Origin of the sequence: Xanthomonas sp. LF02-5, from assembly GCF_034105325.1 — a bacterium.
GTDB classification, from domain to species: Bacteria; Pseudomonadota; Gammaproteobacteria; order Xanthomonadales; family Xanthomonadaceae; genus Xanthomonas_A; species Xanthomonas_A sontii.
In genome coordinates this window covers 57,672-113,955 of the sequence record NZ_JAXGGF010000004.1, presented here as the reverse complement: position 1 = coordinate 113,955, position 56,284 = coordinate 57,672, and the positions used below count along the sequence as shown (strand labels likewise).

49 protein-coding genes and 2 tRNA genes (2 of these 51 only partly in view) are annotated in these 56,284 nt (G+C 70.2%); 20 read left to right on the top strand and 31 right to left on the bottom strand.

Annotation, left to right across the window (positions count from 1 at the left end; translation table 11 throughout):
• A protein-coding gene (gene htpX / locus SLW52_RS11940; RefSeq protein ID WP_320740488.1) for a protease HtpX crosses the window boundary here: on the bottom strand, window positions 1-76 show its 5' end (the start). 809 nt of this gene lie to the left of the window's left edge; the window shows 76 of its 885 coding nt (coding positions 1-76); it begins with the start codon at window positions 74-76; the stop codon falls past the left edge of the window.
• 110 nt (window positions 77-186) lie between these two features.
• Here htpX and gluQRS point away from each other — a divergent pair, with 110 nt between their 5' ends.
• The 3 genes from gluQRS (at window position 187) to phaR (ending at window position 2,640) form a co-directional block, all read left to right on the top strand.
• Window positions 187-1,113: a tRNA glutamyl-Q(34) synthetase GluQRS gene (gene gluQRS, locus SLW52_RS11935; RefSeq protein ID WP_295939232.1), complete on the top strand. Its 927-nt coding sequence runs from the start codon at window positions 187-189 to the stop codon at window positions 1,111-1,113.
• A 62-nt stretch (window positions 1,114-1,175) separates the two neighbouring features.
• Window positions 1,176-1,916 (top strand): beta-ketoacyl-ACP reductase, encoded by a 741-nt coding sequence (locus tag SLW52_RS11930; RefSeq protein ID WP_017909333.1) that lies wholly within the window; start codon window positions 1,176-1,178, stop codon window positions 1,914-1,916.
• A gap of 205 nt (window positions 1,917-2,121) precedes the next feature.
• Entirely contained in the window at window positions 2,122-2,640 is a 519-nt protein-coding gene (gene phaR / locus SLW52_RS11925) for a polyhydroxyalkanoate synthesis repressor PhaR (protein WP_017909334.1), read from the top strand.
• 174 nt (window positions 2,641-2,814) lie between these two features.
• On the opposite strand, the gene SLW52_RS11920 is transcribed toward phaR, so the two are convergent.
• The 6 genes from SLW52_RS11920 to SLW52_RS11895 form a co-directional block, all read right to left on the bottom strand.
• On the bottom strand, window positions 2,815-3,795 hold the full coding sequence (locus SLW52_RS11920) for a TraB/GumN family protein (protein WP_320740489.1): 981 nt from the start codon (window positions 3,793-3,795) through the stop codon (window positions 2,815-2,817).
• 13 nt (window positions 3,796-3,808) lie between these two features.
• The gene (locus SLW52_RS11915; RefSeq protein WP_017916695.1) at window positions 3,809-4,738 is read right to left on the bottom strand and encodes a DUF1684 domain-containing protein; all 930 of its coding nucleotides are present in this window, start codon (window positions 4,736-4,738) and stop codon (window positions 3,809-3,811) included.
• Window positions 4,738-6,618, bottom strand: coding sequence for a DNA mismatch repair endonuclease MutL (mutL, locus tag SLW52_RS11910; RefSeq protein WP_320740490.1), 1,881 nt, complete (start codon window positions 6,616-6,618; stop codon window positions 4,738-4,740). The genes SLW52_RS11915 and mutL overlap by 1 nt, the downstream gene beginning before the upstream one ends.
• Window positions 6,619-6,752: 134 nt before the next feature.
• On the bottom strand, window positions 6,753-8,333 hold the full coding sequence (locus tag SLW52_RS11905; RefSeq protein WP_267094317.1) for an N-acetylmuramoyl-L-alanine amidase: 1,581 nt from the start codon (window positions 8,331-8,333) through the stop codon (window positions 6,753-6,755).
• An 80-nt stretch (window positions 8,334-8,413) separates the two neighbouring features.
• Complete coding sequence (tsaE, locus tag SLW52_RS11900) at window positions 8,414-8,896, bottom strand: tRNA (adenosine(37)-N6)-threonylcarbamoyltransferase complex ATPase subunit type 1 TsaE (RefSeq protein WP_320740491.1); 483 nt, start codon at window positions 8,894-8,896, stop codon at window positions 8,414-8,416.
• A complete protein-coding gene (locus SLW52_RS11895) occupies window positions 8,893-10,380 on the bottom strand; it encodes an NAD(P)H-hydrate dehydratase (RefSeq protein ID WP_320740492.1) in 1,488 nt (495 codons plus the stop codon). The genes tsaE and SLW52_RS11895 overlap by 4 nt, the downstream gene beginning before the upstream one ends.
• Before the next feature lie 23 nt (window positions 10,381-10,403).
• Here SLW52_RS11895 and queG point away from each other — a divergent pair, with 23 nt between their 5' ends.
• Genes queG through SLW52_RS11880 form a run of 3 tightly spaced genes read left to right on the top strand, consistent with a single transcriptional unit; the run spans window position 10,404 to window position 13,292 of the window.
• On the top strand, window positions 10,404-11,510 hold the full coding sequence (gene queG / locus SLW52_RS11890) for a tRNA epoxyqueuosine(34) reductase QueG (protein ID WP_267084521.1): 1,107 nt from the start codon (window positions 10,404-10,406) through the stop codon (window positions 11,508-11,510).
• A gap of 26 nt (window positions 11,511-11,536) precedes the next feature.
• Window positions 11,537-12,877 (top strand): exodeoxyribonuclease VII large subunit, encoded by a 1,341-nt coding sequence (xseA, locus tag SLW52_RS11885; RefSeq protein WP_267084520.1) that lies wholly within the window; start codon window positions 11,537-11,539, stop codon window positions 12,875-12,877.
• A 28-nt stretch (window positions 12,878-12,905) separates the two neighbouring features.
• Complete coding sequence (locus SLW52_RS11880; RefSeq protein ID WP_267094321.1) at window positions 12,906-13,292, top strand: hypothetical protein; 387 nt, start codon at window positions 12,906-12,908, stop codon at window positions 13,290-13,292.
• Between the two features lie 267 nt (window positions 13,293-13,559).
• On the opposite strand, the gene SLW52_RS11875 is transcribed toward SLW52_RS11880, so the two are convergent.
• Window positions 13,560-14,105 carry a lipocalin family protein gene (locus tag SLW52_RS11875; RefSeq protein WP_017909057.1) on the bottom strand — a complete coding sequence of 182 codons (546 nt, stop codon included), beginning with the start codon at window positions 14,103-14,105 and terminating at the stop codon, window positions 13,560-13,562.
• 95 nt (window positions 14,106-14,200) lie between these two features.
• Window positions 14,201-14,446, bottom strand: coding sequence for a hypothetical protein (locus SLW52_RS11870; protein ID WP_017916036.1), 246 nt, complete (start codon window positions 14,444-14,446; stop codon window positions 14,201-14,203).
• Window positions 14,447-14,686: 240 nt separating this feature from the next.
• Between SLW52_RS11870 and SLW52_RS11865 the strand changes: the two genes are divergently transcribed.
• Window positions 14,687-14,809: a hypothetical protein gene (locus SLW52_RS11865; RefSeq protein WP_265531488.1), complete on the top strand. Its 123-nt coding sequence runs from the start codon at window positions 14,687-14,689 to the stop codon at window positions 14,807-14,809.
• Between the two features lie 5 nt (window positions 14,810-14,814).
• On the opposite strand, the gene SLW52_RS11860 is transcribed toward SLW52_RS11865, so the two are convergent.
• A tRNA-Phe gene (locus SLW52_RS11860) sits at window positions 14,815-14,890 on the bottom strand.
• 681 nt (window positions 14,891-15,571) lie between these two features.
• On the opposite strand from SLW52_RS11860, the gene SLW52_RS11855 reads away from it, so the two are divergent.
• From SLW52_RS11855 to SLW52_RS11835, 5 genes are all read left to right on the top strand, one after another.
• The gene (locus SLW52_RS11855) at window positions 15,572-16,048 is read left to right on the top strand and encodes an LEA type 2 family protein (RefSeq protein WP_267127255.1); all 477 of its coding nucleotides are present in this window, start codon (window positions 15,572-15,574) and stop codon (window positions 16,046-16,048) included.
• 282 nt (window positions 16,049-16,330) lie between these two features.
• Window positions 16,331-16,828: a MarR family transcriptional regulator gene (locus SLW52_RS11850; RefSeq protein WP_320740493.1), complete on the top strand. Its 498-nt coding sequence runs from the start codon at window positions 16,331-16,333 to the stop codon at window positions 16,826-16,828.
• Window positions 16,825-18,996 (top strand): FUSC family protein, encoded by a 2,172-nt coding sequence (locus SLW52_RS11845; protein ID WP_295846376.1) that lies wholly within the window; start codon window positions 16,825-16,827, stop codon window positions 18,994-18,996. Before SLW52_RS11850 ends, SLW52_RS11845 begins: the two co-directional genes overlap by 4 nt.
• Window positions 18,980-19,186 carry a DUF1656 domain-containing protein gene (locus SLW52_RS11840; protein ID WP_017909051.1) on the top strand — a complete coding sequence of 69 codons (207 nt, stop codon included), beginning with the start codon at window positions 18,980-18,982 and terminating at the stop codon, window positions 19,184-19,186. Before SLW52_RS11845 ends, SLW52_RS11840 begins: the two co-directional genes overlap by 17 nt.
• Window positions 19,187-19,194: 8 nt before the next feature.
• The gene (locus tag SLW52_RS11835; protein WP_267106918.1) at window positions 19,195-20,193 is read left to right on the top strand and encodes an HlyD family secretion protein; all 999 of its coding nucleotides are present in this window, start codon (window positions 19,195-19,197) and stop codon (window positions 20,191-20,193) included.
• Window positions 20,194-20,495: 302 nt separating this feature from the next.
• On the opposite strand, the gene SLW52_RS11830 is transcribed toward SLW52_RS11835, so the two are convergent.
• Window positions 20,496-22,976 (bottom strand): S8 family serine peptidase, encoded by a 2,481-nt coding sequence (locus SLW52_RS11830; RefSeq protein ID WP_320740494.1) that lies wholly within the window; start codon window positions 22,974-22,976, stop codon window positions 20,496-20,498.
• 631 nt (window positions 22,977-23,607) lie between these two features.
• Entirely contained in the window at window positions 23,608-25,011 is a 1,404-nt protein-coding gene (locus SLW52_RS11825; RefSeq protein WP_017912698.1) for a S8 family serine peptidase, read from the bottom strand.
• Between the two features lie 234 nt (window positions 25,012-25,245).
• Here SLW52_RS11825 and SLW52_RS11820 point away from each other — a divergent pair, with 234 nt between their 5' ends.
• From SLW52_RS11820 to dxs, 8 genes are all read left to right on the top strand, one after another.
• A complete protein-coding gene (locus SLW52_RS11820) occupies window positions 25,246-26,082 on the top strand; it encodes a DUF6689 family protein (protein WP_150411078.1) in 837 nt (278 codons plus the stop codon).
• Window positions 26,083-26,128: 46 nt separating this feature from the next.
• Window positions 26,129-26,980 carry an FHA domain-containing protein gene (locus SLW52_RS11815; protein ID WP_267099244.1) on the top strand — a complete coding sequence of 284 codons (852 nt, stop codon included), beginning with the start codon at window positions 26,129-26,131 and terminating at the stop codon, window positions 26,978-26,980.
• Window positions 26,977-30,213, top strand: coding sequence for a protein kinase (locus SLW52_RS11810; protein WP_320740495.1), 3,237 nt, complete (start codon window positions 26,977-26,979; stop codon window positions 30,211-30,213). The genes SLW52_RS11815 and SLW52_RS11810 overlap by 4 nt, the downstream gene beginning before the upstream one ends.
• Complete coding sequence (locus SLW52_RS11805) at window positions 30,210-30,929, top strand: sensor histidine kinase (RefSeq protein WP_267122363.1); 720 nt, start codon at window positions 30,210-30,212, stop codon at window positions 30,927-30,929. The genes SLW52_RS11810 and SLW52_RS11805 overlap by 4 nt, the downstream gene beginning before the upstream one ends.
• 88 nt (window positions 30,930-31,017) lie before the next feature.
• Window positions 31,018-31,665, top strand: a complete 648-nt coding sequence (locus SLW52_RS11800) for a response regulator transcription factor (protein ID WP_017911263.1) — start codon at window positions 31,018-31,020, stop codon at window positions 31,663-31,665.
• 103 nt (window positions 31,666-31,768) lie between these two features.
• On the top strand, window positions 31,769-33,553 hold the full coding sequence (locus SLW52_RS11795; RefSeq protein WP_320740496.1) for an acyl-CoA dehydrogenase C-terminal domain-containing protein: 1,785 nt from the start codon (window positions 31,769-31,771) through the stop codon (window positions 33,551-33,553).
• Between the two features lie 112 nt (window positions 33,554-33,665).
• A complete protein-coding gene (locus tag SLW52_RS11790; protein WP_026143548.1) occupies window positions 33,666-34,325 on the top strand; it encodes an HNH endonuclease in 660 nt (219 codons plus the stop codon).
• Between the two features lie 150 nt (window positions 34,326-34,475).
• Complete coding sequence (gene dxs / locus SLW52_RS11785; RefSeq protein ID WP_267098387.1) at window positions 34,476-36,389, top strand: 1-deoxy-D-xylulose-5-phosphate synthase; 1,914 nt, start codon at window positions 34,476-34,478, stop codon at window positions 36,387-36,389.
• Window positions 36,390-36,517: 128 nt separating this feature from the next.
• Here dxs and SLW52_RS11780 read toward each other — a convergent pair whose 3' ends face one another.
• From SLW52_RS11780 to rplT, 19 genes are all read right to left on the bottom strand, one after another.
• Complete coding sequence (locus SLW52_RS11780) at window positions 36,518-37,540, bottom strand: TraB/GumN family protein (RefSeq protein WP_320740497.1); 1,023 nt, start codon at window positions 37,538-37,540, stop codon at window positions 36,518-36,520.
• 44 nt (window positions 37,541-37,584) lie between these two features.
• A complete protein-coding gene (locus SLW52_RS11775) occupies window positions 37,585-38,055 on the bottom strand; it encodes a cupin domain-containing protein (protein WP_017916102.1) in 471 nt (156 codons plus the stop codon).
• Window positions 38,056-38,129: 74 nt separating this feature from the next.
• Entirely contained in the window at window positions 38,130-38,921 is a 792-nt protein-coding gene (locus SLW52_RS11770) for a WecB/TagA/CpsF family glycosyltransferase (RefSeq protein WP_267084506.1), read from the bottom strand.
• The gene (locus SLW52_RS11765; protein ID WP_267084505.1) at window positions 38,908-39,699 is read right to left on the bottom strand and encodes a polysaccharide pyruvyl transferase family protein; all 792 of its coding nucleotides are present in this window, start codon (window positions 39,697-39,699) and stop codon (window positions 38,908-38,910) included. Before SLW52_RS11765 ends, SLW52_RS11770 begins: the two co-directional genes overlap by 14 nt.
• A gap of 51 nt (window positions 39,700-39,750) precedes the next feature.
• Window positions 39,751-40,938 (bottom strand): glycosyltransferase family 1 protein, encoded by a 1,188-nt coding sequence (locus tag SLW52_RS11760; protein ID WP_320740498.1) that lies wholly within the window; start codon window positions 40,936-40,938, stop codon window positions 39,751-39,753.
• Between the two features lie 52 nt (window positions 40,939-40,990).
• Complete coding sequence (locus SLW52_RS11755; protein ID WP_267115127.1) at window positions 40,991-42,493, bottom strand: lipopolysaccharide biosynthesis protein; 1,503 nt, start codon at window positions 42,491-42,493, stop codon at window positions 40,991-40,993.
• A complete protein-coding gene (locus tag SLW52_RS11750; RefSeq protein ID WP_320740499.1) occupies window positions 42,490-43,539 on the bottom strand; it encodes a GDP-mannose--glycolipid 4-beta-D-mannosyltransferase in 1,050 nt (349 codons plus the stop codon). Before SLW52_RS11750 ends, SLW52_RS11755 begins: the two co-directional genes overlap by 4 nt.
• Window positions 43,536-44,669, bottom strand: coding sequence for a glycosyltransferase family 4 protein (locus tag SLW52_RS11745; RefSeq protein ID WP_320740500.1), 1,134 nt, complete (start codon window positions 44,667-44,669; stop codon window positions 43,536-43,538). Before SLW52_RS11745 ends, SLW52_RS11750 begins: the two co-directional genes overlap by 4 nt.
• A gap of 43 nt (window positions 44,670-44,712) precedes the next feature.
• Complete coding sequence (locus SLW52_RS11740; RefSeq protein ID WP_320740501.1) at window positions 44,713-45,810, bottom strand: acyltransferase family protein; 1,098 nt, start codon at window positions 45,808-45,810, stop codon at window positions 44,713-44,715.
• Window positions 45,807-47,078 (bottom strand): polysaccharide biosynthesis protein GumE, encoded by a 1,272-nt coding sequence (locus SLW52_RS11735; protein WP_267083243.1) that lies wholly within the window; start codon window positions 47,076-47,078, stop codon window positions 45,807-45,809. The genes SLW52_RS11740 and SLW52_RS11735 overlap by 4 nt, the downstream gene beginning before the upstream one ends.
• Window positions 47,079-47,256: 178 nt before the next feature.
• Entirely contained in the window at window positions 47,257-48,717 is a 1,461-nt protein-coding gene (locus SLW52_RS11730; protein ID WP_148829266.1) for an undecaprenyl-phosphate glucose phosphotransferase, read from the bottom strand.
• A gap of 309 nt (window positions 48,718-49,026) precedes the next feature.
• A complete protein-coding gene (locus SLW52_RS11725) occupies window positions 49,027-50,463 on the bottom strand; it encodes a GumC family protein (RefSeq protein WP_320740502.1) in 1,437 nt (478 codons plus the stop codon).
• Entirely contained in the window at window positions 50,460-51,152 is a 693-nt protein-coding gene (locus tag SLW52_RS11720; RefSeq protein ID WP_267123798.1) for a polysaccharide biosynthesis/export family protein, read from the bottom strand. The genes SLW52_RS11725 and SLW52_RS11720 overlap by 4 nt, the downstream gene beginning before the upstream one ends.
• Window positions 51,153-51,722: 570 nt before the next feature.
• Window positions 51,723-51,799, bottom strand: a tRNA-Pro gene (locus SLW52_RS11715).
• Window positions 51,800-51,902: 103 nt separating this feature from the next.
• Window positions 51,903-52,259 (bottom strand): MerR family transcriptional regulator, encoded by a 357-nt coding sequence (locus SLW52_RS11710; RefSeq protein ID WP_009597860.1) that lies wholly within the window; start codon window positions 52,257-52,259, stop codon window positions 51,903-51,905.
• A complete protein-coding gene (locus SLW52_RS11705; protein ID WP_003466661.1) occupies window positions 52,240-52,539 on the bottom strand; it encodes an integration host factor subunit alpha in 300 nt (99 codons plus the stop codon). Before SLW52_RS11705 ends, SLW52_RS11710 begins: the two co-directional genes overlap by 20 nt.
• A 23-nt stretch (window positions 52,540-52,562) precedes the next feature.
• On the bottom strand, window positions 52,563-54,941 hold the full coding sequence (gene pheT / locus SLW52_RS11700) for a phenylalanine--tRNA ligase subunit beta (protein ID WP_320740503.1): 2,379 nt from the start codon (window positions 54,939-54,941) through the stop codon (window positions 52,563-52,565).
• Between the two features lie 131 nt (window positions 54,942-55,072).
• Window positions 55,073-56,068 carry a phenylalanine--tRNA ligase subunit alpha gene (pheS, locus tag SLW52_RS11695; protein WP_010342858.1) on the bottom strand — a complete coding sequence of 332 codons (996 nt, stop codon included), beginning with the start codon at window positions 56,066-56,068 and terminating at the stop codon, window positions 55,073-55,075.
• Window positions 56,069-56,271: 203 nt separating this feature from the next.
• Window positions 56,272-56,284 carry the 3' portion of a 50S ribosomal protein L20 gene (gene rplT, locus SLW52_RS11690; protein WP_010342859.1) on the bottom strand. 347 nt of this gene lie beyond the right edge of the window, so 13 of the gene's 360 nt are visible here — the last part of the coding sequence; its start codon lies off the right edge, out of view — the gene reads right to left on this strand; the stop codon is at window positions 56,272-56,274.

Below are 56,284 nucleotides of genomic sequence, written 5' to 3'. Positions count from 1 at the left end.
ACACGGACATGACAATGCCGGCCAGCACCAGCACCGCCAGGTTGGTGATGAGGAACAGGACGATACGATTGAACATGTGAGCGTGGGCTCCGCACGGATTAAGGATTAAATGGAAGGATTGGCTCGAATCTGCGGTGTCGGCCGCTTGAATTCAAGCGCGTACCTGACCGAGGATTCAGCTTGTCCATGTCCCCGCCTCCCTACCGCGGCCGCTTCGCGCCCTCGCCCACCGGCCCGCTGCACCTGGGTTCACTGCTCGCCGCCTTCGGCAGTTGGTTGCTCGCCCGCCACGCCGGCGGCCAGTGGCTGCTGCGCATCGAGGACGTGGACCGCCCGCGCAGCGTGCCCGGCGCCGCCGAACGGCAACTGGCGAGCCTGCGCGCCTGCGGCCTGGAGGCCGACGGACCGGTGCTGCGGCAGAGCGAGCGCGACCCGGTCTACCGCGACGCCCTGCAGCGGCTGCTGCATGCCGGCCTCGCCTTCTCCTGCAGTTGCAGCCGCAGCGCCCTGGCGGCGCAGGGCGGCGTGCACCACGCTTGCGTCACCGACGCGCCACGCGCACAGCCGGCCATCCGTCTGCGCGTGCCGCCCGGTACGGCCAGCGTGGTGGCCTTCGACGACGCGGTGCGCGGCCGGCTGGCCCAGGACGTCCATGCCGAGGTCGGCGATGTGGTGTTGCTGCGCGCCGACGGCTGCTGGGCGTACCAACTGGCCGTGGTGGTCGACGATGCCGCGCAAGGCATCACCGACGTGGTGCGCGGCGCCGACCTGCTGGACTCCACGCCGCGGCAGATCCTGCTGCAGCGTGCGCTGGGCCTGCCCACGCCGCGCTACCTGCACCTGCCGCTGCTGCTCGACGCCGATGGCCGCAAGCTGTCCAAGTCGCACGCGGCGCTGCCGCTGGACGATGCCGACCCGCTGCCGGCGCTGCGCCTGGCCTGGGCCACGCTGGGCCAGCCGCCGGCAGCGTTGGCCGGCGCCGGGTCGGTGCCGGCGCTGCTGGCCGCCGCGCTGCGCGCCTTCGACCCGACGCGGTTGCCGGCGCAGGACCGACGCGTGGACGATGCGGCGTCAGTCGCGCCGGCTATCCCCAGCGACATCAAGGCTGACTAGAATCGGACCCTGGGCCGCGCCGCGGCCGTCCTTTCCCACTATTTCTATCCGGAGCGACATCCATGACATCACGCGTTGCGCTGGTCACCGGCGGCACCGGCGGCATCGGCACCGCAATCTGCGAGCGGTTGGCCGCGCAGGGCCACCGCGTGGCCAGCAACTACCGCGACCAGGCCAAGGCCCTGGCCTGGCAGCAGCGCATGCGCGAGCGTGGCCACGACGTCGCGATCGTCCCCGGCGACGTCGCCTCGCCCGAACACGCGCAGACCCTGGTGCGTGAGGTCGAACGCCAACTCGGCCCGGTCGAGATCCTGGTCAACAACGCCGGCATCACCCGCGACACCACCTTCCACAAGATGACCGCCGAGCAATGGCATGAAGTCATCAACACCAACCTCAACTCGGTGTTCAACGTCACCCGCCCGGTGATCGAGGGCATGCGCCAGAAGCGTTGGGGGCGGGTCATCCAGATCAGTTCGATCAACGGCCTCAAGGGCCAGTACGGCCAGGCCAACTACGCTGCGGCCAAGGCCGGCATGCACGGCTTCACCATTTCCCTGGCACGCGAGAACGCCAGCTACGGCATCACCGTCAACACGGTCTCGCCGGGCTATGTCGCCACCGACATGGTGATGGCGGTGCCGGAGGAAGTGCGCGCCAAGATCGCCGCCGACATCCCCACCGGGCGTCTCGGCAAGCCGGAGGAGATCGCCTACGCCGTGGCGTTCCTGGTCGCCGAAGAGGCCGCGTGGATCACCGGCTCGAACCTGGACATCAACGGCGGCCACCACATGGGGTGGTGAGCGGCTGAATCGCTCAGGCGGCGGCATTCGCGCGAGGTAACGCTATCCCGCATGGCCGCCACGGCGGCCTGTGGACTTTTGCTGCGCTGCGAATGCTGCGCAGCATGATTTTTTGCTGCACTCGCGTGTTCAGGTACTTTCGGCGGTTGCAAGCCCTGCTGCGCTGCGCCATGCTGCGCGCCTACCGTCACAGAGCGATCGCTTCATGGCTGAGATTCGCATCATCAAGAAGTATCCCAATCGCCGCCTCTACGACACCGAGATCTCCAGTTACATCACCATCGAAGACGTCCGCCAGCTGATCATCGACGGCGAGGAATTCGAAGTCCGCGACGCCAAGACCGGCGAAGACCTCAGCCGCGCGGTCCTGCTGCAGATCATCGCCGACCAGGAACAGGACGGCGAACCGATGCTGTCCACGCAGTTGCTCAGCCAGATCATCCGCTTCTACGGCGACTCGCTGCAGGGCTTCATGGGCAACTACCTGGAGCGCAGCATGCAGGTGTTCCTCGACCAGCAGCAGCAGTTCCGCCAGCAGATGGGCAATCTGCTGGGGCAGACCCCGTGGACCATGATGAACCAGCTCACCGAGCGCAACCTGGAGCTGTGGCAGGAATTCCAGCGCAACCTCGGCGCCGGCTTCGGCCGCCCGGCCGCTGGCGCGGGCACCGGCAAGCCTGGCGAACCGCCGGCGGGCGCCGCACCGAAGTCGCGTCCGCGCTGAGGATTGCGGCCGGGTGAGGTTCGGCGGGGCGCTTCGCGCCCTTACCCTCACCCCAACCCCTCTCCCGACGGGAGAGGGGCTTTTGCTCTCCCTTCTCCCCTCGGGAGAAGGTGCCCCGCAGGGGCGGATGAGGGTACGGCCGCACGCCAACCACACGTGCGACGCACCTTCCCGTCAGCGCGAACGCGCCTGCTTGCAGTTCCCGCAGATCCGCTCGACCTTGTAGCCGCGCGCGCGCAGGCCATCGACCACGCCGTCCGGCCCGAGCAGGTGCAGCGCACCCACCACCACCAGAGTGTCGCCGCCGCCGTCCTTCAGGCGCTGCTCCAGGCGTGGCAGCCAGGCCTGGTTGCGCTCCACGTCGATGCGCTGGTACAGCCGCGGGTAGTCGCGCTTCATCTGCGCGCCGATCTCCTGCCACAGCTGGCGCTCGTCGCCGCGGCGCCAGGCGTCGTGCAGGCGCAGGGTCTGCGCGGCGCCCTGCTCGGCGTCGTCCAGCGCTTCGGTCAGCATCTGCTTCTGCTCCACCGGGTCCATGCCGTCGAGCAGGTCGATCTGCGCCTGCGCGGTCTCCAGGCCCTCGGCACTCTTGCCGTCCTGCAAGGCCAGTGTCATGAAATGACGATCCAGCCCGGCATCGGCCTCCAGGCCCTGCGCCTTCATGTCGGCGATGCTGATGCTGAGGCCGACGAACCACGGCTCGAAGCCGCTCATCTGCGCCAGCGGCAGGCCGTGGCCGGCGGCATAGCGGCGCAGCCGCTCCCAGGTCGCCGGGTCCAGATCGTCCTGCAGCCGCTTGCCGTCGTGGCGCTGCGCCGCCTGCAGCATCTGCGCGCCCAGTTGCGGCGCGTCCACGTCCTTCGGCGCCAGTTCGAACAGCAGCCGCGGCGACGCCGCGTAGGCCGCATCGACTTCGCGCGCCAGCGGATAGTCGTCGGCCTTGAGCATGTGGAACGAGCCCAACAGGTACAGCATGCCGCGCGGGCCGCTGACCTTCCACAACAGCGGTGTGGGCGGCACCACCGTGGGCGCTGCGGCGGCGGGCGCGACAGGCGTCGCGGCCACCGGCGGCGGCGTGCGGGCCAGTGCCGGCAGCACCAGGCACAGCGACAGGCCCAGCAGCAGGCGGCGCAACAGGCGCGGGAACGGGGTCATCGGCATCCTCGGGTCAATGGGCGGCGGCGTAGGCCTTCTCGCCGGCATCCACCGCCAGGTCGAGGCGGTTCTCCGGCGGCGGCAACGGACAGGTGGCGAACGGGGTGAACGCGCACGGCGGGTCGTAGGCGCGGTTGAAATCCAGCACCACGCTGCCGTCGGCCGCGGGCGGGTCCACGTCCAGGAAGCGCCCGGCGGGATAGCTGCCGTGACCGCTGGTGCGGTCGGCGAACACCACGAACAGCGGCTGGCCGGGTTCGCCGATCGCCTGCAGGCGGTAGCGCTTGCCGCCGCGCTCGAACTCCAGCGCGCCGGGATTGGGCGATGGCGTGGTGACGCCGATGATGTCGACGATGGGCAGGGTCGTGCCCGGCGGATTGGGCACGAAACGCCCGCGCACGCGCCAGGATTCGGCCAGGGGCCAGTACGGCACGCCTGCGAAACCGAGCCGGGTCGGCGCATCGGCGTGCTTGACCCGCAGCGCATAACGGCCGCCACGTTCGATCAGGCTGAGCTTGCCCTTGCCGTCGTCGAAGTCGATCACCGTCGGCTGCGGATCGTGGTCGCTGTACACGCGGATCCGCCCCTGCACCGGCGCGCCGGCGACGCTGAGGGCGGCGCCGCGCTCGGGGGTCAGGTACACCTCGCGCTGCGCCTGCGACACCAGCGCCATCCGCGCCGGCCCCACCGCCAGGCGGATGCCGCTGTCCGGGCCGCTGCCGATGTAGTGCTCCTTCAATTCCAGCCAGTGCAGGCCGACCAGGCTGGTCCAGCCGTCCGGCGCCTGCAGTTCGCGCTGGCGCTGCGCGCGCCAAGCCTGCTCGTCGGCCACGAACCGTGCGTCCATCGCCTTCGGCGCGGCCGGTGCCGGCGCCTGCTTGCCGCAGCCACTCAAGGCGACGAGCGCCGCCAGCAGCGCTGCCGTCCACATCCGCTTGTCCATCACCGCCCCCGCAGGAACCAACGATCGATCTCGCCCAGGGTGAACCGCGCCCAGGTCGGACGCCCATGATTGCATTGTCCGGAGCGCTCGGTGGCTTCCATGTCGCGCAGCAGTGCGTTCATTTCCGGAATGGTGAGGCGGCGGTTGGCGCGCACCGCGCCGTGGCAGGCCATGGTCGACAGCAGCGCATCGCGCGCGCCGGCGACACGGCCGCTGTGGCCGTGTTCGCGCAGGTCGGTGAGCACGTCGCGCAGCAAGGCCTCCGGCTCGGCCTGCGCCAGCAGTGCGGGAATGCTGCGCACGTGCAGCGATTGCGGTCCGCTGCGGGTGATCTCGAACCCGAGCGCGGCCAGCGTCTCCGCCTCGCGCTCGGCGGTGTCGGCATCGCGTTCGCCGACTGCCAGGGTGATCGGCACCAGCAGCGGCTGCGCATGCAGGCCGATGCCATCGTGCGCGGTCTTCAAACGCTCGTAGCCGATGCGCTCGTGCGCGGCGTGCATATCGACCACGATCAGGCCGTCGGCGTTCTCGGCCAGGATGTAGATGCCGTGCAATTGCGCGATGGCGTAGCCGAGCGGCGGCACGCCGCTGTCGGCGGCAGTCGGCGGCAGGCCGCCGGCCGGGCCCTGGGTCTGCCGCGGCAGGCTGGCGGCGCTTCCCGCGTCGGCGGTGGGCGCGTACAGCGCCGCGTACGCTGCAGGCGCCTCTTCCACGCGCAAACCCAACGGCGATTGCGCCGGGCGCCACTGCGCGCCGTAACCGTAGCCCTGCCCTCCACCACCACCAGCGCCGCCACTGTTCGGCGCGCCTGTGCCCGCCCAGGCCGCAGTACCCGCGGCTGGCGGCGGCAGCGCGGCGTCGGCACCGATCGCGCCCGGCAGGCTACCGGCACGGGTCTGCGCCAGCGCATCCTGCAGCGTGCGGTAGACGAAATCATGGATCAGCCGCGCATCGCGGAAACGCACCTCGTGCTTGGCCGGATGCACGTTGACGTCCACCCGCGCCGGTTCCAGTTCCAGGAACAGCACATAAGCCGGCTGGCGGCCATGGAACAGCACATCGCCGTAGGCCATCTTCACCGCATGAGCGACACTGCGATCGCGCACCGAGCGGCCGTTGACGTAGAGGTATTGCTGGTCGGCGCTGGCGCGCGAGTAATGCGGCTGCGCGATCCAGCCATGCAGGCGCAGGCCGGCACCGCTGTGGTCCACGCGCAGCGCCTGCTTTGCGAAGTCTTCGCCCAGGGTCTCGCCCAGGCGCGCGTCCGAGTACAGATCGCCCGGCTTGTAGCGCCGCGACGGCTTGCCGTTGTGCGAGACGCGCAGCTCCACGTCCGGGCGCGCCAGCGCCAGCGAACGCAGCCACTCCTCGATGTGGCCCAGTTCGGTGCGCTCGGCACGCAGGAATTTGCGCCGCGCCGGCACGTTGTAGAACAGCTCGCGGACCTCGACCAGGGTGCCCGGCGGCAATGCGCGCGGCTGCACCTCGCCGACCTTGCCGCCGTCGACCTGCAGGGCAGCGCCGTGTTCGTCTCCGGATCGGCGCGAGGCCAGGGTGAAGCGGCTGACCGAGGCGATCGACGGCAACGCTTCGCCACGGAATCCGAGCGTGCCCACCGATTCCAGGTCGTCCAGCGACGCGATCTTGCTGGTCGCGTGCCGCGACACCGCCAGCGGCAGTTCCTCGGGCGCGATGCCGCCACCGTCGTCGCGGATGCGGATCAGGCGCACGCCGCCTTCTTCCAGATCGATGTCGACGCGGTGCGCACCGGCGTCCAGCGCGTTCTCCACCAGTTCCTTGACGACAGAAGCCGGACGCTCGACCACTTCGCCGGCGGCGATCTGGTTGATCAGGATCTCGGGCAGCTGACGGATGCTCATGCCGTCCTCGCTCCATGCGCGCACAGACGCGCGCCGGTCGTGGCGACAGGACGAAAACCACAGCAGGCAAAGGACATCGGCACGGCTCGCGGCGCGGACGCCGTCATCGAGGATCAGCCGTTAATGATAGCGCCTCAGCGGCTGCCGCCGGCCACCGTGCTGGCCGCTTCCGCCTCGGCCTGCGCGCGCGCGGCGAACAGCGTGCCCGGCGGCGGCTGCCGGGTGAAGAAGGTGCTGACGCCATCGAGCACGGCACCGGCGATGCGGCGCTGGTAGGCCGGATCGGTCAGCCGGCGTTCTTCGTCCGGGTTGGAGATGAAGGCGGTCTCGACCAGCATCGCCGGCATGTCCGAGGTGCGCAGCACCGCGAAGTTCGCGCGCTCGATCTCGGGCTTGTGGTTGTTGCCGATCCGCTTGAGTCCGCCCAGCACTTGCTCGGCCGCATCTTCGGAGGACTTCATGTGGCCGCTCTGGGCCAGGTCCAGCAACACGTTGGCCAGGGTGCTGTCGGTCTTCTGCAGGCGCACGCCACCGATCAGGTCGGCGGCGTTTTCCTTGTCCGCGAGCCAGCGCGCGCGCTGCGAGGACGCGCCCTTGGTCGACAGCACGTACACCGAGGAACCGGTCGCGCTGCGGTTCTCGGCCGCGTCGGCGTGGATCGAGATGAAGATGTCGGCCTTGGCCGCACGCGCCTTCTGCGCGCGCATCGGCAGAGGAATGAACACGTCGGTGGTGCGGGTCATGTAGGCCTTCATGCCCGGCGTGGCATTGATCTGGCGCGCCAGTTCGCGGCCGATCGCCAGGGTCACGTCCTTCTCATGCTTGCCGGTCGGACCGCTGGCACCGGGATCTTGGCCCCCATGGCCGGGATCGATGGCCACGATCAGCGGACGCATACCGGGCGCCATCTTCACCCGCGAGGCCGCGCTCGGCATCACCGGCCGTGCTTCGGCGGCAGCAGCCACCGCCGCATCGTCGTCCGCGTCGTCACGCTCGGACGGCGCGTTCGCCGGCGGCGCGACTGTCGCAGGCGCAGGCGTCGGCACAACGCCGGGCACAGGACGGCCGGCCGCCGCGGCAGCAACGCTCGGCGCAGAGGCAACGACGGTCGGGGCTGGCGCGGGCGCGGCAGGCGGCGGCACCGGAGCCGGCGCAGGCTGGCTGGCACGCTGCACCACCGACGAGGTCAGTGCCGCGGTCGCGCGTGCGGCTTCGGCGCGCGCATCCACTACCGGCTTGGGCGCTGCGACAGGCGCGGCCTGCGGCAGCGGAGCCACGGCTGCCGGCGCGTCGGCGGCGACCGCCTTGCCCGCCGGTGCCTCGCCCGGCCACTCGATCACCAGCACCGAACTGCCGCCGATGGTCTGCATCTGCGGCTTGAACGCCACCACCGAACTGCTCAGGTCGAACACGATGCGCAGGGTGCCCGGCACCGGATGGCCGGTGCGCACTGCGCTGACCACGCCGCCGCCGGCCGGCAGCTTCAGGCCCTTGGCAGCGGAGGAATCGGGAAGATCGACGACCAGGCGATTCGGATTGGCCAGCGACAGCGTGCTGAAGCCGCCACTGCCCTGCAGACGGATCTCGGCACGGGTGCCGGTGGCGCCGTTGTCGAGCGAGACCGACTGCACCTGTCCGGCAAACGCCGTCTGCGCCGCCAGGCACCAGCCTGCGGCAGCGGCGAAACTGGCGAAAAAACGGGTCCCCGGGCGCATAACGCGATTCAAACATCGCCGGGAGTCAAAGGCAAGCGGTTTTCCCTTAATAATCCATAACCTGCCTTCACTTTCTAGCGTCAGCCGGCAAAAAGTCCCTGCAAGTCGGCCTGCTGGGCCAGCTGCGCCAGCCAGGCGGTCCCCACATCGGTACGCGCCTGCAGGGCGACACGACGCCCGTCGCCGTGCACCGCCAGGCGCACGTCCAGATCGGCGGGCGCCAGCACGTCGCCGCCGCGCTCGGGCCATTCCACCAGCCACAGCGTGGCCCCGCCCTCGTCCAGCCCGAGGAAATCCAGCTCGCCCGCCACGCCGATGCGGTACAGATCCAGGTGCCAGGCCTCGCCATCGGCCAGCGGGTAACGCTCCACCAGGGTGTAGGTGGGGCTGCGGATCGCGCCCTGCACGCCGAGCGCGCGCAGCAGCGCCCGCGCCAGGGTCGATTTGCCGGCGCCCAGATCCCCGTGCAGATGCACCGCGGCCTGCGCCGGGCGGGTCGCGGCCAGCGCGCGACCGAGCCGTTCGGTGGCCTCGCTGTCGGGCAGGAACAAGCTGAGGCTCATGGTTCGGATTCCGGATTGGACAGGCGCCGCAGCGCCGGCAACAGATCGGTCGGCAGCAACCCGCGCTGGCCCGCGGCAGCCGCGCGATCGCCGGCGCCGGCATGCAGCAGCGCGCCGACGCTGGCCGCCTCGAACGCCGGCAACCCTTGCGCGCGCAGCGCCGCGACCACCCCGGTCAACAGATCGCCCATGCCACCAACCGCCATGCCCGGATTGCCGGCGGCGATCACCCGCGGCGTCTGCCCGGGCGCGGCGACCAGGCTGCCGGCCCCCTTCAGCACAATCGTCGCCTGGTAGCGTTCGGCCAAGGCCGCGGCGGCCGCGAAGCGATCGCGTTGCACCTCGGCGGTGGCGATGCCGAGCAGGCGCCCGGCCTCGCCGGGATGCGGGGTCAGTACCGCCTGCGGCACCGCGCGCGGCGCCTGTGCGAGCAGATTCAATGCGTCGGCATCCAGCACCAGCGCGCGATCCTCATCGGCCAGGACCGTCTGCCACAGCGCCTGCGCCCAATCGTCCTGGCCAAGCCCGGGCCCGAGCGCGACCACGCTGGCCTTGCGCAGCAACGGCGCCAGCGCCGCCGCCTCGTCGACCGCATGCGCCATCGCCTCCGGGCAACGCGCCAGCAGCGGCGCCACGTGCGCGCCACGGGTGGCGACGCTGACCAGGCCGGCGCCGCTGCGCAGGGCCGATTCGGCACTGAGCATCACCGCTCCGCCGCTGCCGAGATTGCCGCCGACGCACAGCACATGGCCGGAGTCGCCCTTGTGGCTGTCCTGCCGGCGCGGCGCCAGATGGCGGCGCAAGGCGCCGACGGTCCAGGCCTGTGCGCGCGGCGCGCAGTCGGCGAATGCGGCGGGCGGCACCTCCAGCGTCGCCAGCGCGCGCTCGCCGACATGGTTCAAGGCCGCACCGGTATGCAAGCCGGCGTGCGCGACGATGAACTGCAAGGTCAGCGTCGCCGGCAGGACTGCGCCCGGCACGCTGCCGGACTCGGCGTCCACGCCACTGGGCACGTCCAGCGCGAGTACCGGCGCGCCAAGCCCGCCCAGTGCGCCCAGCAGTGCCGCCAGTTCGGCATCCGGCGCGCGATTGAGGCCGATGCCGAGCAACGCATCGACTACCACGTCGGCCGGCGCCAGTGCCGCGTCGAACTCCTCGATGCGACCGCCGACGCCGATGTAGTCGGTGCAGGCGCGCTGCGCCAGCGGCGATTGCGGACCGCGCCCGGGCAACTGCAGCACGCGCACCTGGCGTCCGGCGCGATGCGCCAGCCGCGCCAGCACGTAGCCATCGCCACCGTTGTTGCCGCTGCCACAGGCCACCAGGATGCGCTGCGCCTGCGGCCAGCGCTGCAGCAGCGTCTGCCACGCGGCCTGACCGGCGCGCTGCATCAGCGTGTAGCCGTCGCCGCCCAGCAGCGCGGTGGCCTGCGCATCGATGCGGCGCGCGTCCGCGGTGGCATAGAGATCGAAGCAGTCGTACATGCACGGGATTCTATACTTGCGCGATGTCCGCCCGTCTCGACATCGCCGATCCCCACGCCGCCGCCGCGCGCATCCGCGCGCTGGCACGGACGTTCGGCTTCCAGCGCTGCGGTATCGCCGGCATCGAACTGCAGCAGGACGAGGCGCATCTGCGCGATTGGCTGGAACAGGGCCTGTACGGCACGATGCACTGGATGGCCCAGCATGGCGACAAGCGTTCCCGCCCGGCCGAACTCATTCCCGGCACATTGCGGGTGATCTCGGTGGGCCTGGACTACGGCCGCAACGACGACGATTCGGCCTGGGACACGCTGCGCGACGGCGAGCGCGCCTACGTCGCGCGCTATGCGCTGGGCCGCGACTACCACAAGCTGATGCGCAACCGCCTGCAGAAGCTGGCCGAGCGCATCCAGGACGAGATCGGCCCGTTCGGCCACCGCGTGTTCGTCGATTCGGCACCGGTGCTCGAACGCGCGCTGGCGCGCGACGCCGGCCTGGGCTGGATCGGCAAGCACACCTGCCTGATCGACCGCAACGGCGGCTCCTGGTTCTTCCTCGGCGAGATCTACGTCGATCTGCCGCTGCCGATCGACCCGCCGGCCAGCGCCCACTGCGGCACCTGCACGCGCTGCATCGACGTCTGCCCGACCCAGGCGATCGTCGCGCCGTACCGACTCGATGCGCGCCGCTGCATCGCCTACCTCACCATCGAACACGACGGCGCGATTCCCGAGGAACTGCGCGCGGCGATCGGCAACCGCATCTTCGGCTGCGACGACTGCCAGCTGATCTGCCCCTGGAACAAGTTCGCCAAGCGCAGCGACGAGCCGGACTTCCGCGCGCGCAACGATCTGGACAAGGCCACGCTGGCGCAGCTGTTCGCCTGGGAGGAAGACGAGTTCCTGCGCCGCACCGAAGGCAGCGCGATCCGCCGCAGCGGTCACGAGCGCTGGCTGCGCAATCTGGCAGTGGCGCTGGGCAACGCGCCGACCACGCCACAGGTACTGGCCGCGCTAGGCGCGCGCGCGCAGCATCCCTCGCCGCTGGTGCGCGAGCACGTGCAATGGGCGCTGGCCCGGCATGCAGCCAAGTCGACGCAGCCGGCCGCAGCTGCCGACGTGCGAGGATAGGCGCCCGTACGCCCTGCACTGCCCGCATGTCCGATCGCGCCGACCAGATCCTCAGCCCCAGCCAGCTCAACACGCTGGCCCGCGACCTGCTGGAGAGCACCTTTCCGCTGGCCTGGGTGGAAGGCGAACTGGGCAACGTCACCCGCCCGTCGTCCGGCCACCTCTATTTCACCCTGAAGGATGCGCGCGCGCAGGTGCGCTGCGCGATGTTCAAGCCCAAGAGCCAATGGCTGCGGTTCGTGCCGCGCGAAGGCCTGCGGGTGCTGGCGCGCGGGCGCCTGACCCTGTACGAAGCGCGCGGCGACTACCAGTTGGTGCTGGACCATCTGGAGGAAGCCGGCGAAGGCGCGTTGCGCCGGGCGTTCGAGGAGCTCAAGGCCCGGCTCGCCGCCGAAGGCCTGTTCGCCAGCGAGCGCAAGCGCGCCCTGCCCGGCTTCGTGCGGCGCCTGGCGGTCATCACCTCGCCCAGCGGCGCCGCCGTGCGCGACGTGTTGAGCGTGCTCGGCCGGCGCATGCCGCTGCTGCAGGTGGACATCCTGCCGAGCCTGGTCCAGGGCGACAGCGCCGCGGCGCAGATTGCCGCCTTGCTGCGCCAGGCCGACGCCAGCGGCCGCTACGACGCGATCCTGCTGACCCGCGGCGGCGGCTCGCTGGAGGACCTGTGGGCGTTCAACGACGAACACCTGGCACGCACCATCGCCGCGGCAGTCACCCCGGTGGTGTCGGCCGTCGGCCACGAGACCGACGTGACCCTGGCCGATTTCGCCGCCGACCTGCGCGCGCCCACCCCGTCGGTCGCCGCCGAATTGCTGGTCCCCGACCAGCGCGATCTCGGCGCGCGCCTGCGCTCCCAGCATGCCGCGTTGCTGCGCTGGCAGCAGCACCGGCTGCGGCAAGCGCAGCAACGCGCCGACCGCGCCCTGCTGCGCCTGCAGGCGCAGAGCCCGCAGGTGCGCCTGCAGTTGCTGCAGCGCCGCCAGCACGAGATCGGACGGCGGCTGGCGGCGGTGTGGCGGCAACAGCAGGAACGCCGGCATGCCCAGTTGCGCCATGCCGCCGCGGTGCTGCGCGCCGCGCAACCGCAACGGCGGCTGGCGATGCTGCGGGTGCGCCTGCTGGCGCTGGGCCGACGTCCGCAGGCGGCGATGGCGCGGCAACTGCAGACCGATGCGCAGCGCCTGCGCGCACTGGCGCGTGCACTGGAGACGGTCAGCCCGCTGGCGACCGTGGCGCGCGGCTACAGCATCCTGACCCGCGTCGACGACGGCAGCGTGGTGCGCTCGGCCGCTCAGGTCGCCCCCGGCGATCGGCTGCGCGCACGCCTGGCCGACGGTGAACTGCAACTGCGTGCCGAGCGCGCAGAGTGACCCGTCCACCCGCATCGCCTCGCCGCCCATGACCGACAGCATTCACGAAGGAAGGATCAAGGCGATCCTGCAGGGCATGCGTCGCGCCGAACGGCGCCGGGCCGAGCGGCGCGCCGACAGCAGCGACCTGCTGTCGCTGATCGACGGCGCCGCCTATGGCGCACCGGAGGATGCGCAACGCGCACTCGCCTGGCTGGCGCATGACGGCACCCTGGAGCATCTGAACCACGCCGACCTGCACAATGTCGGCGACACCATCTGCGTGGCCTGGAACGGCTGCGGCAGCGATCTCGCGACGCTGTCGCAATGGCTGCGGGAGGTGCGCCTGGCCGATGGCCGCAACGCCCTGCAGGCGCTGCGCGACGGCGACAGCGCAGACCTGCTGGCCGCGGCACTGACGGCATTTCCCGGCTGACGCCGAGCGGTTGCAGCATCCGTCACACAGGGTGGCCCGCGACGCGTCACCCGGCATGCACGATGCACCGCCAGACAGCAGGCGCCAAGGCGCATCTTCCAGGGCAACGGCCACCGCCGGCGGAAGCAGCCGGCCACAGCGAACTGCAAGTCGCTGCCCCACGCTGGCGTACAGCGTGCGGCAAAGCCCAAGCGATGGCCCGGTCTTCAGCGCCTGTCGCCCATGTGGCACCGATCCGCCCGCAACGACGCGCCGGCAGCGCCCCACTCAGTCCAGCGGCGCGACCACCAGCAGCGGGTCGAGGTCGTACCCCATCGCCACCGCCTTGGCCTTGATGCCCTCGAACACGCTGCGCTGCATGCGCGGCGAGCGCGACAGCACCCACAGGTACTTGCGTCCGGGCTCGCCGATCAGCGCCCATTGATAATCCGGGTCGAGCGCGATCACCCAGTAGTCGGCCCACACCATCGGCAGCCAGGCCAGCCAATCCGGCGCGAAGCGCACCTGCAGCCGCCCGGGATGGCCCTCGACCCGCCGGGCCACGCCGTCGGCCGCCAGCATGTCGCCGCTGGCGGTGCGGCAGGCGTTGCGCACGCCGACCTGACCGTCGTCGCGCAGCACATAGGCCGCGGTGACGTCGCCGACGCATTTCTTCTGGAAGGAGACCGGCAGATGCGCGATCTCGTGCCACTGCCCGGCATAACGGCCGAGATCGAACGCGGCGACCGAGCTCACCGGCTGCGCGGCGCGCAGCGGCGGTGCGAGGCACAACAGGCACGCCAGCAACAGCAGCGCGATCGGCGAAAGGCGCATGCGCAGGTTCCGATGGACGGGAAGCAGCAGCTTATGCAGGAGCGGCGCAGCGATGTAAAGCGCGGCGCAAGGCGCCGGCCGTCATGGCGCGGCGGTCAGTTGCTCAGATCGGCCATGGAGTGCTGGTCCGGATGGCTGGCGCACTGCACCGGCTCGCGCAGCACCACGCGCTCGACCACCCCGTCGCGCCGCTGCAGGTAGGTATTGACCATCACGCACTCGGAACCGACCTGCTCGATGTAGGGCGCATCGGCACCGTGACCGCCCTGCTCGCCCGCATGCTCGGTCCGGTCGGAAGGGGCTGCCACGGCGTTGCCGGCCATGGCCAACAGCAGGGCCACGCCGCCACATCTCCGTCCGAATCCGCTGGTCATTGGCAGGTTCCCCCGATTGCCCGTGCCTATGATTACGACAGCCAGCGCCGTTGATTGAGCGGAAGATCCCGAAAAACCGTGAACTGGGTGCAGTTGTCTACGAACGTTGACACGCCTTCTTCACACCCGATCAGGGCAGAGGACAGTCGCAACAGGCCTCGCGCATGCGGAAATCTGCACAGCGCGGGAGATCGGCCCGGACGCCGAATGACGACGCCGTACGCCACCTTCGACGACGGCGAGCAAGGCAGCACAACACACCGCCAAGGCATGCAGATGCCGCAAACCCTCGCGGCAAAAGAAAAGGGCCTGCATTGCTGCAAGCCCTGAAAGAATGGTGGCCGAGGACGGAATCGAACCGCCGACACGGGGATTTTCAATCCCCTGCTCTACCAACTGAGCTACTCGGCCACTGCGCAACGCGGCAGGACCGGTGCGAGGACGCGCATCATAGCGAGGTGATCGGGATTGGGCAAGCGCAATGTTGCAGAATTTTCCTACCGACCGCCGCGGCCTGCGCCGACTGCGTCCGATCCGAGGGGGCGCGATGCTGGACACGTCCTCGGCATCCGGCCGGCGCACGGCAGGGACGCCTTGGTGATGGCCGCCGGCCGGATCGCCGAGGACACCGACCGGACGCTCGGCCAGCCGCGGTCGTTCCGCCGTACCTGAACGTCCGCAGGCATGTGCGGGTCAGCCTGGATGATCTGGTGGGTTGCTGCGCCAAGGGCGATCGGAGGAGCAGCAACGGAGGTGGACGGCATGACGGAACGGGGTAATGGCCGGCCCACAGGCCAGCCGCATGCCGGATTGCGGGCTGACGGCAGATGGCACGACGCGGACGACGCCATCGCGCAGCTAGGTTGGGCGGGCCTGCCATTCAGTGGCGGAAGCGCTCGACACCAAGCGAAGGCGCCAGTAGAGCTTGTCCGCTGTCCGCCTTGCGTCACGCCACGTCGCGCGCGACCGCCGGCATGCCGCCAGCTTTCCGCAGCCCGCGCAGTCCGGGGGATGCTCGACATCGCTGCGCCACCACGGCAGACAGGGGTGTGGTGTAGTCTTCGCCGGTCTTCCTTTCCGTGGATTCCGCCCATGCGTCACCCGCTCCGCCTCGGCTTGCTCGTGTTGTGCACCGCATTGCTCGGCGCCTGCAGCGACGGCATCGTGCGGCGTGTGTCGGACCCGGCCGCCAGCGTGCAGCAACTGACGGTCAACATGGACGGCAGCTGGAAGGTGGACCTGCGCCTGCAGAACTACAGCAGCATTCCGATGCGCTACGACACCCTGCGTCTGGACCTCGGTGTGGGCGGCGAAGCGGCCGGCAGCCTGCAGGCCGCACCCGGCATTTCGATCGGCCCGGAGACGGCGGACGTGGTGAGCATCGCGCTGAAGCCCAGCTCGAGCGCGCGCATGGCCGTCGCCGACGCCCTGGCCGGCCGCCGCAGCCTGGAGTACACCCTGAAGGGCAGCATCGCCGCGACGCCCGAGGACAAGAAGCAGCGCAGCTTCGAGATCGACACCCGCAACATGCTCTCGCCCGCGCCCGGCCTGGACGGCGTGCTGCGTTGACCCGACGGTGGCGCTGAGGCGCCACCTGCCCCCGCTCCCTCCAACGCGACGTCCCGGCTTCCGGGGCGCGGAACGCGCCTGCGCGTCGACCCGCGCTTCACCGGACACAGGCGCTGCCTCGACCTGCCGCGCGGCACGCTAACGCACGGTGCCCTCGGCGCAGACCTGTTCGTGCGCTTTTCCTGAGGCACACCTCCTCCAGCGGGCCGCGTTCAGCCGGCGTTACCGCAAAATTAATACATAAATGTATTATTTACACATGTACAAATCATCGAGCCGCGCATGAGCCGCTTCGCCGCCACCGAGCAGCGCCTGGACGTGACCGCCCGCAAGCATCCGCACTTCCCGCGGCAAGCCGCGCTGGTCCTGCGGCTGATCAAGCTGCTGCACAAGCTCAGCCTGGACCAGAGCAACGAGGTGTTGCGGCCCTATGGTCTGAGCTACGCCGAATACAACGTGCTGATGATGATCGACGCCAGTCCCGACGGAACCTTGAACCCGTCCCAGCTGAGCGACGCGGCGGGCGAGAAGTCGGCCAACATCACCCGCCTGACCAGTCAGTTGGTCGACAAGGGCCTGATCCAGCGCATGCCCAGTGCCGAGGACCGGCGCATGCTGCTGCTGCGGCTGACTGAGGCCGGCGAGCGCCTGATCGAGGCGCTGATCCCCGACCTCTCCGCCCAGCTCGACACGTATGTGCAGCATCTGGATCCGGCGGCGCTGGTGCAGTTGCAGGCGCTGCTGAAGACCCTGCTGCGCGGGGTCGAGGACGCCGCATGAGCGCACAACACCCCAACGCCGCCGCCGCTGCCGAGGCAGCGCCAGGCCTGCGCACCCTGCTGGCCGACGCCCTGCGCGGCGAAGGCGAGGCCTGGCTGTTCGTGCTGCGCACGCTGCTGTCGATCTATCTGGCCGGCTGGATCGCCCTGCGTCTGGACCTGGCCTCGCCGATGACCGCGATGATCACCGTGGTGGTGGTGATGCACCGGCAGACCGGCATGGTCTTCGCCAAGGGCTTCTACCGGGTGCTGGGCACGCTGATCGGCAGCGTCGCGGCGCTGACGATGGTGGCGCTGTTCCCGCAGGAGCCGGTGCTGTTCGTGCTGGCGCTATCGCTGTGGATCGGCGCCTGCACCGGCGGCGCGCTGCTGTACCGCAACTTCAAGGCGTATGCCTTCGTGCTGTCCGGCTACACGGTGGCGCTGATCGCGCTGCCGGCGGTGAACCAGCCGCAGAACGTGTTCAACCTGGTGGTGGCGCGGGTGACCGAGGTGGTGCTGGGCCTGCTGGTGACCGGCATCGTCAGCGACGTGGTGTTTCCCAGCCGGCTGCGCCAGACCCTGCGCGACACCGTGCGCCGCGCGTCCGACGGCTTCCTGGACTTCGTCCGCGACGCCACCGGCGGCCAGTTGCCGCGCGAGGCGATGGAGCAGGCGCACCTGCGCTTCGTGCGCGACGCGGTGACCATCGAGGACCTGCGCAGTTCGGTGGTGTTCGAGGATCCGGAGGCACGGGTGCGCAGCGGCCGCCTGCGCCTGCTCAACCAGCGCTTCATGGCGGTGTCGACCAGCTTCCAGGCGCTGCACCACTACATCAATCGGCTGCTGCGCAGCGGCGATACGGAGGTGGCCGAGGCGCTGATCGGCCTGTATCGGCCGCTGAAGGCCGCACTCAGCGACCGCGGCGGACGCGAGGGCGCGGCCGCGACCGCGCGCAAGCTGGCGGCGTGCCGCGATGCGCTGGCGACGCGTGCGGCCGAAGCGCGTGCGGCCCTGCCGGCGGCACGGCACGAGGGATTCGACACCGGCGTGTCGCTGCTGCAACGGTTCTTCGCCGACCTGCACGACTACGTGGCCACCGAGGCGACCCTGGTCGCGCCGCAGCAGTGGCGCACGCCGCAGGACCGCGGCGACACCGCGGTGTTCGTGCGCGGCAACGACTACGCCGCGGCCGCACTGACCGCGCTGCGCAGCGCGTTGCTGGTGGCGACGATGTGCTGGCTGTGGATCCAGGCCGGCTGGATCAGCGGCGCCACCGCGGTGTTCCAGGCGGTGGCGCTGAGCGCGATCCTGTCGTCCAGCGCCAACGCGCCCGCTGCCGCGCGCTCGCTGTTCAAGGGGTTCGTGTTCGGCATCGTGCTCGGCGTGGTGTGCCAGTTGCTGGTGCTGCCGCAGATGGACGGCTATGTGCTGTTCGTCGCCGGCACCCTGCCGTTCCTGCTGGTGACCCTGTACCTGGCCTCGAAACCGGCGCTGTACGGCTTCGCCACCGGCGCCAACCTGGCCTTCGTTTCGATCCTGGCGGTCCAGCCGACGCCAAGCTTCAACGCCGCGGCCACCTTCAACAGCGTGGTGCCGCTGCTGCTGGGGACGCTGGCGGTGAGCGCGACGTTCGTATTCGTGCCGCCGGTGATCGGCACCCGCTGGCAGCGCCGGCGCCTGCTGGAGCGGCTGCGGCGGCAGACCACGCTGGCCGCGCGTGCGCCGCTGCCGGGGCTGGCGCTGCAACTGGAGAGCGTCAACCGCGACCTGTTCCAGCAGATCGTCGCGCACACCCCGCCGGGCAGCGACGAACTGCGCGACCTGCTCGGCTGGGCGCTGTCGGTGCATGAAACCGGGCGCACCCTGGTCGAACTGCGCCGCGATGCGGCCGCAGGCACGCTGCCGCCGGCCCTGGCCACCGCGGTGGAGGCCGCCGTGCAGGCGCTGGCCGACCTGTATCTCGATCCCAGCCCGCAACGGCACCGACACGCGTTGCAGCGGGTGGAGGCAGCGCTGGCCGCCAGCCAGGTGGAAGGCGCGGTACCGCTGCGCTGGAAGCCCACCCGCGAGCACTTGTTGCTGCTGCGCGGCGCGCTGCTCGACGCCGATTCCGTTCTCGCCGCGCTGGCCGATACGCCTGCGCCGACCACCGCCACCCCAGGAGCCGACGATGCTGCTGCCCGCTGAACTCTCGATCGCCGGGGTATACGTGCCCGGCCTGCTGGTGCTGGGCCTGGCCCTGCTGCTGGTGGCCTGGGCGCTGGACGCGGTCGCCGGCCGCGCCGGCCTGTACCGCTACGCCTGGCATCCCTCCCTGTTCCGTCTGGCCGTCTACGTCGGCGCCTTCGCCGCGCTCGGCCTGCTCCTTCTTCCGTGAGTCCCGCCATGAAGACCCCTGCCCTGATCCGTTTCGCCCTGACCGCCATCGTGGTGCTGGTCGCCGCCCTGCTGGCGCATGCGCTGTGGCGCCATTACATGCTCTCGCCCTGGACCCGCGACGGCCGCGTGCGCGCGGAAGTGGTGCGGATCGCGCCGGACGTGTCCGGCCTGGTCGATGCGGTCGCCGTGCGCGACAACCAGCATGTCAAACGCGGCGACCTGTTGTTCAGCGTGGACCGCAAGCGCTACGAGCTGGCCCTGGAAAAGGCCCGCGCCAACCTTGCGGTCGCGCAGGCGCAGGCGCGTGCGGCCGGCGCCAGCCTGTCGGCGGCGGCCGCCACCCAGGCGGCCAGCGAAGCGGAATTCCAGATGCGCCGCGCCCAGGCCGAACGGCGCGCGCGTGCCGCCGCGGTGATCTCCGCCGAAGCGCGCTCGGACGCCGAAGCCACCGCGCGTTCGGCGCAGGCCGACGTGCACCGCAGCGCGGCGCTGCGCGGCCAGGCCACCGCGGCGCAGGCGCAGGCGGTGGCATCGGTGGAACAGGCGCAGGCCGCGCTCGACCTGGCCGAGCTGGATCTGCAGCGCACCCAGGTCCGCGCCACCGCCGACGGCTACATCACCAATCTGGAAGTGCGCGTCGGCGACTACGCCCAGGCCGGCAGTGCACGCCTGGCGCTGGTCCGCGACGATGCGATGTGGGTCTACGGCTATTTCGAGGAAACCAAGCTGCCGCGGGTCCACGTCGGCGACCGCGCCGACATCCGCCTGATGAGCGGCGGGCTGATGCTGCACGGCCAGGTCGAGGGCATCGCCCGCGGCATCGCCGACAGCGACAATCCGACCGGCACCTCGCTGCTGGCCAACGTCAGCCCCACCTTCAACTGGATCCGCCTGGCGCAGCGCGTGCCGGTGCGCATCCGCATCGATCCGGCCAGCGTGCCGCAGGGCACCCTGCTCGCTGCGGGCATGACCGCCACGGTCAGCGTGCATCCGCGGGAAAACTGATGCCGCGCCTATGGGGCCTCCAGCGATCAGGCGGGCTCACGTGTAGGAGCGGTTTTCGGGGCAGCTCCAACAACGACGAAACGTCATTTGCAGGAGCGGCTTCAGCCGCGACGCGCATTCCTGCTACACCGCGTCGCGGCTGAAGCCGCTCCCACACATTGCAAGGACAGATCCCGCCGAGCCGCGGCAACAACGGGTTGCCAGTGGCGCGCTCGTAGCGGCAGCAGACGCCTACCGCAGGAAACCAGCACGGCGCAGGCCTTGCACCTGCGCGCATGCTGTCGCAGCGGTCACCGCAGTCCTCAGTCCTTGGCCTGCCGGTTGACGCCGAGGAAGCGCCCGGCGATCACCGCATAGCCGCTACGCGACACCGTGCTGCCCGGATCGAAGTAGGCATGCAGGGTCGGCTGCAGGTCCTGCGGCCCCTGGGTCACCGCGAAGCGCGCATTGAGGATGCCGGCATCCAGCGCCAGCTGCACGTAGCCGCGCAGGTTGCTCGGAATCGCCGCCACGTCCTCGATCGGCAGGCGCTGGTTGTTGTAGCTCACCGACAGCGTGCCGTCGAAGGCCAGCGCCTGCGTCTGCAGGCCCAGTGCCTGCACCAGCGAATACGCCAGCTGCAGCTTGCTGACGGCGTCGTTGGGACGGAAATCGCCGGCGACCAGCCCCATCACCGCGGCCTGGTTCTGCTGCAGGTCGCGCAGCACCCCGCCCTTGCCCACTGCCGCCTCGGCGAACGGATAGGCCGGGTCGTTGCGGCCGAGCCCGCTGAAGCTGGGCGTGGCCGGCAGCGCCTGGCGCACGCCGGCACCCATCACCAGATAGCGCGCCAACTCCGCGCGCTTGAGCGGATTCTGCGGGCGGAACAAGCCATCGGCGTAACCGTCCATCAGGCGGTTGCCGACCGCGTACTCCACCGCGCCGCGATCGCGGTCGCCGCTGGCGACGTCGTTGAGGCCGGTGTAGCCGCCGCTGCGCAGGAAATCCAGGGTGCCGCGCACCGTGCCCGGGGCCGCGATGCCGTTGCTGCCCTTGGGCGCCACCGGCACGCCGCTGATCGAACCGATGCCGCGCACACTGATGGTCCAGGTGCCCGGCTTGCCCGGCGCACCGACACTGACCGTGCTGCCCAGCAACGGCAACGCCACCGGCGAGCCATGGCTGACGCCGTCTGGATCGGTCAGCACCAATGCCTGGGTGTTGGCGTCGATGGTGGCCTTAGCGCTGACCCAGGCGACGTCCTTGCCGACGGTGAACGACTGGGTCTGCGGCGTGCCCACCGGCGAGAACGCCACCTCGAACGGCCGGCTGCCGCCGGGCAGCACCAGCGCATTGCTGTAGAACTGATGCAGGGAATTGACCGTCTTGCCGAAGCCGCTGCGCTGCTTGCTGGCTTCCAACAGCGCGGCATAGGCATTCACGTAGCCCGCGCCAGCCTCCCAGTACGTGCGCCCGGGGATGTTGGTGGCGGTGCGTTCGAGCAGGTCCTTGACCTGGTCCGGGGTCAGGTCCGGATTGGCCTCCAGCAGCAGCGCGACGATGCCGGCCACGTGCGGGGTGGCCATCGAGGTACCGCTCATGGTGGTGTAGAACGGCAGTTGCGCCGGGGCGATCAGCTTGCTGTCCTTGTCCGCGGCCAGCGGCGGCAACGCGCCGGTGGAATCGCGGGTGGAGACGATGTCCACGCCGGGCGCGGTGATCGTCGGCTCGTTGAGATAGGTCCAGGTCTTGCCGTCGGCCATGGTGAAGCTGCCGCTCTCGCCGCGCTTGCCGCGCGAGGAGAAGTCGGCCAGCGTGCCATCCTTCTCGCCCGCGGCCACCGAGATCACCCACGGCGCCTGCGCGTACGGATTGTGGGTGTCCTCGTTGGGGCCGTCGTTGCCGGCGGCGAACACGCTGACGATGCCGCGCTTGTACAGCTCGTAGGTGGCGACGTTGACCGGATTCTGCGGATCGAACTTGCCGGAGGAGCCCCAGGAATTGCTGGTGACGCGGATCGGATCCTTGAAACTGAACTGATGCGTGGCCGCATAATCCAGACCGCCGACCGCGTCCAGGATCAGCAGCACCGCACCGGATCCGTAGCCGACCAGACTGGCGCCGGTCGCCACGCCGCGATAGGCGCCGTTGGACTGCGCGCCGGTGCCGCCGACCGTGCCGGCGCAGTGCGTGCCATGGCCGGAGCCGAGGTCGGTATTGGGCACGCGCTCTGCATAGGTGATCGGCAGCATCGCATCGACGTTGGCCAGGTTGGTGGTGCCCAGCACGTTCTGCACGACGCGGGTGCCGTAGGCGAGATCGCGATGGGTGGCATCGATGCCGGAGTCGTTGATCATCACCCCGACACCGCGGCCACTGTAGGGCAGCGCGCGGCCGAAATCGCCGGGATTGCGCTGCGCGCGGTCCACGCCGGTCAGCTCGCGGGCTTCCTTGTTGAAATAGCGCAGCGGTGCGTTGTAGTAGATCGAGGCGACGTCGTCGCGCTGCGCCAGCGCGCGGATCTCGGCAGGCGTGGCCAGCGCGCCAGCGATCGGCAGCGTGCGCATGGTGATCCCACGGGTGATGCCCAGCGCATGCAGCGCGGTGAGTTGCGAGGCCGAGACCGGCCCGGACTGATCGTAGGTGATCACGATCTGCAGTGCGTCGCCGGCCGGCGCAGCGGCGAGCTTGGCTTCCAGTACTTGGTCGAGATGGGCGGCGGCCAGGGCGTCGCCGCCGGCGAACACACCGCCGGCGAGGACGGCGCAGATACCGACGGCAAGAACGGGACGGCGAATGGACATTGCGGAATCTCCGGATCGTCGAAGCCCGTAGCGGGCGGCCACCGCAGCGTGCCGGGCGCGCCGATGCGCGGCCAATCCGGTATCGCACCCAGGCCGGCCGGGTGGAAACACTCAGCCGCGGCGCATGCAACTACCACGGGATTGGAGGGTGCGCTCCCCTGTCGCCGCTCGCGGCAGTCGGCACTGCACGGCGAGCCACACGCCGGGGCATGCCACCCGACCCAGCGAACACCGCGGCTGGAACGGCAACAGAGTGCATTGCAGGCAGAGGGCGCCGACATGCGGCAAAAACAGGGGGCGGGAGCGGCGTGCCCGATCCGGCGCATCGGCGCGCGGTGCGGCCGAAAGGAATGCGGGACGTGCGGGGCCCATTCCGATTCCCGGACGCCATTCCGGGGAGCGGTGGAACCCCGCACGTCCAGCACGGGGGATCGCGGTGGCTGCCGACCACGCCGCCGAACGGCGACAGCGTGATCGAAGGCAACCGCGAAAACGTCAACGACATCAGTCGATCGGACGGCGCTTCATTTGGTCGAAGAACGGCGGCCTCAGGACTGCATCGCAAGCACCGACACGGCGGTCGACTGCGCTTGCAGCGGATCGGGCGGACGCTGGCGTCCGCCCGATCCGGTCACTTCTTGCTGGCTTCGCGCAACGCCGAGTAAGCGTTGAGATAGCCGGCGCCCACTTCCCAGGACGCACGTCCCGCCATCGGTGTGGCGGTGCGCTCGATCAGGTCCTTGACCTGGTCCGGGGTCAGGTTCGGATTGGCCTCCAGCACCAGCGCCACCACACCCGCCACGTGCGGCGTGGCCATCGAGGTGCCGCTCATGGTGGTGTAGAACGGCAGCTGCGCCGGCGCGATCAGCTTTTCGTCCTTCTGCGCGGCCAGCGGCGGCAACAGGCCGGTGGAGGCGCGGGTGGAGATGATGTCCACGCCCGGCGCGGTGATGCTGGGCTGGTTGATGTGGGTCCAGCTCTTGCCGTCGGCGGTGGTGAAGGTATCGCGCTCGCCGGCCTTGCCGCGCGAGGAGAAGTCGGCCAGCGTGCCGTCGACATTGCCGGCGGCGACCGAGATCACCCACGGCGCCTGCGCATACGGGTTGTGGGTGTCCTCCTTGGGACCGTCGTTGCCGGCGGCGAACACGCTGACGATGCCGCGCTTGTACAGCTCGTAGGTGGCGACGTTGACCGGGTCGGCCGGGTCGAACTTGCCGGAGGTACCCCAGGAGTTGCTGACGACGCGGATCGGATCCTTGAAGCTGTTCTGGTGCGAGGCCGCGTAGTCCAGGCCGCCCACCGCATCCAGCACCAGCAGCACACCGCTGGAGCCGTAGCCGACCAGGCTGGCGCCGGTCGCCACGCCGCGGTACTTGCCGCCGGACTGCGCGCCGCTGCCGCCGACCGTGCCGGCGCAGTGGGTGCCATGGCCGGAACCGGCGTCGGTGTTCGGCACGCCCTCCAGGTAGGTGACCGGCAGCATCGAGTTCAGATTGTGCAGATTGGTGTTGGCCAGCACGTTCTGCACCACGCGGTCGCCATAGGCCAGGTCGCGGTGGGTGGCATCGATGCCCGAATCGTTGATCAGCACGCCGACGCCGCGGCCGGTGTACGGCACGGTGCGGCCGAAGTCGCCCGGATTGCTCTGCGCGCGGTCGACCCCGGTGGCCTGGCGCGCGTCCTGGTTGAAGTAGCGCAGCGGCGCGTTGTAGTAGATCGAAGCGACGTCGTCGCGCTCGGCCAGCGCCAGGATCTCCTCCGGCGTGGCCAGCGCACCGGCGATCGGCAGGGTCTGCATGCTGACACCGCGGGTGATGCCCAGGTCGTGCAACACGGTCAGCTGCGCCGCCGAAACCGGCTTGGACTGCTTGTAGGTGATGACGATCTGCAACTCGTCGGTCAGCGGCGTGCTGGCCAGCTTGGACTCCAGCAGGCTGTCCAGATGCGCGGCGGCTTCGGCCTTGCCGCCAGCGAAGACGCCACTGGCGAGCACGGCGCAAATGCCGATGGCGAGTGCGGGACGACGGATGGGCATCTGGAATCTCCGGTTGGTGGGCCCGGGACGGGCGGGTGACTGCAGCCTGACGCGGCCGCGCGGTGGCGCCTATCCGGGATCGCCCCTACTGCACGTGGGTGGAAACACCCAGGGCCGCGTGCATCGCCCGTACGGATCGGTATGATCGGGACGAAGGCCGCTGCCGCGCGCCGCGGTGCCGGGCGGAACGCAGGCGCGGTGCGCAGTGCCGGCACATGCAACAGGGGGTTTCAGATGCACACGATGTTCGCAAGGGTTTGCCTGCTGTTCTGCGCCGTCGCGGCGTGCGGCGGGCTCGCCGCGCAACCGCTGCCGGTGCAGGTGGACGTGAGCGGCAATGTGGCGACGGCGGCAATCGGCGCCGGCCCGCACCCGCTCGCGGAACTGACGCTGGAGTTCGACAACGCCAGCGGCCTCAGCCCGGCCAACCTCGGTCTGAGCGCAGAACTGCTGACCCCGGCCCAGGTCACGGCCTTGCTGCCGCGGCTGCCCAGCACGCAAACCGGCCAGGTGCCGTCGCAGTTGCCGCTGCTGATCACGGTGACACCGCCACCGAGCGGCGGCCTGACGTTCCGGCGCGTCGTGCATGTGGAGCTGCACACCCATGCGCTGGCCTATACCGCCGACAGCACCCTGCGCCTGTTCAAGGCCCCGGAGGGCGGCGATTTCCGCGACATCACCGACGAGATTGCCCCCGGCAGCGTCCGCGCCCGCGGCACCACCGGCGGCTTCTCGCAGTTCATCGTGCTCCACGACCTGCGCCCGACCGCCAACGTGGTGGCCGCCAAGCTGAGCCGGCTGCAGGCGCTGGTGGCGCAGTTGCCCGCCAGTGAGGCAGCGCCGCTGGCCGCGATGCTGAACAGCGTACAGAGCGCCCTGGCCAATGCCGACTACACCGCTGCTACGGTCGCGCTGGACGGGTTCCGCGAGCAGGTATCGTCGCGCGCCGGCCATGGCATCGCGCAAACCTGGAACGCCGGCATGAGCGCAGGCAACCCCGCCGGCGAACTGCTGGCCGGCGCCGCGACGCTGCGCTTCTCCATCGACTACCAACGTCTCTACGCGCCTTGAGCGCTGCGGGACCGGTCGCACCCACCGCGACGGAGGACACGCCGCGATGCCCGCGCGCCTGACTGCCTACCTGCCCGACGCGCCGGCACCGACGCTGCTGCTCGCCGCCGGGCAGACCCTGGCGATCGGCCGCGCGGCCGACAACGCGCTGGCGCTGGAACACCCCTCGGTGTCGCGCTGGCACGCGCAACTGCAGCCGCAGGCCGACGGCCACTGGCAGTTGCACGACCTGGGCAGCAAGAACGGCAGCTACCGCGATGGCGTGCGGGTGGCCGCGCCGATCGCGCTGGAGACCGCGACCTGGCTGCGCTTTGGCGACATCTACGCCGAGTTCGCCCCGCTCAGCCCGGCCGATGCGGACCTGGCCGAACGCCGCCAGCGCGCCCGCTGCGATCGCGCCACCGCCCTCACCCAAGGGCTCGCCCAGATCGGCGGACTCGACGATCTGCTCGGCGCCAGCCTGGACGCGGTGGTCGAACTGGCCCAGGCCGAACGCGGCCTGCTGGTTCTGGCCGATTCGCACGGCCAGCGCGTCGCGGCCAGCCACGGGATCGGGCCGCTGCCGCTGCAGCACAGCCTCCCCGGCAGCGAGGGCGCCCTGCACCGCGCCCTGCGCGACGGCCAGGCCACCGTGGCCCACGACGTCGGCGGCGTGCCGTGGCTGGCCGAGCGCGCCTCGGTCTGCGCCGCCGGCCTGCGCACCCTGCTGTGCCTGCCGCTGCGTGACGGCACCCGCGTGCTCGGCGCGATCTATGCCGACAGCCGCCGCGCCGGCAGCGCCATCGGCGCGCTGGACATGCAGTTGCTCGAGGCCTTCTGCGAGCGCGCCGCGCTGTGGATCGCCGCCCGCCAGGCGCTGCGCGACACCGGCGCGGAACAGGGGCCTGGGCCGGCATGAGCGATGCGGCCACCGCCACCGGCCTTTACGCGCAGGAGAGCCTGACCCCGGGCGACGTGCTGGCCGGCCGCTTCCGCATCGAGCGTTTGCTCGGCATCGGCGGCATGGGCCTGGTGTACCTGGCCCACGACCAGGCGCTGGGCATCGACGTGGCGGTGAAGCTGCTGCGCCCGGAGCTGGCGCAGCGGCCGCAGGCGTTCGCCCGCTTCCGCCAGGAACTGCTGCTGGCGCGGCAGGTGTCCAGCCCGCACGTGGTGCGCATCCACGACCTGGCCGAACACGCCGGGCGCTGGCTGATCAGCATGGACTACGTGGACGGCGAGTCGCTGGAGGCGCGGCTGCAGCGCGAGGAACGGCTGGACGTCGACACCGCCCTGCGCATCGCCGGCGACATCGCCCGCGGCCTGCAGGCGGCGCATGCGCGCGGCGTCGTGCACCGCGACCTCAAGCCGGCCAACATCCTGCTGCAGCGTGGCGGCGATGCGCTGATCAGCGACTTCGGCGTGGCCTGCTCGATGGCCAGCAGCGGTCTCGGCGCGACCCTGGGCAACGTCATCGGCACGCCCGCCTACCTGTCGCCGGAACAGGCGCGCGGCGACGCGCTCGACCCGCGCAGCGACCTCTACGCGCTGGGCCTGATCCTCTACGAAATGCTCGCCGGGCAGGTGCCGTTCGCCGGCGGCACCCTGTCCGAGACCCTGGCCCAGCGCATGCTGCGCGAGCCGCCGCCGGTGGACCGGCTGCGCGCGGACGTGCCGGGCTGGCTGGTGCGGTTGCTGCTGCGGCTGCTGCGCCCGCAGCCGCGCGACCGCTTGCAGCACGCCGGCGAGGTCATCGTGGCGATCGAGCGCCGGCAACTGCCGCGCGATCGCCGGCGCTGGCGCCGGCTCGGCCTGGGCCTGGCCGCGACGCTCGCCGGTGTTGCCCTGCTTGGCGTCGGTGCCTGGCAGTGGCAGGCGCAACGCGCCAGCGCCCCGCCGCCGGTGGTCGCCGCGCAACCGCTGCCGCGCCTGCTGGTCCTGCCACTGGCCGGCGACCCGGGCAGCGCCGAGCAACGCCTGGCGCTCGGCAGCTGGCTGCGCGGCAGCCTCGGCGAAACGCTGACCGTGGTCGATGACGCGCGCACCCGGCAGGCGTTGCGCCAGTACGACCCCACCGGCCAGGCGCCGCTGGACGTGGCGGCGCTGCGCCGGCTCGCTTCGGCGCAGCGCGTGCTGCAGCCGAGCCTGCAACACCAAGGCGCCGGCTGGCGCCTGCAGGCGCTGCTGCACCCGACCAGCGGCGCGCCGCAACGCATCGACGGACCGACCGCCGCCGATCCGGCCGCGGCCTACGCCGCCTGGTTGCCGATCGCGTCCAGGGCGCTGCTCGGCGAAGGCGCCACCCTGCCCGACGACCTGCCCGCGCCCGCCGCGCTGCAGGCGTATGCGCGCGGCCTGGCAGCGCAGCAGCGCGACGACAGCGCGCAGGCACTGCAGCAGTTCGCCGAGGCCAGCGCGCAGGCGCCGCAGTCCGCGCCGTTGCGCCTGGCCGAGGTGGTCGCGGCGCAAGCCATCGGCGAAGAACAGAAGGCGCGCGAGGCGCTGGATGCGCGCGCGCCTGCGGCGCCGGCGCGGCCGCGCACCCTGGCCCTGCTGGCGGCGCTGCGCCTGGAAGCCGAAGACGATCTCGCCGCTGCCGACAGCGCCTGGCAGGCGTTGGCCACGGCCCGGCCCGACGACAGCGAGGTGCAGTTGCAGGTCGCGCGCATCCAGGCGCAGGCCGGCCACCTGGACGCGGCACGCGATCGCCTGCGTGCGCTGGCGCAGCGCGACCCCGACGACCCGCGGCTGTGGTTGGCGCTGGGCAAGCTGGCGATCCTCAGCGGCAACGCCGCCACCGCGGTGGACGACGACCTGCTGCGCGCGCAACTGCTGTTCCGCCGCGGCCGCGACCTCTATGGCGAAGCGGAGACGGTGAACGCACTGGGCGTGGGCTACGGCCGGCTCGGCCTGGCCCAGCAGGCACAGGCGCAGTACCTGCGCGCGGTGGAGCTGCGCCGGCAGGTCGGCAATCGCCGTGGCGTCGCCACCAGCCTGCGCAACCTGGCGGGCACGCTGAGCATCGGCGGCGCCTTCGCCGAGGCCGAACAAAAGCTGCAGCAGGCGCAGGCGCTGTACGTCGAACTCGGCGACCGCGACGGTCAGGCCGCCGCCGCCAACGAACTCGGCCTGCTGGCCGAGGAGCGCGGCGACTATCCGCAGGCGCTGCAGGCGTTCCGCGGCGCGCTGACCGCCTGGCGCGCGATCGGCGATGCGCACGGCGTCGCCGAGACGCTCAACAACATCGGCTTCGCGCATTTCCAGTTGGGCGACCTGGACAGCGCGCAGGCGTTCTGGGAACAGGCCGCGCGCGCCTATGCCGACCTCAACGACGCCACCGGCCGCGTGCGCACCGCGCAGAATCTCGGCCTGCTGGCCACCGCACGCGGCCACTGGACCCAGGCGCAGACCCTGCTGAGCCAAGCGTTGCGCGAGGCCGAGCGCCACCAGATGCTCGAGGAAGTGGCGGTGAGCCGGCGCAACCTGGCCGAACTGGCGTTCTGGCAAGGCCAGCGCGCGGTGGCGCTGACCGAACTGGACCAGGCGCAGCGGCTGTTCCAGCAGAGCCGCGACCAGCGCGGGCAGACCGACATCGCCTTGCTGCGCGCGCAGGTGTGGCTGGCGTTGGACGACCCGGCGCAGGCGCGGCTGGCGCTGCAGCAGGTGCAGCAGCAAGCGCCCGCCTCGGTGTCCAGCGAACAGCGCGCGAGTGCGGCGCTGCTGCAGGCGCAACTGGCCGAACGCGACGGCGATGACGCCGCGGCCGCCGCCGCGCTGCGCCAGGCCGAGGCGCTGGCACGCGCCAGCGGCACCCGCCTGCTGCAACTGCAGGTCCAGGTACAAGCGGCGCACGACGAACCCGCGCTCGCCGCGCTGGAGGGCGACGTCGCCCGCCTGGGCAATGCCGGGCTGCGCCTGCGCTATCTGCAGCAGGCGCTGCGCTACGGCGCGGCCGACCAGGTCGCGGCGCGCTATGCGCAGGCGCAGGCCCTGCTGCTGCGCGGCAGCCCGTTGTTCGCCGCCACCCTGCACACGCAGGCCGCGCAGCGCCTGGACGCGCTCGGCGACCACGCCGCCGCACAACGCGCCCGCCGCGCCGCGGCGCAGGCCACCGACGGTTCCGCTGTCGCGCGCGCACAGACCACGCCATGAACGACGCCGCCACGACCGCCGCCGAACGCTACCGCCTGCTGCTGCAGCGGCTGGAAGCCAACGAACGCGAATTCCGCCGCCTCGGCCGCGCCGTGGTCAAGGTGCAGGAGGACGAACGCCGGCGCCTGGCGCGCGAGCTGCACGACGGCGTCGGCCAAAACCTCACCGTGCTCAAGCACCGGCTGGCGCAACTGGGCGCGGCGCTCGGCGCGGGCGACGCCGCGTTGCGCGCGCCGCTGGAGGACGCCATCCAGCTGTGTACGCAGGCACTGGAAGACACCCGGCAGATGTCGCGCTTGCTGCGCCCGCCGATCCTCGACGACCTGGGACTGGAAGCCGCGCTGGGCTGGCTCGGCCGCAGCCAGTCCGCCGCCGGCGCCACCCCGGTCAGCGTCGAGATCGGCCCGCTGCCGACGCTGGACGAAGCGCTGCAGACCCTGCTGTTCCGCAGCGCGCAGGAAGCGCTGACCAATGCGCTGAAGCACTCGGCTGCGCAGTCGGTGCTGTTGCGGCTGGTGGCCCGCGACGGCTGGGCGCATCTGCAGGTGCTCGACGACGGCCGCGGCTGCGACCCGCAGCAGGCGCTGGTGGCCGGCGGCAGCGGCCTGAGCGGCCTGCGCGAACGCCTGCGCCTGAGCGGCGGCAGCCTGCGCCTGCAATCGTCCCCTGGCGAGGGCTGCTGCGTGCAGATCCGGGTCCCGCTGGAGGCCGATTGAACGTGATCGCCCTGCCCCGCCCCGACACCCGCGCGACGCTGCACACGCCGCGACATCCCGCCTGTCGGCGCGCTTGGAGCGCACCGGCATGAGCGCGCCGATCCGGGTCCTCATCGCCGACGACCACACCTTGGTGCGCGAAAGCCTGGTCGCCGTGCTCGACGCGATCGACGGCATCCAGGTGGTGGCGCAGGCCGCCGACGGCATCGAGGCGCTGGCCAAGGCCGAGGCGACCAGCCCGGATGTGGCGATCGTGGACATCTCGATGCCGCGGCTCAACGGCATCGACGTGGTCCGGCGGCTGTGCGAAACCGTGCCGCTGGCGCGGATCCTGGTGCTGACCATGCACGAGGAACACGAATACGTGCTGCACGCGGTGCGCGCCGGCGCCTCCGGCTATCTGCTCAAGGACAGCGCCAGCGCCGACCTGATCGCCGCGGTGCGCAACCTGCACGCCGGCCGCGGCCACTTCTCACCGCAGGCCGCGCAGGCACTGGTGGCGCAGATGCAGCAGCCGCAGGCGCTGCCGCCCGATCCCTACCGCAGCCTGACCGCGCGCGAACGCGAGGTGTTCCACCTGATCGTGGAGGGCCGCACCACCAAGGAGATCGCGCGGGTGCTGCAGATCAGCGTCAAGACCGCCGAGAACCACCGCTTCCGCGTGCTCAACAAGCTGGGCATGCGCAATACCGCCGAACTGGTGCGCTACGCGGTCCGCCACGGCCTGCTCGACTGAACGGCGCCGCGCAGCGGCGGGTTCGGCGCGGCTGCGCATACTCCATACGCCATAGTATCCTGGACGCCTCGGCCGCACCGCGGCCCTCGTCACGAGCGATCGCATGAGCACCTATCAAGCCCCGTTGACCGATCTCCGCTTCGCGCTGCACGACGTGCTGCAGGTGGAGGCCTTGTTCGCCCGCCTCGGCCATGCCGACGCCAATGTCGAACTGATCGACGCGGTGCTGGAGGAAGCGGCGCGCTTCACCGGCACCGTGCTGGCGCCGCTGAACCGGGTCGGCGACGAGCACGGCTGCACCCTGGACAAGGCCACCGGCGCGGTGACCACCGCGCCCGGCTTCCGCGAGGCCTACCGGCAGTTCGCCGAGGGCGGCTGGACCGGGCTGACCGCCGCCGCCGAGTTCGGCGGACAGGGCCTGCCGCACACCCTCGGCGTGCCGCTCAACGAAATGGTCAACGCCGCCAACCTGGCCTGGGGCAACTTCCCGCTGCTGTCGCACGGCGCGGTCGAAGCGCTCAAGCAGCACGGCGAGGCCTGGCAGCAGGAGGTGTTCCTGAAGCCGCTGGTGGATGGCCGCTGGACCGGCACCATGTGCCTGACCGAGCCGCACTGCGGCACCGACCTGGGCCTGCTCAAGACCCGCGCCGAACCCAACGCCGACGGCAGTTGGTCGGTCAGCGGCACCAAGATCTTCATCACCGCCGGCGAGCACGACTTCACCGACAACATCGTGCACCTGGTGCTGGCGCGGCTGCCGGACGCGCCGGCCGGCGCCAAGGGCATCTCGCTGCTGGTGGTGCCGAAATTCAAGGTCGCCCGCGACGGCAGCGTCGGCGAGCGCAACGCGCTGCGCTGCGGCTCGCTGGAGCACAAGATGGGCATCCACGGCTCGGCCACCTGCGTGATGAACTTCGATGGCGCCGAGGGCTACCTGGTCGGGCAGCCGCACAAGGGCCTGCAGGCCATGTTCACCATGATGAACACTGCGCGCCTCGGAGTGGGCCTGCAGGGCATCGGCCTGTCCGAACGCGCCTACCAGAACGCGCTGCATTACGCCCGCGAGCGCCTGCAGTCGCGTTCGCTGAGCGGCGCCAAGCTGCCGGAGAAGCCGGCTGACCCGATCCTGGTGCACCCGGACGTGCGCCGCATGCTGCTGACGGTGAAGGCGCTGACCGAAGGCAGTCGCCTGCTGGCGCTGCATGCCGCCACCCTGATCGACATCGCGCACAGCGCACAGGACCCGGCCGAGCGCGAGCAGGCCGACGTGCTGGTCAGCTTCCTCACCCCGATCTCCAAGGCCTGCCAGACCGAGTGGGCGGTGGAGAACACCTATCACGCGCTGCAGTGCTTCGGCGGCCACGGCTACATCCACGAACACGGCATGGAGCAGTTGGCGCGCGACGCCCGCATCACCACCCTGTACGAAGGCACCACCGGCATCCAGGCGCTGGACCTGATCGGGCGCAAGACCGCGTCCAGCCAGGGCGCGGGGCTGAAGCTGTTCCTTGCGCAGATCGAGGCCTTCCTGGCCGAGCACGCCGACAGCCCGGCGGTAGCCGAATTCATCGCCCCGCTGCGCGAGAAGGCCGCCGAGTGGGCGGCGCTGACCAAGCGCATCCTGCAGCGCGCCGCCAGCAATCCCGAGGAACTGGGCGCGGCCAGCTACGACTACGTGTTCTATTCCGGCTACGTGGTGCTGGCCTACTGGTGGGCGCGCAGCGTCGCCGCAGCCGAGGCCTCGGCGCATGGCGAGGCGTTCAAGCAGTCCAAGCGCGAGACCGCGCGCTTCTACTACGCCCGCCTGCTGCCGCGCACACTGACCCACGCCGCGGCCATCGACAGCGGTGCCACGCCGCTGATGACGCTGGCCGACGCGCAGTTCTGAGTCGCACATCCAGGTCGGGACGCGGCCCCGGCATGCACGCCGTGCCTGGGCCGCACGGCCCGCCGCGGCCGATACACAAACCGTCACCAATCGGGTATAAGCTGTCTTCCCGATGGAGACAGACACAACAACGCTTGGTCTGATCGATACCGGGGCCTGCGGCGCCTCGGCCGCGGTCCCGTCGCCTGCGGCGTCCCCTTCCCACCTGCCTTCGGTCCGGCTGCTGTCGCTGGACGCGCATGGCCGCGTGCTGGACTGGATCAACTGGCAGGACGCCGCCTGCCTGTACGCACGCGGCGCGGTGGCCTGGACCCTGGGCGAGCCGTGCCTGCATATCCACGGTGGCATCTGTCGCGCCAGCGGCGAGCGCAGCGTGCTGGAGCTGCACCCGATCATCGCCGCGCGCGGCCACGCGCATGCGCGTGCGCTCGACCCCACCCCGACCCTGACCAACACCGCGCTGTTCGCCCGTGACGCGCAACTGTGCCTGTACTGCGGCCAGCAGTTCAGCCGCCCGCAGCTGACCCGCGATCATGTGCTGCCGGTGTCCAAGGGCGGCCGCGACATCTGGGAGAACGTGGTCACCGCGTGCTTCCACTGCAATTCGCGCAAGGGCAACCGCACCCCGCAGCAGGCGTCGATGCCGCTGCTGGCAGTGCCGTACCGGCCGAGCTGGATCGAGCATCTGATCCTGTCCAACCGCAATATCCTGGCCGACCAGATGTCGTTCCTGAAGGCGCAGTTGCCGAAGCGCTCGAAGCTCTCGTTGTAGCCGCGCGGCCTCACGCCGCCGTCACGCCCGCTGCGACGGATTGCCGCACCCCGGCCGAAACCGGCCATCCACGCGCCCGCGGATGAACGGGTTGATTGCGCGTGCCCGGAATGGAGAGGAAAATGACAGGTCCGCTGAACCTCCATTCCGATGATCGACCCCACCCGCTATCCGCGCCTCTCGCGCATCCAGGTCCCCGCCGAACTGCGTCGCTTCGATGAATCGGAGCTGCCGGCCATCGCCGAGGAACTGCGCGCCTTTCTGATCGAGTGCGTCGGCAAGAGCGGCGGCCATTTCGGCGCCGGGCTGGGCGTGATCGAACTCACCGTCGCCCTGCACTACCTGTACGACACACCGGTCGACCAACTGGTGTGGGACGTCGGCCACCAGACCTATCCGCACAAGATCCTCACCGGGCGCCGCGACCGCATCCACACGGTCAAGCAGGCCGATGGCGTGGCGCCGTTCCCCAAGCGCGAGGAAAGCGAGTACGACACCTTCGGCGTCGGCCATTCCTCCACCTCGATCTCGGCCGCGCTGGGCATGGCGGTGGCGCTGCAGCGCATGGGCGACGAACGCAAGGTGGTGGCGGTGATCGGCGACGGCGCGATGACCGCGGGTATGGCCTACGAAGCGCTGAACCACGCTGGCGGCATGGACCCGGAACCGAACCTGCTGGTGATCCTCAACGACAACCGCATGTCGATCTCCGAGGCGGTCGGCGGGGTCACCAAGATGCTGGGCCGGATGAGCGGCAGCAAGACCCTCAACGCCATCCGCGAGGGCGGCAAGAAGATCCTCGGCGACAAGAAGAGCAACCCCACCGCACGCTTCGTGCGGCGCTGGGAAGAGCACTGGAAGGGCATGTTCGTGCCGTCCACGCTGTTCGAGGAAATGGGCTTCCACTACACCGGCCCGATCGACGGCCACGACCTGCCGGCGCTGCTCGGCGCGCTGAAGACGCTCAAGACCCTCAAGGGTCCGCAGCTGCTGCACGTCATCACCACCAAGGGCAAGGGCTACGAACTGGCCGAGGGCGACCAGATCGGCTACCACGCCGTGGGCCCGTTCGATCCGAGCAAGGGCCTGGTGGCCAAGCCGGGCGCCAAGGCGCCGACCTACACCGACGTGTTCGGCGACTGGATCTGCGACATGGCCGCGGCCGAGCCGGCGCTACTGGCGATCACCCCGGCGATGCGCGAGGGCTCCGGCCTGGTGCGCTTCAGCAAGGAATACCCGCAGCGCTACTTCGACGTGGCCATCGCCGAGCAGCACGCGGTGACCCTGGCCGCGGGCATGGCCGTGCACGGCGCCAAGCCCGTGGTGGCGATCTATTCCACCTTCCTGCAGCGCGGCTACGACCAGTTGGTGCACGACGTGGCGGTGCAGCAGCTCGACGTGCTGTTCGCGATCGACCGCGGCGGCGTGGTCGGCCCGGATGGCGCCACCCACGCCGGCAACCTGGACCTGAGTTTCCTGCGCTGCGTGCCGCACCTGGTGGTGATGGCGCCGGCCGACGAAGCCGAGTGCCGGCAACTGCTCAGTACCGGCCTGCGCCATGCCGGCCCGGCCGCCGTGCGCTACCCGCGCGGCACCGGCCCCGGGATCGCCCCCGGGACCACGCTGGAACCCCTGCCGATCGGCAAGGCGCAAGTGCGCGCGCAGGGCCACACGGTGGCGCTGCTGGCGTTCGGCGCGACCCTGGCGGCGGCCGAACAGGTCGGCCGCGAGCTGGGCCTGAGCGTGGTCAACATGCGCTTCGTCAAGCCGCTGGACCGCGCCCTGCTGCTGGAGCTTGCGCAGAGCCACGAAGGCTTCGTGACCATCGAGGACAACGTGGTGGCCGGCGGTGCCGGTTCCGGCGTGGCCGAGCTGCTCAACGCCGAAGGCGTGCTGCGCCCGGTGCTGCACCTGGGCCTGCCCGACGCGTTCCAGCACCACGCCAGCCGCGAGCAACTGCTGGCCGAAGCCGGCATCGACGCCGCCGGCATCCGCGCCGCGGTGCTGAAGCGCTGGCCGCAGCTGGCCACCAGCGCCAGCGCACCGCGCACCGCGGCGGGCTGACCCGTCGCGATTGCGAGCAGAGCAACGGCACGGCGGTTGGCGCATGCCGTGCCTGCTTGCGGCATTGCGCACGGTTCTCGATGCGCCTCATGCCGCTTCCGATTGCCCCGGCGTCTCCAGCGCGTGACCTAGGGCGCGATCACCTCGGCGCCGCTGGCGCGTAGCCGATCCAGCGGCCCGCCCGGCTCCTGCAGGGTCTGCATCGGCAACGCCGCGAAACTGGAGCGGTTCTGCGCCAGCGCCCGCTCGGCCGCCTGCAACCAGGCCGCCTGCGCACGCTGGCGCACATCGCCCAGGCCCAGCTTGCGCGCGATCGCCGCTTCGCCGACCGCGTCCAGGCAGACCCGGTACTGATCGTTGGCGGGCAGCGCGGCCAGCGTGTCCAGATCGCCTTCGGACCACGCATTGGCGCGCTGGCGCATCGTCTCCAGGTCGCGATCGATGACCTGCAAGGTGCGCGCGAAACAGGCACTGTCGTTGAGCGAGGTCGCCCGGAACTCCTGCAGCGCGCGCTTGGCGTCGGGCACCTTGACCTCCACCACCACCGGCACGATCGGCACCCTGGCGCGCTTGGCCGCACGCGCGATCACCGGCTGCACGACGCTGCCCAGGCTCAGGCCGGAAGTGCGCATCGCCGCTTCGTACAGCTCCTGCGCCGCGAACACCGGCCGCCAGCGTTCCACGCTGCCGTCGCGGCCCAGGTAGCGCGCCTTCAGCGGCAGCCAACGCGCATACAGCTCCGGCGGCAGCACCTGCTGCAGGGTGCGGTCGTCGGGATTGCGCCGCGCCTTGAGCAAGGACGGCAGCAGCATCAGGCTGCGGAACATGCCCAGGCCCGAGTCCAGGGTGAGGGTCGGCGCCGCGATCACCTGTTGCGATTGGGCGATCACCCGCTCCACTTCGCCCGATTCCCACTGCATGCGCTTGGGCAGCGGCGACACCGTGCCGAGGATCCACAGCACGTGATCGCCGCGGCGGACCTGCCACAGCCCCGGGCCGGGCTGGCGCCCGCTCACCAGCACCGCCTCCAGGTCGACCACCGGCGGATGGGCTGGTGCGGCCGGCGTCGCGGTCTGCGCCTGTACGGCGGGCACGCCCGCCGCCAGCAACGCCGCCGCCAGGCACAACGCCGGGCCGAGCCTGCGAGCCACGGCCCCCGGCGCGGTCGCTGCGCGCACCCCGCGCCGCCCCGGCATCAGTCCGCCAGCTTCGGCAGGTGCGTGGCCAGCGGGTCGGTGTCCGCCAGCAGTTCGAAGCGCTCCCACAGGAACCCCGGCGCCACCACGCAGCGCACCAGGCAGTAGTCGGCCAGCGGACGCGCGGCCTGCCAGGTGCCGGCCGCGATCACCACCGACGGCATGCCGCCGCGCTCGCTGGCATCCAGGCGGTAGCGCTGCAGGCCATGCTGCGGATCGAAGCCCAGCAGTTCCAGAGCACCGCCCTCTTCCCATTGCCAGGTCTCGTCGGCATCGATGCGGTGCCAATTGCTGACTTCGCCCTGCGCCAGCAGGAAGCGGATCGCGGTGCAGGCCGGGCGCAACGTCTGCTCGTGCTGCACCATCAGGGCCGAGGTATGCACGCGCGCGTAGCGCCCGCCCTCCGGGTGCGGCAGCAGCGACAGGTCGCGCACCAAGGCGGCGATTCGGAAAGCGGCGGCGCTGGACATGCGTCCAGTCTAATCCGGCGCACGGCCGTGCGGATGTCAGGCCGCGCCATTTCCGCGGCGGCGGCCGCTCGACGTCACGAGGGGCGCAGCGAGTCGCGTGCAGGCGGCATGGCGCCCAGCCGCCTGCCATGCCGCAGGCACAGCGCGAAGAACACCAGCAGGTCCCAGCTGTAGCGCTTGAGCAGGCGCCGCGGCTCGCGCAGCAGGCGGTAGATCCATTCCAGGCGCAGCCGGCGCACCCAGGCCGGCGCACGCCGGGCGGTGCCGGACAGGAAGTCCAGCAGCGCGCCCACGCCGAACGCCAGCGGCACCTGCAGTTGTCCCGCCTGCTGCAGCAGCCACCGCTCCTGCAGCGGATTGCCGAACGCCACCAGCAGCACGTCGGCGCCACTGGCGTTGATGCGTGCGGCCAGCCCGTCGCCGGCCGCGGCGAACTCGGCATAGCCATCGCAGGTACCGACCACCTGCTGCCCCAGCGACTGCCGCAAGGTCTGCGCCGCGGCGTCGGCCACGCCGGGACGGCCGCCGAGCAGGAAGAAGCGCAGCGGCCGCGGGCTCTGCCGGCACAGCGCCGGAATCAGATCGGTGCCGTTGAGGTTGCCGGCGAAGCGGCGGCCGTGCACCAGCAGCGCGCCCAGGTCCATGCCGATGCCGTCGTTGACGATGCACACGTCCGGCGCGGCCAGGCGCTCGCACAGAGCCTGGCACTGCACCACGAAGTTGGTGTTGGCGAAAAACACCTGGCGGCGCTCGCCGCGCGCCAGCGCCTGCAACAACGCGGCAACGAACTCGGTCTCGGTGCTGCGCAGGATCGGATAGCCGCCCAGCGCCAGCACCTCGGCGGTCGCGCGTTCACCAGAGGTCATGCGGAAAGCTCTCCAGCAGGCCGCGTTGCACCGCGGCCAGGTCGAACACGGTATTGCCGCCCAGCGCCACGCATTCCTCCACCGTGTGCCCGGCATGCCAGCGGCCGCGGCCGGTGCCGGCGTAGTAGTCGTCGTACTTGAAGCGGTCCTCGCCGTTGCCCCAGTCCAGGTACACCGACGGCACGCCGTAGGCTTCGGCCAGGATCAACCCGTGCAGGGAACTGGACACGACCAGATCGGCGCCGAGCAATTGCCGCACGAAGGCGGCCGGCTGGCGGTTCGGCAGCACCAGGTGGTCCTTGTACTGCGCATACTTGTCCAACGGTTCGTTGAAGTGCGGCACCACCAGGAACGGCTGCCGCGCCGATGGCGCCAACAGCGCCTCGTGCGGGAAGAACAACGGCATCAGCAAACCAGGATCGCCGTAGACCTCCGGCACCTGCAGGCCGCGCTCGCGCAGGAACGCGCGGGTCTTGGGGCCGCGCACCGCACGCACATCGAGCTGGCGGAAGGTATGGCGGTCGGCGGGAATCTTGCCGTTGACGCCGCTGCCCCACACGGTGTCGCCGTCGCGGGCGAAGTGCAGCACCGAGCCGATCGCGATCAGCCGCGTGCGCTTGTCGCGCTTGTCCAGCAAGGTGCGGTCGCGCTGGCCGAGCACGTTGGAGACGATGATCTTGGAAAGATGATCGCCCACGTTGATCTCGCCGTTCTTCGGCTTCCACCAGAACAGCGCCCGGCGCTCTTCGTAATCGATCCATTTTTGCAATGCGGACATCGGTCCTCCTTGGTTGCGCGGGGGGTACGGCGGACAAGCCGGGGCGTGGACTCAGGCCACGCCGTCGGCGAACAGACGGGTCTCCGGGTAGGCGGCCGGGTCCAGCACCCGGTCGGTGGTATCGGACCAGCTCAGGCACTGCCGATGGCGCACGTGCGGCGCCTGCAGCGCCTGCCCGATCGCCGTGATGATCGACGCCTCGTCGCCAGGCGTGTAACCGAAGCGCGACGGATAGCGGCCGACCACGGCATTGGGACAGACGGCCGGCAGGCCGAAGAAGTCGTACTGCAGCAGCTTCATCGAACTGTCGGCCAGATACGCCGGCACCTGCTCGGACGCGTACGGCGCGATGCCGAAGCGGGCGTGCTTGATGTAGCGGATGGTCTCGGCGTGCTTCATCTCGCCGTACACCACCACGTTGTCGCCATAGCCCGGCGCGCGCCCCATGCCCGAGCCGATCACGTGGAAGGTGACCTGCGGGAAGGCGCGGCTGGCGGCGACGAAGAAATCAGGATCGAACAGCATCGAGCCCACCGCCACAGCATGGATGCCCTCGCCGTACGGCGACGGGTCGCCCAACGTGTGCAGATCGTGGTCCACGCCGTGGCCGACGTGGTACACGTTGTGGCGGCTGGCGACCTCCTCGGCCATCGCCGGCGACACCAGTGCGATCACGTCCAGGCTCGGCGCCACGCGGTCGAATTCGCGCTCGATGTAGTCGGCGACGTTGATCGTGCTCAACCCATCGGAGGCGCGGTACACCTTGCGTGCGGTCGGGTTGATCCGCGCCGCCAGCGCGATGAACGCCACTGCGATGCCGCTCTCGAACACGATCACGTCGGCCTCGCGCATCCAGCGGATCAACGTGGCCGGCGCGCGCGCCGCGTAGACCTTGAACATCAGGTCTTCCAGCGGCCGCAGCCAGCGCCGCCGGGTGTTGAACGGATGCAGCAGCGCGCGCCACAGATAGCAGTCCACGCCGTTGTGGCGGACCACCTGGTTGGCGGTCGTGTCCAGCGGCAGGCGCAGGTCGCCCTTGAGCCGCGACAGTAGGCTGTAGCGCAGCGAGAAGAACCGCGTGGGGCCGCGCTTGGCCAGCTCGTCGGCAATGAAGTGGATGTTGGCGCGACGCGGCGTGCGGTAGTCGTGCGCCGACAGCACCAGATAGCACGGCGCACGCCCACTGGTGGCCGCGGCCGGTGCCGATGCGGGCAGCGCCGCTGCGGAAGAATCGCTCATGCGCTCGCTCCTAGGCGGGTGGAAGGGAAAGAAAGACGCGGCAATCCGGCGTTCATCGCGGCCCCCGCGCCTGGCGCAGCAGCGTGCGCATTTGCAGGATCGCCAGCACGTCGCGGCGGAACGCCGGCCACAGCGCGAACACCAGCAGGCAGCCCAGCGCCATCGCCACCGCGCCGACGATCAGTTGCAGCCACAACGACGCGCCACCCCACTGCTGTGCGGCAAAGTACGCGGCAACGCCGCAGACGCCGTAGCCGAGCACCGCGCGCAAGGCGTTGTTGAACAGTTCCCAGGCCGGGATCTGCGGCGCGATGCGCGCGATCCAGATCACCGACAGCGGCCACATCACCAACAAGCCCAGCGTGTAGCCCACGGTCACGCCCATCACGCCCCACAGCGAGCCGGCGAAGATGCAGGCGATCAGCATGACCCGCCCGACCACCGAATACACCAGTTGCTGGCGCATCAGGCCCAGCGCCAGGAACACCCAGTACGTGGCGTAGGACGCGGTCTGGAAGATGCCGCCGAGCGTCAGTACCTGGAACAGCGGCACTGCCGGCCGCCACTGTTCGCCCAGCACCAGCACGATCAACGGCATCGCCAGCGCGCAGGCGAAGGAGAACAGCGCGACGATCAGGTGCACCATCACCGTCTGCCCGCGCAGCAGGAAGTTGCCGAAGCGCGGCGGATCGTCCTGCAGCTGCGACAGCACCGGCAGCGCCACCGAGGTGGCCGGTGCGTTGATCTGGTTCAGCGGCATCATCAGCAGCTGGAACGCGCGGTTGTACAGGCCCAGCGCCTCGGCGCCGATGCGGTGGCCGATGATCACCTGGCCGACGTTGCGGCTGGCGTAGCCGAGCAGCTGCGCGGCCATCAGGTTCCAGCCGAAGCTCAGGAAGGTGCGCATCGGCGCATCGCGCCGGTAGCCGCGCGGCAGCCAGCGCGCACAGGCGCCGGCGATCAGCAGATTGACCAGGGCCTGTACCACTTGCTGCCAGACCAGCGCCCAGTAGCCGTAGCCGGCCAGGGCCACGCCGACGCCGGCCAGCAGGCCCAGCACCTGCGCGCCGACGTCGCTCAGCGAGACCTGGCCGAAGCGCAGCGCACGGCTCAGGTGCGCGCGGTACTGCGTGGTCATGCCGTTGAGCAGGAAGGTCACCGCCAGCGCCTGCGAGATGCCGAGCAGGGCCGGCTCGCGGTAGAAGTGCGCGATCCACGACGAGGACAGGAACACCACGATCGCCAGCGCCAGGCCGATGCCGCTGTTGATCCAGAACAGGTTGTCGCGCTGTTCGCGGCTGACGTGCTTGGCCTGGATCGCCGCCGAGGACAGGCCGAAGTCGCGCAGGATCTCGGCCATGCCGACGATCGCCGTCACCATCGCCATCAGGCCGTAGTCGTAGGGCGTCAGCAGCCGCGCCAGCAGAATGATGCCGCCGAACTGCACCACCATCTTGGCCAGCTGCCCGGCCATGGTCACGGCCGCGCCGCCGGCGGCGCGGGCGCCCAGTCCGGGTTGCGGCGCTGCCGGCCGCGGTGTCTCGGCGCTGCTCATGCGTCCTCCCCGCGGCGCGCGGTCAGCGCCTGCAGATAGCTGCGGTAGTGCTGTAGGCCGATGCCGTTCCAGTCGCGCCGCGACAGGTCCGGCACGGCATCGGCGGGCACCTGCTGCGCCTGCGCCAGGGCCTGCGCCAGTTGCGCCGCATCCAGCTCGCCCTGGTACAGCTGCACCCACTGCGCGCCGACTTCGTCGGCGATAGCAGCATTGGCCTCGCTCCACGGCGCCAGCACCGGGCGCGCCAGCGACAGCGCCAGCAGCAAGGTGCCGGAGTTGTGCATCTGCCGGTACGGCAGCACCACCAGTTCCGCCTCGCCGATCTCCTGCGCCAGCACCGCGTCCTCCACGTACTGCAGGCGCGCGCTGATCCGCGGATCCTCGGCGCAGGCGCGCTCGACCACGCCGCGGATCTGCGCATCGATCGGGTTGCCGGCGATGCGCAGGCTGAGCTGGGGATCGGGCAATGCGCCGAACGTCGCGATCAACGTCTCCACGCCCTTGTACGGGCGCAGCAGCCCGAAGTGCAGCAGGCGCCCGCGCACCCGCGGCGGTTGCGGCAGCGTCGCGTACCAGTCGCGGTAATGGCCGTGCAGGATGGTGTCGGTGGCCGGCACGCGTGCGGGCGTGGTCGCATTGATGCGGATCCAGCGCACGGTCTGGCGGTCGATACAGCGCAGCAGCAGGCGTTCGCGCCAGCCCTTGTCCTCGTGCGGCGCCACGTTGTGCAGGGTGCGCACCAGCGGCACGCCGGCCAGGCGCAGGCGCAGCAGCAGAACGGCGATACAGAGCTGCTTGGCCAGCGTGCCGAGCGCCGTGCGATGCCGCAGCAGGTACTCCGGCCAGTGCAGGTGCAGCACGTCGTAGCGCGACAGCAGCGCCGCGCGCATCGAGAAGAAGCGCAGCTGCACCTGCGGCGGCAGTGCCGCGTAGAGCTGGGTCAGATAGGGATTGGTGGTCGCGGTCGGGCGCTCGGTGGACAGCAGCACGGTGACCGCCGGCGCGGCCTGCTGCGACGTGCCATGGCGCTGGCTCTCGCCGCTCATCGGCCGCCCTCCGTGCCGCCCAGCGCCAGGCGGTACTCGTCCAGATAGGCACCGACCACGCGGTCCCAATCGTAGCGATGCGCGTAGGCCATTGCCGCTGCGCGCTGCGCGGCGAAGTCCGCATCGGTGCCGGCGGCGAAGGCACGCACCGTGGCCGCGGCTGTCTGCGCATCGGCCGGGTCGACCAGCACGCCCTGCCCCGACTCGCGGTGCAGGCGCGCAAACGGCGGGATGTCGCTGAGGATCGGCAGCAGCCCCGCGCTCATCGCCTCCACCGCGGCCAGGCCGAACCCCTCGTGCCGCGACAGGCACACGAAGTACTGCGCGCTGCCGAGCAACTGCGCCAGTTGCGCCTGGGTCGGCGCCACCTGCAGGCGCACCCGCTGCTGCAGGCCGCGCTCGGCGATCGCCTGCTGCAGGTCGGCCATGCTGAAGTCGTATTCGCGCCCGGCCACGATCAGTTGCCAGGCCGGATCCTGCGCGGCCAGCGCGCGCACCAGGTCCAGGGTCTCCAGCAGGCCCTTGTTGACCGACCAGCGCCCGAAGTAGATCAGCGTGCGCCCCGGCGTGGCGCTGCCCTGCCCGGCGAACTTGTCCACGTCCACCCCGTTCTCGATCACCCGCAGCCGCTGCGGCGCGACCACCTGCGAGAACAGCTGGCCGTCGTTCTCACTGGTCGCCACCACCCGCGCGTAGGCAAGTGCGGAGGCACGGGTGAGGGTCTTGAACCAGAGCATCTTCAGGCGCGAGGCATAGGTGGTATGGAAAAAACCGCCATGGGTGGACACGATCATCGGCACACGGTGCAGCGGCCGGGTCAGGGCCAGGAAGTCGTAGAAGAAGTCGATGCCATGCACGTGCAGCAGATCGGCACCGCGCACCGCCGACAGCACCGACGGCGCCAGCGGGTAGCGCGAGGAACCGCGATACGGCAAGCGCACGATCGGTACGCCCTGGTGGCTGTCGCGCGACGCCAGGCGCTGTTGCGGATCGGTGAACACCCGGTCCAGGCTCACCACCTCGACCTGGTCGCGGCCATGCTGCAGATGGCGGCGCGCGATATTCAGCACCACCTCCTCCATGCCGCCGACCGACGGATGGAACTGGCGCACCACATGCACCACCTTCATGCCCGGCCTCCGTCGCGCCCGTGCGCGGCCCGCAGCGCCGCCGTCATGCCGTCGCTCCCGCGACCGCACTGCGGCGCACGCCGATCATCCACGGCGCGATCCGCACCAGCACCACGCGGATCGGCACGCTGATCAGTACCGCCAGCACGCTCACCGACACCGCCCAGGCCGGTCCCCACGCATCGCCGCGGACCAGACCGGTGCGGGCGGCGACGCCGGCCATCACCGAGAACAGCAAGGTGTGCGTGCACAGGATCAGCAAGGTGTTGCGCCCGATCCACTGCAGCCAGCCCCATTGCCGCACCAGCCCGGCGACGCACAGCGCCATGGCGCTGCCGAGCAGGCTGGCGGCGAGGAACCCCAGCGGGGAATCGCCGAACTTGAGCATGTTCACGTCGACGCGGCCGTTGTGCCAGGCGATCGCGAACCAGGCCGCGCCCAGCAGCAGCGCCGCCAGCGCATTGCCGGCCGGCCGTGCCGGCCACCACTGCGCCCGCGTCGCGGCGAGCGCGCCGATCGCGAAGAAGCACAACGCCACCGGCAGCACGTCCAGGGAGAACGGCAGGCGCATGTCCTGCCCCGGGAACCAGCACGCCCAACCCCAGGCCAGCGGCAACGAAAGCCCGGCCAGCACCGGCAACGACAGCGTACGACGCAGCGCCAGATAGGCCAGCGTGGTCACGAACAGCGCCGGCAGGAACCACAGCGCAGGCATCACGTAGAGCTTGGGCCCGATGCCGCTGACCAGGCCCAGCAGCGGCTCCCACCACGGCCGGTCGCCCCACAGTTGCGCCTTGCTGCCGATGTGCCGGGTCAGCATCCAGTACGCGTAGGCAACGAAGAAGAACGCCACATAGGGCAACAACAGGCTGCGCGCCAGCTTGCCGACCGTGGCCAGGGTCAGCGGGCGGTTGCCGAAGGCCTCGCCGACCCAGCCCGACAACAGGAAGAACATCGGCACGTGGAAGCTGTAGGCCAGGATCACGTAGGCGTGCGGAATGCCCTTGGCATGGCCGAACACCACCAGCAGGATCGCGATCGCCTTGGCCGCATCGATGCGCATGTCGCGCGGCGCGCTCGCCCGTGCGCCGCGCCCCTGCGCCGGCACGGACGCGGAGACGGCCGTGGCGGGCGCGCTCATGCCGGCACCGCCGGGATGCGGGGAGCCGGCGCCGCAGGCACTGCGGCTGACTCGCGCAGGCGGGGCGTCATCTGCCACAGGCACCCGCAGACGAACCACCACAGCGCCGCGGTCTTGATCGAGAAATAGCCGTTGGAGACCAGCAGGCTCAGCGAGAAGGCGAAGATCAGCAGGTTCTTGAACAGCTGCCCTTCGATGGTGCGCATCAGCATCGCGAACGAGTACGCCAGCAGGAACGCCAGCACCAGCAGCACAGACTGCGAGGAGATGAAGTAGGCGATGCCGCTGTCGAAGTAGCGGTACGGCTGGTCCACGTCCAGCCCCATCCACGCATCGGCGCTCATCCTGCGGATCGAATCGACGGTGAAGAACACCCGGCCCAACGTGGTGTCCTCGTAGCTCTGAATGCCGGAGGCCCACACCAGCAGCCACGCTCCGCCCATCACCGCGAAGAAGATCAAGAAGCCCAGGCGCTGGTCCATGCGCAGCAGCAACGGACTCAACAGCGCCATCATCACGCAGGTACCGGCGGCTAGGCGCCCGTCCGAGGCCACGATCAGGAAGCCGATCATCGCCACCGAGGCGACGATCGCCAGCGGCCGCATCCAGCGCCAGAACGTCAGCAGGATCGCGGTGAAGAAGATGATGAAGTTGCCCATCGTCACCGGCTCGATGAATACCGAGGAGGCGCGCGGCAGGTTCGACGACGGCAGGAAATTGCGCGCGCCCGGGCGTGTCGCACTGACGAACAGGTTGCTGTCCTGATTCCAGAAGCTCGACGCGCTGGCGCCGCGCGCGTTGACGAAATAGCTCTTGGGGTTGACCACGTCGCCGTAAACCTTGGGCAGCGCCAGTTCGAACACCGCCACCAGCGACACCAGCAGCGCCATGCGTACGAACATGCGCGGCAGCGAGCCGGTGTAGGCCGCGCCGAGCAGCAGGAAGGCGAACGGGATCAGCGCATCGCGGAAGAACTTCGGATCCAGCGTCCAGGCCATGAACAGGCGCACCAGCATCAGCAGCGCCAGCAGCGCGATGCCGGTGAACACCATCGCCATGCGCTTGCGGTCCAGCGCGCGCATACCTAGCAGGAAACAGGCCGCATAGACCGCCAGTTCCACCGCGTAGGTCATCGCCGGGCTGACCCGGAACACCTTGGCGTTGATCACCGCCAGCACGAAGTTGTAGCCGACGGCGAACAGCAGCACCAGCTCGATCAGCAGGTTGCGGCGCTGCTCGCGCAGCGGCATGTCCGGCACGCTCAGCATGCGCACCTCGCTGCGGCGGCGGCGCGTTGCACGCCAACGCGGCCATCGGCTGCCGTCACGCGCGGCAGAAACGTGTCGCGCGCCACGTCATTCGACGCAGGCAGCACGGGAACGACGGCGACGCGGAGGCGGCGCCGGCGCTGTACACGGTCGGCGGGAAGAAAACGCATCGGGCGCATCAGTAGGCGGTCTTCTGCCCGAGCACCTTGAACGCGGTCAGCACGATGATCCGCGTGTCCAGCCACAACGACCAGCGGCGGATGTAGTCCAGGTCGTACTGGATGCGCTTCTTCATCGTGCGCAGTTCCGGCGTCTCGCCGCGGAAGCCGTTGACCTGCGCCCAGCCGGTGATGCCCGGCTTGACGTAGTGCCGCTGCATGTAATGGTGGATCAGCTTTTCGTAGTGGGTGTTGTGCTGCGCCGCGTGCGGACGCGGCCCCACCACAGACATGCTGCCGCCGAGCACGTTGAACAGCTGCGGCAGTTCGTCCAGGCTGGTGCGGCGCAGGAACGCACCGAAACGGGTCACCCGGCTGTCGCCGCGCGTGGCCTGCACCACCACGTCGCTGGGCTCCTGCTGCACACGCATGGAGCGGAACTTGTACATGTAGAACTCGCGCCCGCCCAGGCCGTGGCGGCGCTGGCGAAAGAACACCGGACCCGGCGAGCTCAGCTTCACGCCCACCGCGATCGCCAGCATCAGCGGCCACAGCACGGCCAGTGCGGCCAGGGCCACCAGCTTGTCCTGCAGCGCCTTGGCAACCACGAAGTAGGTGTTGCGGTCCACCCCGCCCTGGCGCAGGTTGATCACCGGTACGTTGCCGATCTGGTCGCCGGACTGGTTGAGCATGCCGAAGTCGAACAGATCGGGAATCAGCCGGACCTGGATCGGATAGCGGTCCATGCGCTGCAGCAGCTGCTTGATATGGTCGCGTTCGCCCAACGGCAACGAGATCCACACCTGCTCGACCTGGTGGTCGTCGAGGTAGTCGATCAGCGCGTCGGCGGTGCCCTCGCCCAGGCACTGCAGCTTCTGCGGATGGTCGGCCACCGACAGGTCGTAGTCGCTGCTGAAGTAGCCCACCACCTGCATGCCCACCCAGGGATTGCGGCTCAGGTAGTTGTGGATCTTCACCACCGGATGGCGCAGGCCAACCACGACCACGCGCTGCACGTCCACGCCTTCCGAGCGCAGCCGGTTGAGCACGCCGCGCACCAGGGTGCGCGAGAGCAGCAGCGTCGCCAGGCTGGTGACGAACCAGGTGCCGATCCACAGCCGCGAGACCTGCTGGCCGAACTGCACCACGAAGGCATGCATGGCGAACAGGGCGAACACACCGCCACAGGCCAGGCTCAACACCATCATCTCGCGCAACAGGCCGCGCCCGCGCCAGCTGCGGTACAGCGGGAACAGCGCGAAGCAGATCACCGCGTACAGCAGGGTGGTGCCAATCGCCACCCGGTAGGCCGGTTCCGGCATCCAGGTGCCGAACAGCAACCGGTGGGTGAGCAACGCGCCGCCGACCATGACGGTCAGGTCGGACACGCGCAACAGGATGTCTGCCGCGGCCGCGTACTTGGACAACATGCGCGGCGAGGAGGTCGTATAGGTGGCGCTACTCAGGTCTGCCAAAAGCATGATCGGGATTCCTATCCAAACCCGGTCGATCGGCATGCGGGGGAACATGCGACGCCGCCGGGCCTCGATTTCGCCTGCCTGTGGACCGCTGCGGCGCCTCCCTCGCCGACCCCAGGTCCACGGCAGCCCGTGATTACTTCAACAGAACAACGTCTTCGTACAACCGCGCTGGAAAATAATGGAGCACCTCATTGCCTAGCTGAACCACGTATCACCTCACTGAAGACTGTGCGTCGAACCGATGCCGTTGTGTGCGGTGCGGCACGCACCCGCGCCTCGCGCGGTGCGGCGCGCCATGACACCGCGACATCACGCCGAGGCCGCCGCCGCGGCTTCGGCCTCGCGGATGAAGTAGCGCACCAGCGCCACCGCCACCGCCAGGAACAGGCCGAACACGAAGGCCAGCGCCAGGCCGAGCAGCTTCTTCGGCGAACTCGGCTTGCCCGGCACATCGGCGCGGTCGACGATCGAAATGTTGTTGGTGCCCACGTTGCCGACCACGCCGATCTCCTTGTAGCGCTGCAGCAGCGCGTCGTAGAGCTGGCGGTTGGTGTCGGCCTCGCGGCGCAGCATGGTGTAGCGGATGCTGCGGGTCTGCAGGTCCAGTTCGTCGTTCTTCAGCGCGGCGATGCGGTCGGCCAGCAAGGTTTCCTGCTGACGCGCCGACTCGTAGTCGTTCTTCAGCGCGCTGCGGATATTGGCGACCTCGTCGGCGATCTGGCGCTTGGTCTCGGCGATCTGGTTCTGCAGGCGCTGCATCTCCGGGTAGCCGGGCTGGAACGTCGCCAGCTTCTGCTGGTAGTCGGCGGTCATCTTGGCCTGCTCGGCGCGCAGATTCTGGATCAACGGGTTGCTGACCACCTGCGGCAGGCCCATGCCGTCGCCGATGCCGGCCTGGCGCCAGGCCGCCTCGGCCTTGATCCGCGCATCCTGCGCCGCGGCCAGGCGCACATTCAGTTCGCTCATGTTCTGCGTCGGCAGCGAGGGCTTGTCCTCGCCCATCGACACGATCTGTTCCTGGCTGGAATAGTCGACCGCGTTCTTCTCCGACTCCTCGACCTTGTCGCGCAGCTGCGCCAGGCGTTCGGACAGGTAGCGCGCGGCGAACGAGGACGCCTGCAGGCGGCGTTCCTGGGTCGAGGCGATGAACATCTTGGCGTAGGTGTTGGCCACGCGCGTGGCCAGCACGCGGTCGGGCGAATCGAAGTTGATCCGCACCAGGCGCGAGTCGCGCACCGGCTCGATGGTCAAGGCGTCCAGCACCGGACCGACCAGCGCGTTCTCCGCCGCGGCGGCACGCGCCTGCGGCGTCGGCGCACGCCCGTCGCCGTTGTCCTGCAGCTTCTCCAGGGCTTCATCGACCAGCGGCTTGAACGCCGGCGCCTCGGTCAGCTTGGCCTCGCGAATCACCTGCCGCGCCAGCGACCGGCTGCCGAGCAGTTCGTACTGCGTCTGGTAGAAGTCGCGATCCTGCGGCGATTCCACCGGCATCAGGTTGGCGACATTGGCGACGTTGAGCGATTCGCGCTCGATCTGCAGCACGCTGGTGGCGCGGTACTTCGGCGTCATCAGCAGGAGGACCAGCAACGCCAGCAGGACGACTGCCCCGGTGATGCCGATGATCAGCCAACGCTGCCGGTACAGCGCATTCCAGTAATCCAGCAGGCCGATGTCGGCCGGGCTCAGCGGGGCACCCACAGGACGCGGGCGCGGCGCGGAAGCGGGAGGCAAGGTGGAGGCGCTCATCGGTAGGCCCTCCAGACCATCACGAACGGGGTCAGCTGCACCACGGTGCGCAGCAGTACCAGCGCATCGGAGCGGTACACCACCACGATGTCGCCGCCGTAGATCGCCGGATCCGGCGCGGCGCCCTTCTGGATCTCGCGCAGATCGAAACGCGCCAGCATCTTCTGTCCACCGACGGTGCGGAACACCACCACATTGCCGCGGCTGGCCACGTCGCTGACGCCCTTGCCCAGCGACAGTGCCTGCTGCAGGGTCAGCGCGGAGCCCTGGATGGGATAGATGCCCGGCTCGCTGACCGCGCCGGTGACCGTGACCCGGTTGCCGGTGAACTCGTCGACCAGCACCGACACCTGCGGGTTCTGCAGATAGCCGTTGCGGTAGCGGTCGGCGATCTCCTTCTGCAGCCCATTGACGCTGGAGCCGGCGGCCTTCACGTCGCCGATCAGCGGCAGCGAGATGCGGCCCTCGTTGTCGACCCGCACCTGCCGTTCCAGATCGTCGACCTGGAACACCTTGACCGTCAGCAGGTCGCCCGGGCCGAGCAGGTATTCCGGCTTGCCCATTGAAGCGGCAAGCGGATCGCCCGCCGGCAGGTCGGTACGCATCGCCGGCCCGCTGCTGCATGCGGACAGCAGCCCCAGGCAGAACAGGGCAAGCGCCCATTGGAAGGTCACGGAAAGTTTACCCATGCGCGATGCTGATGCCCTCTGTCGATTGGTTTTCGAAGCGCCGCACTCCCCCAGCCGGCCAGGGTTCCGTTCCCGGTCGGAGGATGATTACGGTGTCAATTCCTACCTGGGACGAACGGCCCTGGCCAACAGCGAAGCTTCGTGTTGCAACGCACTATGGCACAGGCATCTGCCGCCACCAAGGCGTTACCCGACATTTTTTTGACGCAGTAACGTGAGGGTTCAACTACATGTCCGGCTATTCAGCGTAGCAAGGACCCGTGAACGTTCCATCGACGCGATGTTAACGTGATCAATGTCAAGGCATTGACGCTGCGCAGCTCCCAGTTCCCATGGGGCTTTCCGCTCTGGTGGGGCGACGACCTCGTCGCGGGACAGCGCAATCCCGCGCATTTTGTCTACGGCGACGCGCCAGCCTCTCTGCGCCGATACAGATCGCCCTATGTCGCGATACCGACACGCGTTGCCATCCCGGCAGGCAGCCCATTGCCGACACCGGCCGCACGCGCGCCGCCGATCCGACGCGCCCAAACAAAAAGGCCCATGTCGCAGACATGGGCCTTCGAAAGATGGTCGGGGTAGCCGGATTCGAACCGACGACCACTAGTCCCCCAGACTAGTGCGCTACCAGGCTGCGCTATACCCCGGTGTGTTGCGTCTCCGCCGTCAAGGCGGACCCGCCTTGCGGCGAGCTGGCGATTATAGCGGGTTTGCCGCGGCCATTCCTAGCGGCAGCAGCGCCGCCATGGCTCACCGCCGCAGCAACTGCAGGACTTCTTCCAGCTCCTGCCGCACCTGCTTGATGATCTGGTTGCTCAGCGCCGATTCCTGGCGGGCACCCTCGCCTTCCAGGCGCAGGCGCGCGCCGCCGATGGTGTAGCCCTGTTCGTACAGCAGGCTGCGGATCTGCCGCACCATCAGCACGTCGTGGCGCTGGTAGTAGCGCCGGTTGCCGCGCCGCTTGACCGGTTCCAGGCTGGGGAATTCGGTCTCCCAATAGCGCAGCACATGCGGCTTGACGTCGCACAGCTCGCTGACCTCACCGATGGTGAAGTAGCGCTTGGCCGGAATCGGCGGAAGTTCGCGGTTACTGCCCGGGTCCAGCATAAGCCTCCACTCGCTCCTTGAGCTTCTGTCCGGGGCGGAAGGTCACCACCGTCCGCGCCGAAATCGGGATCTCTTCGCCGGTCTTGGGATTGCGGCCGGGCCGTTGGTTCTTGCGGCGCAGGTCGAAGTTGCCGAAACCGGACAGCTTCACCTGCCGCCCCTGCTCGAGCGCATCGCGCAGCACGTCGAAGAACGCATCGACGAATTCCTTGGCCTCGCGCTTGTTCAGCCCGACTTCGTCGAACAACCGCTCGGCCATTTCCGCTTTGGTCAACGCCATCGCCCTGCTATCCCCTGTCCTTCTCAACCACGCATCCGCGCGTCGTGTTCCCGCGCCAGCGCGGCCACCGCATCGGCGACCACCGCCTCCACGTCGCGGTCTGTCAGAGTGCGCGTGTTGTCCTGCAAAATCAAGCCCATAGCGAGACTCTTGCAACCAGCCTCGACCCCCGCGCCGACATAGCGGTCGAACAGCACGACCTCGCGCAGCAAGGGCCCCACCGCCGCGCGCACGCTGCGCGCCAGCGCCGCCCAACTCACCGCGTCCGGCACCACCACCGCCAGGTCGCGACGCACCGACGGGAACCGCGACAGCTCGGCGGCGCGCGGCAGGGCACGCGCGGCCAGCGGCGCCAGGTCCAGCTCGAACGCCAGCACATCGACGTCGATCTGCATCGCCTGCAGCAGCCGCGGGTGCAGTTGGCCGATCCAGCCGATCCGCACGTCGTCGCGATAGACGTCGGCCGACCGGGTCGGATGCGCGAACGGGTGCGCCGACGGCCGGTAGTCCAGGCGTGCGCCGGAGGCCGCGGCCAAGGCGTCCAGGTCGCCCTTGAGGTCGTGGAAATCGACCTTGCGCGCCGGCAGGCCCCATTGCAGGGCGTCGGCATCGCCGCACACCGCCGCCGCCACCCGCTGGGTTTCGGTCGGCGCGGCGCCGGCTTCCGCCGCCGCGGCGAACACCTTGCCCAGCTCGAACAGGCGCACGCGCACGGCCTGGCGCGCGGCGTTGCGGCCCAGCGCGGCGACCAGCCCCGGCAGCAGCGACGGACGCATCACCGCCAGTTCGGCACTGAGCGGATTGGCCAGGGCCACGCGCCCGTCGTGCAGGCCCCACTGGTCCAGCAGCGCGGCATCGACGAAGGCGTAGTTGATGGTTTCCAGCAGATCGCGCGCCAGCAACTGCCGGCGCACGCTGCGCTCGTCCAGCTGGGTCTCGCTGTCCATGGCGATGCGCGTGGCTCCGCCGGGCAAGGTGGTCGGCAGGCGGTCGTAGCCGTGGATGCGCGCCAGCTCCTCGATCAGATCCTCTTCGATGGCGACGTCGAAGCGGCGGCTCGGCGCGGTGACTTGCCAGCCGTCGGCCGAGGCGACCACGTCCATGCCCAGCGCGCGCAGGATGCGCTCCACGTCGGCGTCGGCGATCTCGATGCCGAGCACGCGCAGGATGCGCGCGCGGCGCAGCGCGATCGGTGCCGGCGCCGGCAGGAATTCGGGCAAGGCGGCCTCGACCACCGGGCCGGCGCGCCCGCCGGCCAGCTCCAGCACCAGCCGCGTGGCCAGCTCCAGCGCCTGCCGCGGCAGCGCCGGATCCACGCCGCGCTCGAAGCGGTGACCGGCATCGGTGTGCAGGCCGAGCTTGCGCCCGCGGCCCATGATCGCGGCCGGCGCGAAATGCGCGGCCTCCAGGAACACGTGGCAGGTGGTCTCGGTCACGCGGGTGGCGTGGCCGCCCATCAGGCCTGCCAGCGCCACCGGCCGATCGGCATCGGTGATCAGCAGGAACGCCGGATCCAGCACGGCCTCGCGGCCATCGAGCAGGGTCAGGGTCTCGCCGTCGCGCGCGTGGCGCACGCCGACCGGGCCCTGCAAGGTGTCCAGGTCGAAGGCATGCATCGGCTGGCCCAGTTCCAGCATCACGTACTGGGTGATGTCCACCAGCAGCGACAGCGGACGCACGCCGCTGCGGCGCAGGCGTTCGGCCATCCACAGCGGCGTCTTCGCCGCCGGATCCAGGTCCTCGACCACGCGGCCGCAATAACGCGGCGCATCGGCGCCCGCATCCAGCGTCACCGCCAGCGTGCGCTCGCTGCTCACCGCCGCCGGCGTCACCGCCAGCGGCAGCACGTCGCTGCCGCAGGCCGCGGCCACGTCGTAGGCGATGCCGCGCACGCCAAAGCAGTCGGCGCGGTTGGGCGTGAGCTTGATCTCGATGCTGGCGTCGGGCAGGCCCAGATACTCGATCAGCGCCTGGCCGATCGGCGCATCGTCGGGCAGTTCGAACAGGCCGGACGCGTCGCTGTCCAGGCCCAGCTCCTTGGCCGAGCACAGCATGCCGTTGGACGCGACGCCGCGCAGCTTGGCCGGCTTGATCGCGATGCCGCCGACCTGCGCGCCGACCAGCGCCAGCGGCGCAACCAGGCCCGCGCGCGCATTGGGCGCGCCGCAGACGATCTGCAGCAATTCGCCCTGCCCGGCATCGACCCGGCACACCTGCAGCCGGTCGGCCTCGGGATGCGGCGCAGCCTCGACGATCCGCGCCACCACCACCTGTTGCAGGCCGTCGCCGAGCGGCACGACCTCCTCGACCTCCAGGCCGATGGCGGTCAGGGTCGCCGTGAGCTGCTCACGCGTGGCCTGGGTCGGAACGTGGCTGCGCAGCCAGTTTTCGCTGAATTTCATGGAAGGGCCGGGAATCGGGAATGGAGAATGGGGAATCGAAGACGCGGTCTACTAGGAACGGAAACGGAGAGGGGAAACGAGCCTTTGCGTTGCTTTGCCCATTCCCGATTCCCGCTTCCCGACTCCCAGCCTCAAGCAAACTGCCGCAGGAACCGCACGTCGTTCTCGAAGAAGGCGCGCAGGTCGTTGACGCCGTAGCGGAGCATCGCGAAGCGCTCCACGCCCATGCCGAAGGCGAAGCCGGTGTAGCGCTCCGGGTCGATGCCGACGTTGCGCAGCACGTTCGGGTGGACCATGCCGCAGCCGAGCACTTCCAGCCAGCGGGTGCTGCCGTCGGGCTGCTGCCAGGCGATGTCGACCTCGGCGCCGGGCTCGACGAAGGGGAAGTAGCTGGGACGGAAGCGCATCTGGAAATCGCGCTCGAAGAACGCGCGCACGAACTCGGCCAGAGTGCCCTTGAGGTCGGCGAAGGTCGCGTGCTCGTCGACCAGCAGGCCTTCGACCTGGTGGAACATCGGCGAATGGGTCTGGTCGCTGTCGCTGCGGTAGACCTTGCCGGCGGCGATCATGCGCAGCGGCGGCGCATGTTCCCCCATGTAGCGCACCTGCACGCCCGAGGTGTGGGTGCGCAGCAGGCGGCCGTCGCCGAAATAGAAGGTGTCGTGCATCGCCCGCGCCGGGTGGTGCGGCGGGAAATTCAACGCCTCGAAGTTGTGCCAGTCGTCCTCGATCTCGGGGCCGTCGGACAGCTCGTAGCCCAGCCGCGCGAAGATCTCGGTGATGCGCTCCAGGGTACGGGTGACCGGATGCAGCCCGCCGCGTTCGCCGCGCCGGCCCGGCAGGGTCACGTCGATGCGCTCGGCGGCCAGGCGCGCGTCCAGCGCCGCGGTCTCCAGCAGCGTGCGGCGCTCGGCCAGCGCGGCGGACACCGTGTCGCGCGCGCGGTTGATCGCCTCGCCGGCCAGCTTGCGCTGCTCCGGCGCCAGCGCGCCGAGCTGCTTGAGCTGGGCGGTGATGCTGCCGCTCTTGCCGAGCAGCGCGACCCGCAGTTGCTCCAGCGCCTCCGGACTCTGCGCCGCGGCGATATCCGCCAGCGCCTGCCCGCTCAGGGAATCGATCTCACTCATTGCACTCGCGCCTCACTGCTCCGGCCGAACCGTGGCCACCGTGTCCCGCCGATGCGGGACCTCACCTACCCGGCAGGCGCCCCGCATCGGGACGCCCAAAAACGCAAAAGGGGAAGGACTTGCGCCCTTCCCCTGCATGCCTGCGATGGCTCCCGCCGAAACCCCGCACGTGGACGCACGGGTTTCTGCAGGGACTCGCAAACTTATGCCGCCAGC

Excerpts from the sequence above, each read along its gene's own strand:
- SLW52_RS11915 (WP_017916695.1), bottom strand. The coding sequence starts at position 4,738 with ATGGACAAGCGGATGTGGACGGCAGCGCTGCTGGCGGCGCTCGTCGCC.
- SLW52_RS11835 (WP_267106918.1), top strand. The coding sequence starts at position 19,195 with ATGAAGACCCCTGCCCTGATCCGTTTCGCCCTGACCGCCATCGTGGTG.
- SLW52_RS11740 (WP_320740501.1), bottom strand. The coding sequence starts at position 45,810 with ATGAGCGCGCCCGCCACGGCCGTCTCCGCGTCCGTGCCGGCGCAGGGG.
- phaR (WP_017909334.1), top strand. The coding sequence starts at position 2,122 with ATGGCTGAGATTCGCATCATCAAGAAGTATCCCAATCGCCGCCTCTAC.
- SLW52_RS11840 (WP_017909051.1), top strand. The coding sequence starts at position 18,980 with ATGCTGCTGCCCGCTGAACTCTCGATCGCCGGGGTATACGTGCCCGGC.
- SLW52_RS11805 (WP_267122363.1), top strand. The coding sequence starts at position 30,210 with ATGAACGACGCCGCCACGACCGCCGCCGAACGCTACCGCCTGCTGCTG.
- SLW52_RS11895 (WP_320740492.1), bottom strand. The coding sequence starts at position 10,380 with ATGTACGACTGCTTCGATCTCTATGCCACCGCGGACGCGCGCCGCATC.
- tsaE (WP_320740491.1), bottom strand. The coding sequence starts at position 8,896 with ATGAGCCTCAGCTTGTTCCTGCCCGACAGCGAGGCCACCGAACGGCTC.
- SLW52_RS11800 (WP_017911263.1), top strand. The coding sequence starts at position 31,018 with ATGAGCGCGCCGATCCGGGTCCTCATCGCCGACGACCACACCTTGGTG.
- SLW52_RS11880 (WP_267094321.1), top strand. The coding sequence starts at position 12,906 with ATGACCGACAGCATTCACGAAGGAAGGATCAAGGCGATCCTGCAGGGC.
- SLW52_RS11750 (WP_320740499.1), bottom strand. The coding sequence starts at position 43,539 with ATGAGCGGCGAGAGCCAGCGCCATGGCACGTCGCAGCAGGCCGCGCCG.
- SLW52_RS11825 (WP_017912698.1), bottom strand. The coding sequence starts at position 25,011 with ATGCCCATCCGTCGTCCCGCACTCGCCATCGGCATTTGCGCCGTGCTC.
- SLW52_RS11760 (WP_320740498.1), bottom strand. The coding sequence starts at position 40,938 with ATGAGCGATTCTTCCGCAGCGGCGCTGCCCGCATCGGCACCGGCCGCG.
- SLW52_RS11905 (WP_267094317.1), bottom strand. The coding sequence starts at position 8,333 with ATGCGCCCGGGGACCCGTTTTTTCGCCAGTTTCGCCGCTGCCGCAGGC.
- SLW52_RS11795 (WP_320740496.1), top strand. The coding sequence starts at position 31,769 with ATGAGCACCTATCAAGCCCCGTTGACCGATCTCCGCTTCGCGCTGCAC.
- gluQRS (WP_295939232.1), top strand. The coding sequence starts at position 187 with ATGTCCCCGCCTCCCTACCGCGGCCGCTTCGCGCCCTCGCCCACCGGC.
- SLW52_RS11865 (WP_265531488.1), top strand. The coding sequence starts at position 14,687 with ATGACGACGCCGTACGCCACCTTCGACGACGGCGAGCAAGGCAGCACA.
- SLW52_RS11920 (WP_320740489.1), bottom strand. The coding sequence starts at position 3,795 with ATGACCCCGTTCCCGCGCCTGTTGCGCCGCCTGCTGCTGGGCCTGTCG.
- SLW52_RS11930 (WP_017909333.1), top strand. The coding sequence starts at position 1,176 with ATGACATCACGCGTTGCGCTGGTCACCGGCGGCACCGGCGGCATCGGC.
- dxs (WP_267098387.1), top strand. The coding sequence starts at position 34,476 with ATGATCGACCCCACCCGCTATCCGCGCCTCTCGCGCATCCAGGTCCCC.
- SLW52_RS11710 (WP_009597860.1), bottom strand. The coding sequence starts at position 52,259 with ATGCTGGACCCGGGCAGTAACCGCGAACTTCCGCCGATTCCGGCCAAG.
- xseA (WP_267084520.1), top strand. The coding sequence starts at position 11,537 with ATGTCCGATCGCGCCGACCAGATCCTCAGCCCCAGCCAGCTCAACACG.
- SLW52_RS11730 (WP_148829266.1), bottom strand. The coding sequence starts at position 48,717 with ATGCTTTTGGCAGACCTGAGTAGCGCCACCTATACGACCTCCTCGCCG.
- mutL (WP_320740490.1), bottom strand. The coding sequence starts at position 6,618 with ATGAGCATCCGTCAGCTGCCCGAGATCCTGATCAACCAGATCGCCGCC.
- SLW52_RS11830 (WP_320740494.1), bottom strand. The coding sequence starts at position 22,976 with ATGTCCATTCGCCGTCCCGTTCTTGCCGTCGGTATCTGCGCCGTCCTC.
- pheT (WP_320740503.1), bottom strand. The coding sequence starts at position 54,941 with ATGAAATTCAGCGAAAACTGGCTGCGCAGCCACGTTCCGACCCAGGCC.
- SLW52_RS11765 (WP_267084505.1), bottom strand. The coding sequence starts at position 39,699 with ATGTCCGCATTGCAAAAATGGATCGATTACGAAGAGCGCCGGGCGCTG.
- SLW52_RS11820 (WP_150411078.1), top strand. The coding sequence starts at position 25,246 with ATGCACACGATGTTCGCAAGGGTTTGCCTGCTGTTCTGCGCCGTCGCG.
- SLW52_RS11770 (WP_267084506.1), bottom strand. The coding sequence starts at position 38,921 with ATGACCTCTGGTGAACGCGCGACCGCCGAGGTGCTGGCGCTGGGCGGC.
- queG (WP_267084521.1), top strand. The coding sequence starts at position 10,404 with ATGTCCGCCCGTCTCGACATCGCCGATCCCCACGCCGCCGCCGCGCGC.
- SLW52_RS11855 (WP_267127255.1), top strand. The coding sequence starts at position 15,572 with ATGCGTCACCCGCTCCGCCTCGGCTTGCTCGTGTTGTGCACCGCATTG.
- SLW52_RS11875 (WP_017909057.1), bottom strand. The coding sequence starts at position 14,105 with ATGCGCCTTTCGCCGATCGCGCTGCTGTTGCTGGCGTGCCTGTTGTGC.
- SLW52_RS11810 (WP_320740495.1), top strand. The coding sequence starts at position 26,977 with ATGAGCGATGCGGCCACCGCCACCGGCCTTTACGCGCAGGAGAGCCTG.
- SLW52_RS11815 (WP_267099244.1), top strand. The coding sequence starts at position 26,129 with ATGCCCGCGCGCCTGACTGCCTACCTGCCCGACGCGCCGGCACCGACG.
- SLW52_RS11850 (WP_320740493.1), top strand. The coding sequence starts at position 16,331 with ATGAGCCGCTTCGCCGCCACCGAGCAGCGCCTGGACGTGACCGCCCGC.
- SLW52_RS11705 (WP_003466661.1), bottom strand. The coding sequence starts at position 52,539 with ATGGCGTTGACCAAAGCGGAAATGGCCGAGCGGTTGTTCGACGAAGTC.
- SLW52_RS11755 (WP_267115127.1), bottom strand. The coding sequence starts at position 42,493 with ATGAGCAGCGCCGAGACACCGCGGCCGGCAGCGCCGCAACCCGGACTG.
- SLW52_RS11720 (WP_267123798.1), bottom strand. The coding sequence starts at position 51,152 with ATGGGTAAACTTTCCGTGACCTTCCAATGGGCGCTTGCCCTGTTCTGC.
- SLW52_RS11745 (WP_320740500.1), bottom strand. The coding sequence starts at position 44,669 with ATGAAGGTGGTGCATGTGGTGCGCCAGTTCCATCCGTCGGTCGGCGGC.
- SLW52_RS11725 (WP_320740502.1), bottom strand. The coding sequence starts at position 50,463 with ATGAGCGCCTCCACCTTGCCTCCCGCTTCCGCGCCGCGCCCGCGTCCT.
- SLW52_RS11845 (WP_295846376.1), top strand. The coding sequence starts at position 16,825 with ATGAGCGCACAACACCCCAACGCCGCCGCCGCTGCCGAGGCAGCGCCA.
- SLW52_RS11790 (WP_026143548.1), top strand. The coding sequence starts at position 33,666 with ATGGAGACAGACACAACAACGCTTGGTCTGATCGATACCGGGGCCTGC.
- SLW52_RS11735 (WP_267083243.1), bottom strand. The coding sequence starts at position 47,078 with ATGCTGAGCGTGCCGGACATGCCGCTGCGCGAGCAGCGCCGCAACCTG.
- SLW52_RS11775 (WP_017916102.1), bottom strand. The coding sequence starts at position 38,055 with ATGTCCAGCGCCGCCGCTTTCCGAATCGCCGCCTTGGTGCGCGACCTG.
- pheS (WP_010342858.1), bottom strand. The coding sequence starts at position 56,068 with ATGAGTGAGATCGATTCCCTGAGCGGGCAGGCGCTGGCGGATATCGCC.